Source organism: Vibrio sp. 2-Bac 85, assembly GCF_037546705.1.
Lineage (GTDB): Bacteria > Pseudomonadota > Gammaproteobacteria > Enterobacterales > Psychromonadaceae > Psychromonas.
In genome coordinates, this window is record NZ_JALAAB010000014.1 from 57,672 (window position 1) to 115,342 (window position 57,671).

Annotated in this window: 50 protein-coding genes (2 of these 50 cut by a window edge); 29 read left to right on the forward strand and 21 right to left on the reverse strand. The window is 36.9% G+C overall.

All coding sequences use genetic code 11. The annotated features are described in order from the left end of the window. On the forward strand, positions 1-602 hold the 3' end of the coding sequence (locus tag MT390_RS14275; protein ID WP_499441826.1) for an MFS transporter. Its footprint begins 1,543 nt before the window's first position; 602 of the gene's 2,145 nt are visible here — the last part of the coding sequence; its start codon lies beyond the left edge, outside the window; the stop codon is at positions 600-602. A 90-nt stretch (positions 603-692) separates the two neighbouring features. Here the strand turns inward: MT390_RS14275 and MT390_RS14280 are convergent, their stop codons facing one another. After that, on the reverse strand, positions 693-1,739 hold the full coding sequence (locus MT390_RS14280) for a polysaccharide lyase family 7 protein (protein ID WP_499441827.1): 1,047 nt from the start codon (positions 1,737-1,739) through the stop codon (positions 693-695). 241 nt (positions 1,740-1,980) lie between these two features. Then, complete coding sequence (locus MT390_RS14285; protein WP_499441885.1) at positions 1,981-3,336, reverse strand: MATE family efflux transporter; 1,356 nt, start codon at positions 3,334-3,336, stop codon at positions 1,981-1,983. 328 nt (positions 3,337-3,664) lie between these two features. On the opposite strand from MT390_RS14285, the gene MT390_RS14290 reads away from it, so the two are divergent. Beyond that, the gene (locus MT390_RS14290) at positions 3,665-4,321 is read left to right on the forward strand and encodes a DsbA family oxidoreductase (RefSeq protein WP_499441829.1); all 657 of its coding nucleotides are present in this window, start codon (positions 3,665-3,667) and stop codon (positions 4,319-4,321) included. A gap of 173 nt (positions 4,322-4,494) precedes the next feature. Here the strand turns inward: MT390_RS14290 and MT390_RS14295 are convergent, their stop codons facing one another. From MT390_RS14295 to MT390_RS14325, 7 genes are all read right to left on the reverse strand, one after another. Further along, positions 4,495-6,810, reverse strand: a complete 2,316-nt coding sequence (locus MT390_RS14295; protein ID WP_499441830.1) for a putative bifunctional diguanylate cyclase/phosphodiesterase — start codon at positions 6,808-6,810, stop codon at positions 4,495-4,497. After that, on the reverse strand, positions 6,807-7,733 hold the full coding sequence (locus tag MT390_RS14300; RefSeq protein ID WP_499441832.1) for a transporter substrate-binding domain-containing protein: 927 nt from the start codon (positions 7,731-7,733) through the stop codon (positions 6,807-6,809). The genes MT390_RS14295 and MT390_RS14300 overlap by 4 nt, the downstream gene beginning before the upstream one ends. Positions 7,734-8,211: 478 nt before the next feature. Then, positions 8,212-9,609: an aminotransferase class V-fold PLP-dependent enzyme gene (locus tag MT390_RS14305; protein ID WP_499441834.1), complete on the reverse strand. Its 1,398-nt coding sequence runs from the start codon at positions 9,607-9,609 to the stop codon at positions 8,212-8,214. Between the two features lie 362 nt (positions 9,610-9,971). Next, the gene (locus MT390_RS14310; protein ID WP_499441836.1) at positions 9,972-10,445 is read right to left on the reverse strand and encodes a transcription elongation factor; all 474 of its coding nucleotides are present in this window, start codon (positions 10,443-10,445) and stop codon (positions 9,972-9,974) included. A gap of 109 nt (positions 10,446-10,554) precedes the next feature. Beyond that, positions 10,555-12,351, reverse strand: coding sequence for an ABC transporter ATP-binding protein (locus tag MT390_RS14315; RefSeq protein WP_499441887.1), 1,797 nt, complete (start codon positions 12,349-12,351; stop codon positions 10,555-10,557). Positions 12,352-12,411: 60 nt separating this feature from the next. Continuing rightward, entirely contained in the window at positions 12,412-14,832 is a 2,421-nt protein-coding gene (locus MT390_RS14320) for an HD domain-containing phosphohydrolase (protein WP_499441838.1), read from the reverse strand. 321 nt (positions 14,833-15,153) lie between these two features. Further along, positions 15,154-16,437: a cation:proton antiporter gene (locus MT390_RS14325; RefSeq protein WP_166373036.1), complete on the reverse strand. Its 1,284-nt coding sequence runs from the start codon at positions 16,435-16,437 to the stop codon at positions 15,154-15,156. Between the two features lie 1,245 nt (positions 16,438-17,682). Here MT390_RS14325 and MT390_RS14330 point away from each other — a divergent pair. Both MT390_RS14330 and MT390_RS14335 read left to right on the forward strand, forming a co-directional pair. After that, positions 17,683-18,336, forward strand: a complete 654-nt coding sequence (locus tag MT390_RS14330) for a hypothetical protein (protein ID WP_166373035.1) — start codon at positions 17,683-17,685, stop codon at positions 18,334-18,336. A 66-nt stretch (positions 18,337-18,402) separates the two neighbouring features. Further along, on the forward strand, positions 18,403-18,594 hold the full coding sequence (locus MT390_RS14335) for a hypothetical protein (protein WP_499441840.1): 192 nt from the start codon (positions 18,403-18,405) through the stop codon (positions 18,592-18,594). Positions 18,595-18,692: 98 nt separating this feature from the next. Here the strand turns inward: MT390_RS14335 and MT390_RS14340 are convergent, their stop codons facing one another. Both MT390_RS14340 and MT390_RS14345 read right to left on the reverse strand, forming a co-directional pair. After that, positions 18,693-19,238, reverse strand: a complete 546-nt coding sequence (locus tag MT390_RS14340; protein WP_499441842.1) for a hypothetical protein — start codon at positions 19,236-19,238, stop codon at positions 18,693-18,695. A gap of 605 nt (positions 19,239-19,843) precedes the next feature. Further along, complete coding sequence (locus tag MT390_RS14345) at positions 19,844-21,025, reverse strand: benzoate/H(+) symporter BenE family transporter (RefSeq protein WP_499441844.1); 1,182 nt, start codon at positions 21,023-21,025, stop codon at positions 19,844-19,846. A gap of 70 nt (positions 21,026-21,095) precedes the next feature. Here MT390_RS14345 and MT390_RS14350 point away from each other — a divergent pair, with 70 nt between their 5' ends. From MT390_RS14350 to MT390_RS14370, 5 genes are all read left to right on the forward strand, one after another. Continuing rightward, positions 21,096-21,725 carry a helix-turn-helix domain-containing protein gene (locus tag MT390_RS14350; RefSeq protein ID WP_499441846.1) on the forward strand — a complete coding sequence of 210 codons (630 nt, stop codon included), beginning with the start codon at positions 21,096-21,098 and terminating at the stop codon, positions 21,723-21,725. Positions 21,726-21,815: 90 nt separating this feature from the next. Continuing rightward, the gene (locus MT390_RS14355; RefSeq protein WP_499441847.1) at positions 21,816-22,601 is read left to right on the forward strand and encodes a hypothetical protein; all 786 of its coding nucleotides are present in this window, start codon (positions 21,816-21,818) and stop codon (positions 22,599-22,601) included. A gap of 35 nt (positions 22,602-22,636) precedes the next feature. After that, complete coding sequence (locus MT390_RS14360) at positions 22,637-23,128, forward strand: GNAT family N-acetyltransferase (protein ID WP_499441849.1); 492 nt, start codon at positions 22,637-22,639, stop codon at positions 23,126-23,128. Between the two features lie 121 nt (positions 23,129-23,249). Next, on the forward strand, positions 23,250-24,125 hold the full coding sequence (locus MT390_RS14365; RefSeq protein ID WP_499441851.1) for a DMT family transporter: 876 nt from the start codon (positions 23,250-23,252) through the stop codon (positions 24,123-24,125). Positions 24,126-24,202: 77 nt separating this feature from the next. Further along, the gene (locus MT390_RS14370) at positions 24,203-24,805 is read left to right on the forward strand and encodes an acyl carrier protein phosphodiesterase (RefSeq protein WP_499441853.1); all 603 of its coding nucleotides are present in this window, start codon (positions 24,203-24,205) and stop codon (positions 24,803-24,805) included. Positions 24,806-24,932: 127 nt separating this feature from the next. Here the strand turns inward: MT390_RS14370 and MT390_RS14375 are convergent, their stop codons facing one another. Continuing rightward, positions 24,933-25,499: a phosphoribosyltransferase gene (locus MT390_RS14375; RefSeq protein ID WP_166373025.1), complete on the reverse strand. Its 567-nt coding sequence runs from the start codon at positions 25,497-25,499 to the stop codon at positions 24,933-24,935. 404 nt (positions 25,500-25,903) lie between these two features. Continuing rightward, positions 25,904-26,893 carry a 2-hydroxyacid dehydrogenase gene (locus MT390_RS14380; RefSeq protein ID WP_499441856.1) on the reverse strand — a complete coding sequence of 330 codons (990 nt, stop codon included), beginning with the start codon at positions 26,891-26,893 and terminating at the stop codon, positions 25,904-25,906. A 414-nt stretch (positions 26,894-27,307) separates the two neighbouring features. Between MT390_RS14380 and MT390_RS14385 the strand changes: the two genes are divergently transcribed. Both MT390_RS14385 and MT390_RS14390 read left to right on the forward strand, forming a co-directional pair. Beyond that, positions 27,308-29,416 carry a protein-disulfide reductase DsbD family protein gene (locus MT390_RS14385; protein ID WP_499441858.1) on the forward strand — a complete coding sequence of 703 codons (2,109 nt, stop codon included), beginning with the start codon at positions 27,308-27,310 and terminating at the stop codon, positions 29,414-29,416. A 1-nt stretch (position 29,417) separates the two neighbouring features. After that, on the forward strand, positions 29,418-29,930 hold the full coding sequence (locus tag MT390_RS14390) for a protein disulfide oxidoreductase (protein WP_499441860.1): 513 nt from the start codon (positions 29,418-29,420) through the stop codon (positions 29,928-29,930). Between the two features lie 112 nt (positions 29,931-30,042). Here the strand turns inward: MT390_RS14390 and pckA are convergent, their stop codons facing one another. The 3 genes from pckA to hslR form a co-directional block, all read right to left on the reverse strand. Continuing rightward, on the reverse strand, positions 30,043-31,662 hold the full coding sequence (gene pckA, locus MT390_RS14395) for a phosphoenolpyruvate carboxykinase (ATP) (RefSeq protein ID WP_499441862.1): 1,620 nt from the start codon (positions 31,660-31,662) through the stop codon (positions 30,043-30,045). A 174-nt stretch (positions 31,663-31,836) separates the two neighbouring features. Further along, positions 31,837-32,697 carry an Hsp33 family molecular chaperone HslO gene (hslO, locus tag MT390_RS14400; RefSeq protein ID WP_499441863.1) on the reverse strand — a complete coding sequence of 287 codons (861 nt, stop codon included), beginning with the start codon at positions 32,695-32,697 and terminating at the stop codon, positions 31,837-31,839. Positions 32,698-32,726: 29 nt separating this feature from the next. After that, a complete protein-coding gene (gene hslR, locus MT390_RS14405) occupies positions 32,727-33,131 on the reverse strand; it encodes a ribosome-associated heat shock protein Hsp15 (protein ID WP_499441864.1) in 405 nt (134 codons plus the stop codon). A 297-nt stretch (positions 33,132-33,428) separates the two neighbouring features. On the opposite strand from hslR, the gene gspC reads away from it, so the two are divergent. The 14 genes from gspC (at position 33,429) to MT390_RS14475 (ending at position 46,354) form a co-directional block, all read left to right on the forward strand. Then, on the forward strand, positions 33,429-34,277 hold the full coding sequence (gene gspC / locus MT390_RS14410; RefSeq protein WP_499441866.1) for a type II secretion system protein GspC: 849 nt from the start codon (positions 33,429-33,431) through the stop codon (positions 34,275-34,277). Between the two features lie 51 nt (positions 34,278-34,328). Then, positions 34,329-36,350: a type II secretion system secretin GspD gene (gene gspD, locus MT390_RS14415; RefSeq protein WP_499441867.1), complete on the forward strand. Its 2,022-nt coding sequence runs from the start codon at positions 34,329-34,331 to the stop codon at positions 36,348-36,350. Beyond that, a complete protein-coding gene (gene gspE, locus MT390_RS14420; protein ID WP_499441868.1) occupies positions 36,343-37,863 on the forward strand; it encodes a type II secretion system ATPase GspE in 1,521 nt (506 codons plus the stop codon). Before gspD ends, gspE begins: the two co-directional genes overlap by 8 nt. After that, a complete protein-coding gene (gspF, locus tag MT390_RS14425; RefSeq protein WP_299666339.1) occupies positions 37,863-39,077 on the forward strand; it encodes a type II secretion system inner membrane protein GspF in 1,215 nt (404 codons plus the stop codon). The genes gspE and gspF overlap by 1 nt, the downstream gene beginning before the upstream one ends. Before the next feature lie 60 nt (positions 39,078-39,137). Then, complete coding sequence (gene gspG / locus MT390_RS14430) at positions 39,138-39,557, forward strand: type II secretion system major pseudopilin GspG (RefSeq protein ID WP_166373045.1); 420 nt, start codon at positions 39,138-39,140, stop codon at positions 39,555-39,557. Between the two features lie 27 nt (positions 39,558-39,584). Then, on the forward strand, positions 39,585-40,163 hold the full coding sequence (gene gspH, locus MT390_RS14435) for a type II secretion system minor pseudopilin GspH (protein ID WP_166373014.1): 579 nt from the start codon (positions 39,585-39,587) through the stop codon (positions 40,161-40,163). Between the two features lie 3 nt (positions 40,164-40,166). After that, entirely contained in the window at positions 40,167-40,556 is a 390-nt protein-coding gene (gspI, locus tag MT390_RS14440) for a type II secretion system minor pseudopilin GspI (protein ID WP_166373013.1), read from the forward strand. Next, positions 40,543-41,178: a type II secretion system minor pseudopilin GspJ gene (gene gspJ / locus MT390_RS14445; RefSeq protein ID WP_166373012.1), complete on the forward strand. Its 636-nt coding sequence runs from the start codon at positions 40,543-40,545 to the stop codon at positions 41,176-41,178. Before gspI ends, gspJ begins: the two co-directional genes overlap by 14 nt. Then, positions 41,178-42,182 carry a type II secretion system minor pseudopilin GspK gene (gene gspK / locus MT390_RS14450; RefSeq protein ID WP_299666352.1) on the forward strand — a complete coding sequence of 335 codons (1,005 nt, stop codon included), beginning with the start codon at positions 41,178-41,180 and terminating at the stop codon, positions 42,180-42,182. Before gspJ ends, gspK begins: the two co-directional genes overlap by 1 nt. Further along, entirely contained in the window at positions 42,179-43,378 is a 1,200-nt protein-coding gene (gene gspL / locus MT390_RS14455) for a type II secretion system protein GspL (protein ID WP_499441870.1), read from the forward strand. Before gspK ends, gspL begins: the two co-directional genes overlap by 4 nt. Then, positions 43,378-43,860, forward strand: a complete 483-nt coding sequence (locus MT390_RS14460; protein ID WP_499441871.1) for a type II secretion system protein M — start codon at positions 43,378-43,380, stop codon at positions 43,858-43,860. Before gspL ends, MT390_RS14460 begins: the two co-directional genes overlap by 1 nt. Before the next feature lie 18 nt (positions 43,861-43,878). Then, positions 43,879-44,628, forward strand: coding sequence for a type II secretion system protein N (locus tag MT390_RS14465; protein ID WP_499441872.1), 750 nt, complete (start codon positions 43,879-43,881; stop codon positions 44,626-44,628). Positions 44,629-45,000: 372 nt separating this feature from the next. After that, entirely contained in the window at positions 45,001-45,630 is a 630-nt protein-coding gene (gene lexA, locus MT390_RS14470) for a transcriptional repressor LexA (protein ID WP_028867796.1), read from the forward strand. Positions 45,631-45,682: 52 nt separating this feature from the next. Continuing rightward, entirely contained in the window at positions 45,683-46,354 is a 672-nt protein-coding gene (locus MT390_RS14475) for an SCO family protein (protein ID WP_499441874.1), read from the forward strand. A 265-nt stretch (positions 46,355-46,619) separates the two neighbouring features. Here MT390_RS14475 and MT390_RS14480 read toward each other — a convergent pair whose 3' ends face one another. Beyond that, a complete protein-coding gene (locus MT390_RS14480) occupies positions 46,620-47,105 on the reverse strand; it encodes a GNAT family N-acetyltransferase (RefSeq protein ID WP_166373277.1) in 486 nt (161 codons plus the stop codon). Between the two features lie 276 nt (positions 47,106-47,381). Between MT390_RS14480 and metA the strand changes: the two genes are divergently transcribed. Both metA and metH read left to right on the forward strand, forming a co-directional pair. Next, positions 47,382-48,299: a homoserine O-acetyltransferase MetA gene (gene metA, locus MT390_RS14485; RefSeq protein ID WP_166373279.1), complete on the forward strand. Its 918-nt coding sequence runs from the start codon at positions 47,382-47,384 to the stop codon at positions 48,297-48,299. Positions 48,300-49,174: 875 nt separating this feature from the next. Then, positions 49,175-52,858 (forward strand): methionine synthase, encoded by a 3,684-nt coding sequence (gene metH / locus MT390_RS14490; protein ID WP_499441875.1) that lies wholly within the window; start codon positions 49,175-49,177, stop codon positions 52,856-52,858. Positions 52,859-52,912: 54 nt separating this feature from the next. On the opposite strand, the gene MT390_RS14495 is transcribed toward metH, so the two are convergent. Beyond that, positions 52,913-53,533, reverse strand: a complete 621-nt coding sequence (locus tag MT390_RS14495; protein WP_499441889.1) for a LysE family translocator — start codon at positions 53,531-53,533, stop codon at positions 52,913-52,915. Positions 53,534-53,674: 141 nt separating this feature from the next. Here MT390_RS14495 and MT390_RS14500 point away from each other — a divergent pair, with 141 nt between their 5' ends. Further along, positions 53,675-54,139, forward strand: a complete 465-nt coding sequence (locus MT390_RS14500) for an Lrp/AsnC family transcriptional regulator (protein WP_499441876.1) — start codon at positions 53,675-53,677, stop codon at positions 54,137-54,139. Positions 54,140-54,295: 156 nt separating this feature from the next. Here the strand turns inward: MT390_RS14500 and MT390_RS14505 are convergent, their stop codons facing one another. Continuing rightward, the gene (locus MT390_RS14505; RefSeq protein WP_499441878.1) at positions 54,296-55,144 is read right to left on the reverse strand and encodes a LysR family transcriptional regulator; all 849 of its coding nucleotides are present in this window, start codon (positions 55,142-55,144) and stop codon (positions 54,296-54,298) included. A 129-nt stretch (positions 55,145-55,273) separates the two neighbouring features. On the opposite strand from MT390_RS14505, the gene MT390_RS14510 reads away from it, so the two are divergent. Then, entirely contained in the window at positions 55,274-56,461 is a 1,188-nt protein-coding gene (locus MT390_RS14510) for a YbfB/YjiJ family MFS transporter (protein ID WP_499441879.1), read from the forward strand. Positions 56,462-56,504: 43 nt separating this feature from the next. Here MT390_RS14510 and tusA read toward each other — a convergent pair whose 3' ends face one another. Together tusA and MT390_RS14520 are read right to left on the reverse strand one after the other, a co-directional pair. After that, a complete protein-coding gene (tusA, locus tag MT390_RS14515) occupies positions 56,505-56,747 on the reverse strand; it encodes a sulfurtransferase TusA (RefSeq protein ID WP_166373291.1) in 243 nt (80 codons plus the stop codon). Positions 56,748-57,097: 350 nt separating this feature from the next. Continuing rightward, positions 57,098-57,671, reverse strand: the 3' portion of a protein-coding gene (locus MT390_RS14520; RefSeq protein ID WP_499441880.1) for a hypothetical protein. Its footprint extends 446 nt past the window's final position; only the last 574 of its 1,020 coding nucleotides appear in the window; its start codon lies beyond the right edge, outside the window; the stop codon is at positions 57,098-57,100.

Here is a 57,671-nt window from a genome sequence, read left to right on the forward strand (position 1 = left end):
ATTCGATGCCAGATAATGGTATTCGAGTGATGGAATTAGCGGCTGAAAATATGTCCGGTGAAGATTCGTCAGACTTGTTAGAAATGACTGAGCAATATATGACTGAGTTTTCTGATTCATTAGATGAAATGCGTCCAGTCGATAGAAGTGCAGCAGCTTCACAGGAAACGGCTACTGAATTGTATAGTCGCTTAAGTGATGTTTCACCTGAATATTCTGCGGAATTAGCGCTGACCGTTTCTGAGGCGTTACCTGAATCGTCTAATGCTGTCGCAGAAGCTTATGTTAATAACTTAATGGACACAGATAATGAGCAACAAAGCGAAGCACAACAAGCGGAAGATATTGAGGAAGCTGTCAATGATTATTTGACTCAAGTAGTTGAGAATATTCCTGAATATGCAGTTGATGTTGCGAGTACCTTTATTGACTCTGTACCTGAAGTTGCTTCTGAAATGGTAGAGTTATTACAAGATTCTGAGGCGGTTGATAGTAGTGATTTAAGTGCGTCTGTTGACGACAAACCAGAAGAAGATACGTTACAAGAGCAGCTACTAGAAGCCGTTATTACGCAAACGGATAAACCGAATCAGGAGCCATAGAGTAGAAGGATAGAGCGAATTTTCAAAAGATAAAAAAAGAGTCTATTGCAAAGTAAAAGACTCTTTTTAATAATTTATATTATTCGCTTTTTATTGACCGTTAAGTTTAAGTGCTGAGAATGTCACACTACTGTAATTACCGTCTTTCTTATCTTTAGCAAAGTCACCAGTACCTTCACAGCCTGTTCCCCAAACTGCATGTTGATCACTCACACTACATTGTCCATAAGCGCCTGCTTTGAAGTAGAAATCATCTTCTGCATAACCCTGGGCATGATCTTTGTCATCGTATGCTTTGCTTAAGTCAATATCGTAGCTTACAGGTTTGTGACGAGCCGTCTCAAAGGTTAAGTGCATTATTGTGCCTTCAATATTTACTTTATAGCTAAACTCTTCACCTAAAGCGATGCCTGCTTTACCCGGCTCTGCTTGGTTTTCCCAAGTATTGCCCCAAACAGGTAATGAAATATCCATACGATTAGGATCTTTCTTTTCTAGGTTTCGTTCATAGTTCCAAAAAACAGAACCGTATTGGTGCCCTGGGAATTTTTTGAAGAAAATTTTCAGTGGTTCATTACCGTGACCAAAACCTGTTTTTGCTTTGATTAACTGGTCGTGTTTCTTGGCATGAATTTGGCCAACAACAACTGAATGGGCTGGTGGACGCTCTGGATGTTTTGCATTTTCTGCGACATGGTTAACTTTAACTGTTGCTTCTAAAGTACCGCCAACAGCACTATATTCTTTAGCTTGTGGATGACTGCTTAGTGCCCATTGGTTAAGTTTGTCTGAGGTGTCTATGGAAAAGTCAGCACCACGAGGCATCTGACGTAATTCAGAACGAGCATTTTTTGAATTTTTAGTGGTGATCGCTTGGTTTTGTACTTCAAAAACCATGTTGTTATCTTTGTCTAAAAAGAAAAAGTCTTGATGCGCATAACTTAACATTGCAACACCTTCAATTTCATCTACTCGACCATCTTGGTTGATATCTGAAGGAATAGTGATTTTCCAATTGCGCATGTCAAATTTGTCAGCAGGTACTGCGTTTGCAACGCCATTATTAGCAACATCTGCGAGTGTTAATGTAGGTAAAGCAAGCAACATTGAACCAGCAAGAATAAGTGTTTTTTTCATTTTCTAATCCCTTTTTACGATTGTTATATTGTAATACTATATTAATTAACTATGCATCATAGGGAGACATTATCTGAAAAGAAGTACAGATGATAAAATGTGTATTATTGATCACATACTAAAAAACAGAACTTATGCCGAGATCAAATATTCGTATCGATTTTTGATTATTTCAGCTTCTTGAATTCAACTATTAATATTTTTTTATTTCCTTTAAAAGCTATTTTTATGGTGTTCATTTTTAATCATGGCTTAAATTTTTTGCTTTTTCTAAATCAAATTCTTTTAAAGATTTTCTTGCGAGTTGCCTAAAAGGTATCGCTTTAACTATCTCTTCAAAAGGCTGTATTGCAAATGCCCAAAATATAGAAGCGTCGAATACAAAAATAATAAGGGCACAGAGTGGAATGGAGATAAGCCATTGACCGGTAAAATTGATTTTGAAAACAGCGGTTGTTTTACCTAATGCACGTAACACATTGCCATGTACTGTGTTGTAACCGCGAACTATCGGTAAAAAGATGTAAAGAGGAGCAATCACTGATAATGCTTGGTAGGTTTCTGCATCTAAATCAGGGTAAATATTTGCAATGAATAAGCTGATCCCTGCAAAAAAAATGGCACAGAGGATGGAAATCAGGACTGCAATATCAATACTTTTATCAACGTTTTTAGCTAGATCATCCATTTTACCTGATCCGATTGCTTGGCTTACTGTAATGGCTGTTGAATGTGACCATGCGGCAATAAACTGAGTACCCGCACGGATCCATGGCATCATTAATGTAATCGCTACATAAGCATTGATTTCAAGTTGAGAGTACAGCAACTGATACACTGTAATGCCCATTGCCAGCACCATTACATTGGCGGCAACGGGAAATATCTCAATAAAGTGTAGGCGGATATTTCGTATCATTGATACGTCTTTAACGGGTAAAGTAATCGTTATCTGCTTGTTTAAGTACATATACAGAGCCAGGTAAATAAGCCTCACGGTGATCGCCATCAGGCTACCAATCGCTGCACCTTGAACGCCCATGCCTTCTAAACTAAGGTTATTTGTGAATTGATAGCCGTGTATAAAGAAATACGAAAGCAATGCGTTGATAGGCAGTTCGATAAGGTAACCCTTAAAAGGTACCTGGGTTTTACCCAAGCCATTAAAGAGTGCGATGATCACTTGCGTGAGTGCTGTGAATATAACAATATATTTGGCGATATCTAAGTAGTTGGTGATCTCTTTATGCAGGGTTATGTCACTCGTAATCGCTTGAATTAATGTTTGATCAAAACATGTTAAAATCACCCAAAACATGACTGAAATGGAAGTGTTAATAATCAGTCCTGATACAAATGCTCTTGATAGTGAAGCATTATTACCAGAACCTACTGCACGACTCAATACCAATTGAGTTCCATTGGCTAATGCCATTTGAATACCAAGAATAGCCGCAATAATAGCTGTTGAAATACCCATAGCAGCAAGAGGAAGCTCCCCTAATGGGGAGATTAATAATGTATCGATCATTAACATCGACTGCATTAGTAACCCATTTAATGCTAATGGCCATGCAAGAGATAAATTTTTCTTAATATAAGACTGCTGAGACACAATTAAACCTTTATTTCAGAATGATTAATAGAGCTGGTTTTGAATGTATTGTAATACAATTAAGTTTATGAATCTTTAGGCGTCGACGCAATTTTTAAAGTTAGAATATTTTCACCTTCTTATATTTCCTTATATCTTAATCGTATTATAAGTGGGTGCTTTATTTTGTTTATTTATTAGCAATTAATAGGAGCATATAACAATGTGTTGAACGACCGTTCTTATTTGGCTATATTGGTAACTACAGATACTCAGTATAATTATAAATTGTTATTTTGAAATTGAGTATGAGCTAAATATAGAGGTTGTTATGAGTAATAAAATTCAGATTGATGTCGTCTCAGATGTTGTTTGTCCTTGGTGTATTATTGGTTATAAAAACTTACAAAGAGCAATCGATGAGTTAGAGATAGCAGATAAAATTGAACTGCAATGGCAACCGTTTGAGTTAAACCCTAATATGCCTGCAGAAGGACAAGACTTAAGGGAGCATGTTGCAGAAAAATATGGCTCTTCCGAGGAAGAAAGTAAGCAGTCACGTCTTAACATTGCTCAACGCGGCGCAGAAGCAGGTTTTACATTTAATTTTTTTGATAAAATGAAGATAGTAAATACACGTGATGCACACGTATTGCTTGAATATGCACATGAGCAAGGCAAGCAAACAGAATTCAAGTTACGTTTATTTAGTGCTGCTTTTACTGATAAAAAAGATGTTTCTAATCGTGTCACATTACTTGAAGAGATTGCTCAAGTTGGTTTAGATGTAGAGCAAGCGAAGCAATATCTAGAGAGTGAGACACAGCGTGAGCAGATTATAGAGCAAGAAGAATATTGGCAACGGTTAGGGATTTCTGCTGTGCCTGCTGTGGTCTTTAATCGTCGTAGTGCTTTATCTGGTGCACAACCCGTTGAAGCCTACAAACAAGCTTTAACCGAGTTATTAGTAGATCAACAACAGAACTAACATGCTGTTCGTTGTGTTTATCAGTGTAAGTTTGTATTAATATAAAGAGCAGTGACTTTAATCTACAATGAAGGCCAATAAGCTATCGATAGAATATTGGCCTTATTAGTGAATATATGAGGTTTTATAATAAATGCTTAACTTGTTAGTTTCCTAGATTCGCACAATAATGCCTAACTTTCTGCATTCATTTGATCACGTAATAAACGTTCAAACTTCTCAGCCGTTACTGGTGGACTAAACAAATAGCCTTGCCCAAATTCACAGTTAAGACTGGTTAAAAATTGCATTTGCTTTTCATCTTCAATCCCTTCCGCAACAACTTTTAAATTAAGTGCTTTAGCCATTGCAGTGATTGCTTTAACCAGTGATTGATCCGCCTTGTTATTCGTTAAGTTCATGATAAAAGCGCGGTCGATTTTTAACTTAGTAAATGAAAATTTCTGTAAATAACTCAGTGCAGAATATCCCGTCCCAAAATCATCAATACTCAGTTCAACACCCATATCACGTAACGATTTCAGCATATCAAACAATTCGCCTTCTTGATTAATCAATAAACTTTCAGTTACTTCAACATCTAATTTTTCCGGTGGTAAACCGGTTGTTAATAAAACCTGCTGAATTTCTGCCAATAATGACTCACAATGTCTGAATTGTACGCTAGAAAAATTGATAGCAATTTGTAAGGGAGCAAGTTGTTGCCATTCCGCTGCTTGGTGTGCTGCGGTATTTAAAGCAAAACTACCTAACTGGTCAATTAAATCATTTTTTTCAGCCTGAGCAATGAACTCATCGGGTGGTACAAAACCTAGTTGACTATCTGTCCAGCGCATTAATGCTTCCGCCCCAATGATTTTTTGAGTGCTTAGGTCAATCAGTGGTTGATAGTACATTTCTAAGGTATTTTCTATAAGTGCGGCACGTAAACGTGTATTAATAGCCACCTTACGATTTACATCGTCATTCATCTTCGATTCAAAGAAGCTAAAGTTATTTCGCCCTGTATCTTTTACTTTGTAAAGAGCCATATCCGCACTTTTTAATAAGTTTTCTGCATCTGTGGCATCATCAGGAAAAACCGCTAAGCCAATACTGGTAGAGGTATGAAATAGATGTTTATTCATTTGAAATGGTTGATCAAATAAATGTAGTACCTTAACGGCTAGCTCTTTAGCTTGCTCTAAATCTTGCAACTCATCAATGATCACCATGAATTCATCACCACTTAAACGAGCGACGGTATCTGTTTTACGCAGTGCTAGTTTTAATCGCTTACCTGTTTCCTGCAAAATGATATCGCCTGCAGCATGCCCTAAAGTGTCGTTAACTTGTTTAAAATTATCTAAATCAATATACATGATTAAGATTTTTTTACGGCTACGTTGGCAATTATTGACGGCATCATTTAATTTTTGCAGGCTATAACTTCTATTTGGTAAGCCTGTTAATGAATCATGTGTTGCTTGATAGGCTAACTTTTCTTCGGATAGTTTTCGTTTTTTAACCTCTTTCTCTAACTGTAAATTATGCGTTGAAAGTGCTGTTTGTTGTTTTGTTGAATGATGGATTTGTGTTCGCAGCAGACTATTTTTACGTTCAATATAAAACAAATAATACAAGCCAGAAAATACTGGAATAGCCAATAAAGAGAGTAATAAAACAAACCATTTAGAGGTAAATAAGTCTTTATCATCAACACCCTCAACCCAAGCTTCTAGGGTGAAAGGAGTATTTTTTACTTTTTTCTTTAAATGAAAAGAATGCACACGATCATCACCTAGATTGAAATCTTCTGGATTTTTTAAGGAATTCCAAACAAATAAGCTACCGTACTCATTTAATAATCGAATATAACTGCCAGTACCTTGGTATTGTTGCGCATTGAGCAATGCAATGATACGTGACTGATCATATTCACCAACCATCACTGCAATCGCTTTATTTTGGAAATACACAGTCGTAGATAAACGCAGACTTAACTCATTTTTATTCTTATTAACTAATAATGTCTGATACTCAGACTGTAATGCTAGTAGGTCTATATTGTCGCGATTAAATTCTCTTTGCTGTGCAGTGTCGGCGATAATTGTGTCATCCAATGCTAGTAATGTAATACGTGAGAAGTAAGGCGGACGTTTATCCTGATTTGGTTGTATACGCTCGGCAAGTAATTGTTGGACATTAAACAAACTTGCTCTTAGGCCATAGGTCATTGACATACCTGAATTTTTATTAGCAAAAAAGGTGCTTACTGTTTTGTTTTTTGCAATAAAACTGAGGCTACGATTTGAAAGGTCAAAATAATTACTTAATAATTCGGCATAATGTTGTATTTTTAAATGCAGTTCATTATGTTGCGATTCTTGTAATTTTGTTTGCCCAACGTTAGTTACAGTTAAAATTAATAGCAAGTAACTTGCTAACATAACACTACCGAATAATAGGCTATTTTTACTGGTTAACCATTGGCGAATAATCATCCTCATTGATTTTTTATCTTGAAAAAGTCAGGATAAAAATTAAAAACGGAAGGGTAATATTTCTTAACTAATTGATTATATTCACCGCTTCTTTTCATTTTCTGCAGGTATTGATTGAAAGCCTCACGCAATTGTGGAGAGTCTTTGCGAAAGGCGACAGCCATTCTTTGGTCATCTGAAACAGGGCCGATTACTTTTATTTGGCCGGGCCATTTTTGTAGTGCTATTAACGTATCTGGTACATCAAGTAATGTACTTTCTGCATCATTATTGAGAATGGCGGGTATCATTTCATTCAGTTTTAGATCTGTAATAGGCAATATGATATTTGCCTCAGTATCGTATAAATTATATAAATCAGGATCGAGGCAAGTTTGTTTCATCGCTAAAACATCATGATTTTTTATCAGTTTTTTAACGGTAATAATATCTTGTTCAAGGCTACCTGTCGGGGTAATAGGTATTAAATCTGACTCAACCTTGGCCACTAACCAGACTGCAGATGGAAAGTAATCGGTTGCAAAATCAACAACTTCAGATCTCCATGGTAAAATGGTTGCCCCATTGGCAATAACGTCACCTTCTATTCCATGGTCAATATGACCTCTTTGTAATTGATTATTAATGTAACTCGCATTTTTTCCTGTTAGCAAGGTAAATGCATTTGACCAACTTGCTGTAATAAATTCATATTCAAGACCTAAGTGTTTGGCAAAACCCTGCATTAATTCGGCATCTAACCCGCCTACCACAGTACGATCACCCTCAGTATATAGTGTAATAAAATTCGCATAGGGTACGCCGATATGTCTTAACACCCCATCTGCTTTAATCTGCTCAAGATCTCTAGCGGTACTGACACTGCTATAAAAGCAAATTAGAAGAAGAGCGATTAAACTGCAAAGATATTTATATTTTGTTAGGGTCATTAAATAGGCCTTATCATGTAAAATTTTTTTATATCTAATATTAATGTTGAAAACTTACTGATTAAGCTCACTGGTTAAAGTAAAAGGCTCGGAGCTAACATTTTTAAAAACAGCACAATTGGTTAAAACTGCTTGTAACAATTTGTTTTATCGTTATTTATTTTTTCAGTGCGGTATTTGCTCGGCTAAGTTTCAAATGATGTACAAACAGTATAGACAGAAGTATTCAAACTTAAAGGTGAGATGTTGGAAGTATTAATTATTAGTTATGCTATCAAGCAGTAAAATACTGCATACTTTTTAGTTAAAAGAGCTAAATCAATTAAAACAATGTCAGCTTGTGGTGGATTAGAACGGCATGCTTGCTGATAATTTATACTCGATGTTGATTGAAAACGGGAATACGTAATGTAACCACATATCACCAGATCAATTCAATAAGGTATAAAAACCAGCAATCATTAACTTACTAAGAAGATTAGCTCATACCGTAAAATACATGCTGCATCGCATTAATTAAGTCATTTACGTCATCATGGTCATGGAATAGGTGAGTTGAAATTCTTAATGCATGGGTATCGACCGAGTCACTTTGTTGTATTTTAAAGTCAGTGGTACGAATAATGAATCCAGTTTGTTCGCGTAACCGATCTCTAAACTCAGTTAACGTTACTAAGTCGTTAACATCGTCAAAAGGATTAAAGCTTGTGATTGCACTGGCAAGTTGATCAATATCTGGTGAGTAGATAGCGGCACTTGGAAATGTTGTTTTTAATTGTTGTTTACAATATTTACTCAAAGCCAATACGCGTGCTTCAATGGTATCTCGGCCAATTTCATCCCACATTTCACATGCATCGGCTAATGCTTGTTTGGCTGGATAGTTGTCATTACCTATGTATTGTAGTTGTAGCTGTGTGCCTAAATAATCTGCATGGCCTAATGATGAATTGATAAACCACAATGGATTTTCGCGATCAGACCAGTACTGATCTAATCGTGTTGCACCATCTCGTACAAATAAGATACCCGTTGCACCTGGACCACATTGCCACTTATGCCCAGAACCTGCATAAAAATCACAATCAATGTCATGAAAATCTAGATCCAACATACCGATACTATGTGCACCATCAATAAGTGTTGGAATTTGGTTGGGAATGGCCACTTCTTGGCAGATTCGTTTTGCGGGTAAACGGGTACCGGTTTTGTAAGTGATATGTGAAAAAGTGATTAACCGTACTCTGCCTGCATATTGATTGGCAGCCAGTGCAAATAAATCAACAAACTCTTGCTCTGTAATACTGTTATCACCGCTATCTACAGGAATATCTAGATAAATAACTTCCACACCATAGCGTGCAGCAAGTACATGTAGTGGAGAATGCGCAGCAACATGTTCATGATGCGTGGTTAAGATCAGGTCACCATCCTCAAAATGTAAGCCATTAAGAATGCTGCACATGCCGTCAGTGGTATTGCGACTGAGTATAATTTCATTGGCATTGGCACCAAAGCCTGGTGCAATACTCTCTGTCATTTCTGTAACGTAGGGCCATGAACCAAATTTATTTTGCATATCCCATGGGTTTTTCGCCACGCTTAAATTATTTTTTTGATAATTATCTAATACACTTTTAGGCATAGAGCCGGTTGTACCAATATTCATATAAGTTGTTTTTTTATCTAAAACAAATTCTTTTTGTACTTTTTTCCAACGTTTTTTATCATGACGATGTCGATGCTGATCAAGTTTAAATCCTTTTGCACTTGCTTGAGCTGGCAATAAGCTAGCAGTGACACCGGCAGCGACTATGCCTGTTGTGACTTTTAAAAAATGCCTTCTAGCGGGAGAAACCTTTTTATTTTCAATCATTTTATGTCCTTTTTTAATGAAAGAATAAGAATAGTAGATATTTTCAAAAAGTGATTAAATTTAAAGAACATTTTTTAATCTTTAATTTTAAAGCTGAACGATTCATTGAGGAGACGGGAAATTGAAGGCTCGATATTGTAGATGAAGTAAATTGCAGATGAGGTAAATTGAAATTGGCATAAATGGAGGAATGTTGAGTGTAAACATTTAAAAATATGCTGTGATGGATAATTAGTCTAGTTTTGGGTTGTATCAGGCATTATTGATTTAATCATTTATCTTAAACATAAATAAAGTCTACCTTATCTACTCGAGTGCTAGTATGTTAATCTAGCAGTATTTTGGAGCATGCCATCAAAGGGTTAAATGATCTGTAATATTTCATAATGTTGTGTTTTATCTGCAATGGTAATGGCAACTTGATCGTCTAACTGTTGATTAAATAATGCGTGGCCCATTGGAGATTGAGGAGTAATAACCAGCACTGTATGTTGATCCCACTTTAATTTCATGCCGCCTGCAACGGGGCAAATCCATAAATATTTAGCTTGTTCTTGCTCGTCAAGGAGCACTATTAAAGCGCCTATTTCACCAATGGTTGATTTACTGGTGGATAAGTTAATACAGGCATCGAGATCCGCTTGGCACTGTATAACTCGTTGTGATTGCCCCTGTGCTAAATAGGCTGCTTCTATCGCTAAGGTATCATATCTACCCTCGGCAATATTTTCTTCACTGGTGGCGGCTTCATGTGCTTGCTTTGCTGCTAACTTGGCATTATTTAAAAGCTGTTGTAGATGTGTCATTAACTGTTGATGTAATTGTACTTTATTCATATATTTTGTTGCCAAGACTGACTGAAGGTTTGCTTATAGCGCGCATTATCAGTAACTACTTGTATAGGATCAAGTTACAATTGCAATAACTGCTTAACTGCTTAACTGCTTAACTGCTTTGAGCTGCCCCGTATAATGTTTGATATAAACCTTCTTCAACTAATAAATCTTGATGTGTCCCAGATTGGCTGACTTGTCCTTCTTCTAATACAAAAATAGTATCGGCTTGTTTCACTGCGGATAATCGATGCGCAACGATCAAGGTTGTTCGGTTTATCAAAAAGTCACTTAAAGCACGGTGTAATGCTGCTTCTGTTTGTGTATCTAATGCCGAGGTTGCTTCATCTAAAATCACTAATTGTGGATCTGTTAATACCATTCTTGCAATCGCAACACGTTGCCGTTGTCCACCTGATAAGCGTAACCCTTGTCGCCCTAGTGGAGTATCGAGACCCTCTGTCAGTTGAGTTTTAAGGTCACTTAACTGTGCAATATCTAAAGCATGCCATAATTGTTGATCACTATAGGTTAGACCTAATGATAAATTGTGGCGCAGCGTATCGTTAAATAATACAGGTTGTTGTAATACCACTGATATATTATCGCGAATGATATCGAAACCAATATCACTGCTATCTTCTCCATTGAACAGAATGCGACCATTATTAGGTTGGTAAACACCAATTAATAGCTGGATAAGCGTTGATTTTCCGCTTCCACTTGCACCAACTAAGGCAATTTTTTTACCTGCAGGAATCGTTAAACTTAAGTTGTTTAATATTTGTTGCTCGTTGTCGTATGCAAAGTTAACATTTTCAATGATTACTTCTGTTGCCTGCTTTTTAAGGAAAGGATTTACTTTGCTAACTGGTCGCTGATCTTCCTCAAGCAGCATTAAAGTATTGATTCGTTTTAAAGCTGCTGCAGCGCTGTACCAAGAAAACTGTATATTGAGTAACTCCTGAACGGGGGAGAGCATAAACCAGAGGTAGCCAAATACCGCGAACATTTGTCCAATGGTTAAATCACTGAATAACACCATTAACATCGCGACAGCCCGAAATAACTCGAAACCTAATAAAAACAGTAAAAATGAGAAGCGACTTGCGGCTTCACTTTGCCAAGCATATTTATCTGCGCTATAGCGAATATTATCTGCTTGCTGTTTTAGTTGATGCAAAAAATCTTTTTCACGATTAGAGGCGCGTAATTGATAAATACCATCAAGTGTTTCAATTAAACGGTTTTGAAATGCTTCAAAAGTTTGATTTTCAAGTTTTTTCAAATGTTTGACTTGCGCACCTAACTTTCGAGAGCAATAAACGACCAGTGGATTGATCAATAAGATAAAAAGCCCTAAGCGCCAATCAATCCATAATAGAATAATTGCAGTGCCAATAACGGTTAATAAGCTGACAATAAAGCGGCTTAATGTACTGCCTAGAAATTTATCAATGGTTTCAATATCTGTGATTAAATGAGAGTTAATACCGCCACTACCACGTGTTTCATATTGGCGAATACTAATTCTTCCTACCTTATCTAATAATTGCTGTCGAATCTTACAAGTAATGGTTTTAGAGACGAGTGTAAATTGGCGGCTTTGCAAAATATTTAATAACTGGCTAATGGTACGCATTAGAATAACAGCGAAAAAAATAACCATGATATAGCTTGCAGGTTGTTGCCAATTTGTAGGTAAAAATTGGTCCATTAAGGCGACACCAGAGGCGGGTTGTTTTAATAATATTTCATCTACCATTAGCGGCATTAGTAGGGGAATAGGCACACTAATTAAGGTCGCTAAAATAGCAATGATGTTTGCGATAATAAGACGTTTTTTATGTTGTTTAGCCTGTTTTATTAACCAAGGCCAATCTATTGTAGATGTTATATTCACACTGATAACCCAACTAGTTTATGAATAGAAATATTCGTTGCATTAAGCCCTATATTGACTACTTTATTAATCAATATACTGGCCAATATCCACTGTATCAATCTGTTTTTTATCTAAAAACTTATTCGCATATTGTAAATAAATACCACTGCTTAAAAACAGTTTAAAAATATCCATATCAACATCCTGTTGCAATGCCATGTTATATAAAATATCAATGGCAATACTGAGGGATTTAGCTTTTTTATAAGGTCTGTCAGTTGTTGTTAACGCTTCAAAAATATCGGCAATCACTAAAATTCGCTCAGGAATCGATAAATCCTTGGCACTGAGCTGGCGAGGGTAACCTGTCCCTTTTAGATTTTCTGAGTGTGTGGAGGCATAACGAGGTACGTTAGCAAGCTCAGGCGGAAAATGAAGGCTGTCTAATATTTTAATCGTGCTGGCTACGTTTTGGTTGATTTTAAATCTATCCTCCACGGTTAACGTACCGCTACTAATGGATAAATTATATAACTCACCTAAATTATAAAGGTACTTAGGCACTTGCATTTTTATGGCAAACTTAGGGTCAAATTCAAGTTGATTATCTCGCTTGATAATATGTTCGTTTTTGTCGCTTAATAATTTTTCTGTTACTGGTAATTTTTGTTTTTTACCCGTTAAGTTAAGCTCTTCAATCAAGGATAAACCTAATCTATCATCAAAATAGCGTAACCAAGTTTGCTCTCCAATTTTTTGTAAGCGTAAAATATCTTGTTGCACCATAAAGGTATCGCCAATATTTGCTTTGGCGACAAATTCAAAATCTCGCATTAATTGTAATTGTTCTTTTATTAATGCTTCTTTAAGTGGTTTATTGCGTTCAGGGTGCGCTCTACTTTGTTGATAATAAGTGATCTCTGCATCGCGCCATAACACTTCAAAACGCATCCGTATTTCATGAATTCGATTATAGTTTGCTTCTAATTTAGTACCTTTATTAATGATATGTTCAGGTGTGGTTATCTTACCTAAGTCATGTAACCAAGCTGCTAGATTAAATTCTTGCTGCTGATCTTCATTTTCAAATTTAAAGTCTGTAAAGGGTGCTAAGTTAGAGGCTTGTGCCGCTTTTACGAGCATTAAACCAAGTTCAGGTACTCGATTGCAATGTCCCGCTGTATAAGGTGATTTATCATCAATGGCCTGTGCAATGAGCTTAATAAAAGACTCCATCAATTGCTTCTGCTCAGTTTGATAAGTTTCAATAGAGAGACTCATCTCAATAAGTGACCGATCTAAATTCTGTATTTCACTGATGTTGCTAGTGTTTGTTGTTAATTGTTTAAAGTGACGCATTTTCACTTTCTCAATATTTCGCTGCAACGCATTCAATGGATTAATAATTGATGAAGAAAATAGCCATAAAAAGGGTAACAACAATAATAAGCACAGTAGGCTTAGCAACAGAATCATTATTAGTTGCTGTGTGTTCTCCGCCATTAATTGCTGTTTAGGGATAACTAATGCTAAATATTTATTCACACCATTTATGCTGTTGATAGAAGTGATATAAACATAATAGGGTTGTTGATTCAAAGTGGTCAGTATAAGTTGGTTAAGCTTCTGTTTTTGTTGTATTAACGGTATTAATGCAGGGTAGGGAGCTGTAGGTAATTGATGGCCATTACTAAATGCTTTATTAGCCTGATTTGATGCTATTAATTGACCCGATTGGGTAACAATATAGGCTTCATGGAATGTGCTATTGAGCTTGTCTTCACTGTTTTTCAGATCGTTTTGTAATATTTCAGGCAAGGTATTTAAAGTCATGTTTATACCCAATACTATATTAGTTTCAGGCACCTTTATTGAGTAGGTTTGGCCAAACGTTTTAGAGTATGGGAATAAGTAAGGTTTTGATTTTTTCACTGAATTAATGACTGCGTCTTGAAACCAAGCTTGTTGTGTTAAATCATAATTAGTTTCTTCCTGATATTGCTTACGTAAATTAAAGGATTGATCAAAGTAATAAAATGTTCGAATGCGTTGCTCCCCCTGTCCATTAATTGAGATTAAAAGCCACCAGTCTGACGCCACACTTTGTGAGGCAGGATCGTTGTGTGCCGCATTTAGGTTAACTAGCTGCTGCACATTGCCATTGTCAAAACCAACAGAAATACTATGGTAGGCGGAGTTGTTGTGCATTAACGTCGTCAGCATTTGTAGTGCTTTTGGTGTAATTTTTTTATTTTCAGTTAAGCGAGTGAAATTGGCTAATAGCAAACCGTCGGTGATGGCTTTTGCATTTATTTGATCAACATATTGATTGATCCTATTAGCTTCTGTTCGATATGACAGTTCGGTCGATTTTTGCAGGGTTGAGTGGCTAAAGTAATATTGCAAAGCAAGTGTAGTAGAGATCGCCAGTACAAATACAAAGATGAATACTTTAATGACGAGGGTACGGATAGAGCGCATCGGTTTTTGCGAAGCTTGAGACATAATTCATCCTGATTATTAATACATAAGTCCATATTGTTAGACTGTTGGTTTATTTATATTTTTGCTCTCATGTGTATTAATATCTATTAGAAGTTATTTAGTCGCTTTTAATACCAAAATGTTGATTGATATTTTGAGGGTTTTTAAGGCGTTTTAATTTTGCAGAGATCGGTAAAATAATGACCTGAACGATTGCAACCGAACTTACTAACCTATTTTGATTGTTAGCTGTCCAATACAATCTGTTAACAAGACTAACAGGGCTTGTTTTGATTTGCCCGGTAGTCTTGTATTATGGTCACTTTATTTCAATGTGATTAACTATCTTTGATGCGTATTTTGCCATTCTTTTGCTTTGTTAATTAATGGCACAATGCTCGAGCCTTGTATAAGAATTGAAAATAATACAACACCGTATGTGATCACCAAAATAATCTCACGCACATCAATTTGTTTCTCTGGTAATACCCAAACGCCAGCTGGAATAGCCATTGCCATGGCTAATGCTAATCCGCCTCGTAAACCGCCCCAGGTTAAAATCTTCACTGAATATGGGTTGTAACTACGAAATTGATTAAAACCTACATAACATAAACGAACGCTCAAATAACGAGCTAATAATACTAACGGGATAGTAATAAGCATGATGATCCAGTCTTCACCATGGAAGCTAAATTCCAACATGCTTAAGCCAATTAATAAGAATAATATGCCGTTTAAAAACTCATCGACGAGTTCCCAAAAGTGATCTAGTTGTGCTTTACTCTCTTTAGAGAAACCATTTTTTCTAGTCCAATTACCAATCATGATGCCAGCGACAACCATGGCGAGTGGACCCGATACTCCGATCATTTGGCCAAATACATATCCAGCAGTAGGGACACCAATTGTTAGCAATAATTCCATGGCATGGTCATTAGTGGCACTAATTAAATAATGAAATATTAATCCAAGCGCAAAACCATAGACAATACCGCCAATCGCCTCATGCAAAAACATCATTGAAACACTTTCTATTGATACTGGCTGACCAGAGAAGGCGATGCTAAACAAGGTAACAAAAATAACTAAACCAAAGCCGTCATTAAATAAAGACTCACCTTCAATTTGAGTTGATATACGTTGCGGAGCATCGAGTTTTTTGACAATAGCTAAAACAGCAATCGGGTCCGTAGGTGAAATGAGTGAACCAAACAGTAAACAGTAAATAAGGTCAAAAGGAATGCCGATTAATTGGCAAATAAAATACAGAGCAAAGCCAATGAAGAAAGTTGAAAATAAGGTCGCCCCTAAAGCTAAAGCGGTAATCTCCCATTTTTGGTCTTTTAAGCTTTCTAATTTAATGCCCAAGCCGCCTGCAAATAGCAAAAAGCCTAACAATCCATTTAATAGAAAGTGCTCAAAATCTAATTTTGCGAGTTGTGTAATGGCGGTATCTTGTAATTGCGTAAAACCATTTTTACCTGCGACGACGATTAATAAAGAAAAAAGTAATGAGCCGGCAGTAATCGCAATGGTAGTTTGCCATTTACCTAATTTACTATTAATAAATGTAATCAACATTGCTGCTGCGGCGAGGAAGCATAAAGTGGCGTATACAGACATAAAAATAACCTAGGGTAGAAATAAAAGCATAAATATAATGCGAATCAGTAGCAAATACTATGCTTAGTTTATTATTTTATTTTTTGAATAAATATCAGCATTAGAACTACCTACTGCTTAGTATATTTCATTATAAAGAGCGATGGTCTTTTACCTTGAAATTTTGCATTTTTTCTCATAGCTGCTTTCTTCCTGATACGTTGATCTTTTTAGTTAAAATTTAACCTGAAAAATCAATACTTGCGTCGAAAACTGACTATCTAATAACGCTAATTTAATTTGGGTGTGAGTACGAATGTGACCGCTATCAAGATTATTGTCCTCTAGGTTCAAAGGTGATTATGAGGTTAATTTAATTTTGTGCGAGATCGACCATTGTAGTCGTAATAGATCCTCACTTTGATTTACTTATTTAATACATTATTAAACTTGGTTTTTTAGTTAAGTAATTGATTTATATTTATATAATTGTTTTTTATGCATATGTTTGATTAACCGTTGATGTTTAAGTCCTCTTTATCACTATGATGCGCAGTATTATCTATTCCGCAAACAAGGACGTAGATAGTTTACAGGATGTAGACTCGATACGGATAGCAGGATACAACAGGATGTTGTAACACGGTGAATAAGGATTATTTGTCGTATCAGGATGATGAAAGGAAACTTCAAGGATTGGAGTGAGATAAACCGGATTGTTTATCATTAAGGAAAAGCAAGGACGACATTACAGGATGTAATAGGGACACCTTCCAGGGAAAGGGAGCTGTTAATAAGCAGGATGTTTATTAAATAAGGATATATCAAGGATGAAACCAGTAGGATACTGGATTGATAAACAGGATGTTTATCGTATATGGATATAAGCAAGGAAGAAGCCCAAAGGATTTGGGAAGTGGACGCCTAGTATGGCAATAGTCAAAGGGATGTATTGCATGGAGCAATTTCTATCACGGATTTGATAGTGTGACTAAAATTAGGGCAGCTTAGGCTGCCCTTTCCTATTTTAGAGCCTGTCAAATAAACCCTGTAAATATTTTCTTATACATCAGTTGCTTACGAATCCTAATCCCTCTCCGTTTTCCTTGCTAGCTTTAACCTTTGAGTGTTGTTAAATTACCCATTCCTATTTTTAGTGGTTTCATGCTTTGCTTACTGCCTCTGTTAGCGATTTTATGAATCATTTTTTACATTGATTAATAGCCATTCAGAACGTACTCTAAGTCATTTTTGAGAGATCTTAATATGAGCACTTTTGCCGCGGTAGAAATCCCTTTTAATTTTCGAAATACTTGTTGGTTTTGCGGTGAGCCAAGTGATAAAAAAATTAAGTTCCCTAAGCATGATTATGAAATTAATATTTTAGATCATCAGCCTCTCAGTCTCCCAAGTTGTAAAGAATGTGCAAACATTGTTAAACGCTCGGCTTTCCCTTCCATTTACAGCTATCGCGATGCCATTAAACAAGCGCTTACTAGTAAACACCAAAAAGTATTGAGTATTGGATCGAATTGGACAAAAAAAGAGCTTGAAGAGTCAGAATTAGAAGGCAGTGCGTTCGAAGGTTTTAAACGCAGTGCATGGCCAATGTTTGAAATGATGCAAGCACGTATTAATTATCAGGGCTGGCCGCTGATCATTAATAACACGCGATTAGAAGTGAATAGTGATAACGATAGTTTTGAGTTTGACGGTGTTGTTTATGTTTCACTAGATGATGCAGTGAATCATGCCGTTAAAACGTTTTTTCTAGATGAAACATTATTCACACGAGTACTTAGTGTGTTAGGAAAAAATAAATTCAGCCAAGCAATACGTTTATGTCGTTTATATCCAAATTTAACACCTAAAACTCGAGAAGATGTATTTTTGGAAATATTAGATAGTATTGGAATATAAATAAATGTAGATAGCTTATGAAGGTGTAGTGTCATGAGTATTTGATTTTATTAAAAAGGAAAGAGTATGACGGATAAAGTGCAACAAGCAAAAGCACCAACAGTGAACAAAAAAAAAGTAAGTGAAGAAGACCAGCAACAATGGCTAGATGCAGTACATTTTGGTAGCTGCTGTAGTGATCCATTACTATCAAATGATGATCAAAAAGAAAACGATGATTGTAGTATAAACAAAAAATCGGGTATCAATCAGAAGTAACGACACCTAACCTTAGCGTAAATAGCAAACATAAAAAAACCAAGAGTTAATTATAACTCTTGGTTTAAAGGTGTTAACTATTGTTAATAGTAAAGTTATTATGCTTTTTTGTTACGACGAGATAATCCAAAGCCTAATAGACATAAACCTAATAATGCTGTTCCCGCTGGAGCTGGTACTGTTGTTGCAGAGAAAGATACTGCATTTTTTGTACCATTCGATGTAATTATCCATGTACCAGCAGTTTGGTCTAGTAAAGGATTTGTGCTTGTTAAATAACCACTACCACCAACAGATTTAGCACCTAAAATACCAGGAGTAAAACTATTTACTGATATAGAGCTAACTTGGAAAGTAAACGTTCCAGCGGTCCATAAAGTGTAAAGAGGAACATTGCTAACATCTAATGTGGTAAATGCTGCAGCAGTTCCTTCTAGGCCATCAAAATCACCCGTAGCAAGGTTATCACTTCCATTAACCAATACGCCTGGATCAAAGGTAACTGTAGCGATAGTGTTGCCTGTATTAGTAATAACTGCGCCACCAACAAAATTAATAATACCCTCAATTGGTCTTGCTGAAGCAGTATTTGATGCAAATAATATTACTAGCGAAGCTGCTGCTAATGAAATAAATTTTTTCATGTGATGATCTCCTTATTTATAAATGGACAATTCCATATGCTTAATAGATAGCATATTGTGTGCCAATAAATTTTTTTATATTTATCAGTTATTTACGATTAATTTTCGGTGTGGATGCTGTCTATGTGTAAAATTATTCAACTGTCTCTTTTGGGGTAAAATTATTAACAAATAAGAGTTAACTATTTGTTTTCTTTTTATATTCATAAGTTAAAGTGTTTTTTGTTGCCTAATTGTTTGTTTTTATTGTTATTTTTTATTTGTGGCTGAGGTGCTTGTGGTTAAAGTGGGTGATGCTGAAATTTTTATAAAATAAATTAGTGTAAAATTTTTCGATATTTATTTTTATATTTATTTTTTATTTTGTAATTGTGTGTAAAAGAGAAGTGAAAATAAATTAGCTACAGGGAGTTGCTGTAATAGTGAGAGACTGTTTCATTTTGAAAGTTGTTGTCGTGATTTTAGGCTTGCTTATGATCGTGCTATAAGTTTACAAGAAGCTGGATATCACGTGCAGATCTGTACATTTTGTGACACCCACATTACGCCACGTAATTTACTGATCCAAGCGTCACTTAAATATCCCAATGCTGTTCAGTAGCTGATCATACTCGCTTAATTTTATTAATTAATAATACTAACATTCCACCCAATAGCCCCCAAATAACTGAACTTAACCCCCACAATGAAATGGGGGAAGCGGTGATTAATAATGTAAAAGTGGCTGCTTCATTAATGTATTTGTGTTCGCTATTGATACTTTGTTGCAAGCTATGTGTGATGGTGCCAAATAAAGCAATGCCAGCCAAAGCAAGGATCAGTGAACTTGGCAATAACGCAAAGCACGCCATAATATAAGCTGCAAATAGACCTAATACTATATAGAAAATACCAGCCCAGAAGCTTGCCCAATAGCGTTTTTTTGGATCTTGATTAACGTCTTCAACCATACATAGTGAAGCACTAATTGCTGCTAAGTTAAGGGCATAACCACCAAAAGGAGCGGCAATGATATTAATTAATCCACTAATAGATAAAATAGGCTTGATCGGAGGTCGATATCCAAAACTATGCAGCATTGCAATACCTGGCAAATTTTGAGCTGCCGTTGTGACAATGAATAAAGGCAAACTAATAGCAATCACTACTGACCATGAAAAATCAGGTTGAATAAATTGCCATTCACTCCACTGCCATTCAATTGTTTTATTTTCAATAAGTTGTAATTGCCATGCGAGAATAATGGCAACTAAAGTGACGATTAATAATGTCCACTGAGGTGCAAAGCGCTTAGCCAATAGATAGCTGATCAACATGGCAATAATCAAGTTCGGCTGTAAGTTTATTTGTTCAAAAACTGAAAAACCAAAAGACAGTAAAATACCGGCTAACATAGCAGAAGCTAGTTGTGAGGGTAACCATTTAAATAACCTATCTAAAGGAACCAATAATGGGAAAAAACAGAGTAAAACAGCACTAACGATAAAGCCTGCAATAGCTTGATTAAGAGTAAACCCCTGTACGTTAGCAATTAATAACGCCGCTCCAGGTGTCGACCAAGCAATTAAAATAGGAGCGCAGTAATGCCATGACAGCAGCATACTTAAGCTTCCCATACTGACACCAAGTGCTAAAAACCAGCTCGCGACTAAGTTAGCATCTCCACCTAAATTAATCACCGATTGATATATTAATGCCACTGAGCTAGAAAACCCGACAATCACCGCCATTAAACCTGCACTCATTGCTGCAATTATTGCATTGATGGGTTGCCAAACTGCTTTCATAATATATCCTGTGCGTTATAACGTATTAAGTTTCAAGTTAACACTGACTGTTATAACGCACAAGGAAAATATGTCGAACATAATTAATAAAACAGTAGCAGCACAGTTAAAAAAAATTCGTGCAGAAAAAGCGTGGAGCTTAGAAAAAACAAGCCAAGCCTGCGGTGTTTCTAAAGCGATGTTAGGCCAAATTGAACGGGGAGAGTCTAGCCCGACTGTGGCTAAACTATGGAAGATCGCAACAGGTTTTTCTTTGCCATTATCTTACTTCTTGCAACAGGAAAGCTTAGTCCCTGTTAACCATGATATTGATGTACAAATCAGTGATGCACAAAATAATGGAGAGTATATCGGTGATGCTAAGCAATTAAATAAGCCTATTAATACATTGGTTGAAAACTTTACCCAAGATAAAAATCTTAGTATTGATACTATATTTACTTATGATAATGACACAGGAATAGAAGTTTTTGAATTAACTTTTGCTGTCGGTCACCAGCAACAATCTACCCCTCATCAACTAGGTGTTATTGAACATATTATTGTGACAACCGGTACTATGCAGTATTTTGTGGATCAGAAGTGGACCACATTAAAAGTGGGCGATAAAGCGAAGTTTTATGCGGATAAAGCACATATATATCGTAACATTGGTGATATTCCGCTGCATTTTCTTAATATTATTCATTATCCTAAGTGACTTAGTGTTAAATTTATAATCGCTACTGACAGGTTTTTCAATATCAAAAATGGATTGTCTATTTTATAAAAAATCAGGAATTAATTGGCAATGAAGAGAATAAAACAATTATTGATTATTTGTATCGGGCTAAGTATGTGCATCGGTGTGCAGGCTGACCAAGCACAACGCGTGAGCCAAAAAGAAGCAACGCTAGCGTTACAGTTTTTAAAAGATGAAAATATTCATCTTATTAAAAAATTCTGTACACCCTGCGGTGACCAATTGCCGCAGAATGTGCTGATCGATACAGTAACAATACAGGATGCGCATTATAAAGGTTTATGGGAATTAGTCGTTAATGGACAAGCCATTGATCTTGCTTATTATTACTTGCCAACACAAGACCGTTGGAAAAATTTTGCAAGGGTTGTCGATATTTATGTCGACGATATGCCAAAATATTTAGAAAGCAGTGCACTGCAGTTAAAAACTGAAGGGGCTGAAGGTTGGTATATTGATAAAGAGAGAAAGATAATCAGTAGTAAAGAACTAACAGTCGGTTCGCTTATGGCATTGTTAGGGCGAGGGCAGCATCAGAAGCTTACTGTCTTTTTTCAAGCTACGGATAAGTTAGCCTGCGAAGATGGATCGTTAAAAGATAATAAAAGTTTGCCGATGTACCTTAATGGGACCTTAGTAAAGTTCAAACAACAGTGTAATGGTGACGTATTAACTTTTTTTGCAGAGACTGAAGCGGGTAACGATTTTGTGCTAGAGCAGTTTATACAAGAGTCAGAAGTAAAGTTAAGTCCTTATGCGACACAGGATGCTTTTGTTTTTATTAACAAAGGTTTCGAAAAGTTATATAAACGTGCGCTTTTAATCGCACGTTAAAGGTTAAAATTCTATCAATTTTCAGAAGGTACAGAATGACAATGGTTAGCATTTATTATTTAGAAATGAAGCAGGCTGAACAGCTTAAACCCAAACAGCCGATTCCTGGGCTAACCATTGCCGAAGCAGAAATTAAGAATTATCGTTTTAACCGGTTTTTATATTCCTTGGTAGGTGAGCAATGGCAATGGTTTGATAAACTTAATGATACCGAAAAAACTTGGAAAGCCTATGCTGAACGTGATGAATTGCGTACTTGGGTAGCTTATTATCAAGGTAGTATTGTTGGATATTTTGAGCTCGAGATAGGTGACCAGCAAGCAGTAGAGATTAAATATTTTGGGTTAGCGCCTGAATTTATCGGCCAAGGTTTTGGTGGATATTTATTAACTTATGCCATTCAGCAGGCTTGGACAGTATGTCATGCAAAGCGTGTTTGGGTTCATACCTGTAGTTTAGATCATCCAAGTGCACTGGCTAATTATAAAGCCAGAGGATTGGTTTTGTATCAACAAAAACAGGAGTAGGTGCCCGTTAAAGAAAATCATTCACAGGCTTTAATTTTTCATCACTGCGTTATGTCTATTAAATTACTATGGTAGCTGAAATACACTGGTGGTAGGATGCCTACTTTTTTAGAGACAAACTATGCCAGCGAGTTTATGCTTTTTAATTGCTACCTTTTTATGGGGTAGTTCATTTGTTGCTTTGAAAGCGGCAATTGATATTTATCCACCTTCCTTTGTTATTTTTTTGCGGATGTTAATTACTCTCCTCATTTGTTTTTGTTTGAAGCCTTGGATAAAACGCTTTAAATATCAGCAAGGTGATTGGAAGTGGTTATTAATGATGTCTTTAGCTGAACCTTGCTTATATTTTTTATTTGAAGGTTATGCCATGCAATATACCTCTGCCTCACAGGCCGGTATTATCGTTTCATGCTTACCTTTAATGGTCGCTTTTTTTGCTTTTTTTCTGATCCAAGAAAAACTCAGTAAGCAAATTATCATCGGATTTGGGTTGTGTATTGCGGGTAGTATTTTATTGAGCCTCGTTTCGCCTAATACAGACCATGCCCCTGATCCTTTATTAGGTAACACATTAGAATTTTTAGCCATGGTTTGTGCTGCATTTTATGTTGTTAGCATGAAACACTTATTGAATCGATATTCAGCGTTATCTTTAATCGCTTTACAGGGTTTATCTGGTACGCTGTTCTTTGCGCCATTCTTATTATTCATTGAGTTGCCTGCACAACATGATGTTAATGCGTTATTAAATATTCTTTATTTAGGCTCTGCAGTGACCTTAGGTGCCTATGGTATGTATAACTATGGATTGGCACGATCTTCAGTATTAACCGCCGCCGCTTATTCTAATTTAGTCCCTATTTTTGCACTGTTGTTGTCAGCATTATTGTTGAATGAAATATTAACTGTTTGGCAGTGGGCGAGTATTGCTGTTGTCTTTATAGGTATTCTAGTCAGCAAGCGTCATGCTCATGTGGAACATGCTAATGTATAATTATATGCTAGTAAGTAAATACTCTGTTCGCATGTAAATAGTAGTTGCTGTTTACATTTTTTAAGGGATAGATTTCTATGAATTATCTGGCTCATCTACATATTGCAGAGGTTACAAATACGAGTTTTAGTGGTAATTTCCTAGGAGATTTTGTTAAAGGAAATCCTGAAGGATTGTTCCCTAAAGAGATTGTTGAAGGTATTAGATTACATCGTTATGTTGATAGTTTTACCGACAAACATACCCAAGTACTTGCTGCTAAATTATTATTTCCTCAATCATTGCGTCGATACGCTCCTATTGCATTAGATATGTTTTGGGACCATTTCTTGGCACGACATTGGTCGTCTTTCCATGCTTTATCTTTAGCTGAATTTTGCCAATTAGCAGAGCAAAATATTATTAAAGAAACAAACAATAAAGACGTATTGTTACCGGAACGATTTTTACGTGTTAATCATTGGGTTTGGCAAGATAAATGGTTGGAGTCGTATCAAAAAACTTCTAATATTGAATATGCCTTGCAACGCATGGCAACTCGCAGTGAACGAATGGCACCATTAGCGGAGACGGGCAAAATATTAAATGAGCATTACAACCAACTCAGTGATATTTTCTTTGAATTATATGGACATGTTTTACAAGCGAGTGATGAGTTTGTGGTTGATTATCGAAATTAACAGCTTTGATGCCCTTTCAATAGAGTTTGGTGAATAGAGCTCGGAGTGAATACAAAAAAGGAGACTAAATAGTCTCCTTTTTCATTTATTGACAAATAGCTCTCATTTATTAAGAGACAAAAGTATATTATTTTTCAGTAAACAAATGCTTAATATTTTGGAAGTCACTTTTACCTTCGGTGATCTCTTCAACTGATAAACCTGATACTTCATGTGGAAAAACTAACCATTCTTCGGACTCATGAATATAATAATCTGGCACCATATCAACGGCTTTATTTTTAGGCTTGTAATAAGGTGTTGCAATACGTACATCACGTGGCATGTTTAAACGCATCACTTCAGTTAACTTCTCTGTTAACGCAACAACACTGCGGCCAGAGTCAAAAACATCATCAACGATTAATAAACCATCGTCAGCATTGGCATTTTCAATGATGTAATGTAAACCATGTACTTTAATGGTTTTGCTTTGCTTACCAATCCCATAATAAGAAGAAGTACGTACCGCGATATGATCTGTTTCTACTTTTTTGTAGTCAAAGAATTCTTGAACTGCAATGCCAATTGGAGCACCACCACGCCAAATACCAACAATAAACTGTGGGCGAAAACCGCTATCGTATACTTGTGCAGCAAGACGAAATGAGTCTTCAAGTAATTGTTGTGCAGTGATAAAGACTTTGTCAGACATATCATTTTCCTCTGGAATTAATTTAGTCGCGCAGTTTAAACTAAAAAAGACCTTCGTGCACAATTTGCTCAATAAAAATAATGATCGAAAGTAACTTTACAGGAGATTCTAGGGTTTAACGCGATGCATAAAGTAAATTATGCCATTTAGCGAAGGATTGTTTATTGATCTTAGCGAAGTAATACCGATTGTATTGATATCTGTTGTTATACCAAGTCCACTAAATAACCGGTTAGCCTTATTCGTTAAATGTATCTTTTGTGCATGAAATTGATTTATATTTCCTGTTCAATATTTGATTTGTTATTGAGTGAAATTGTTCTTAATCAGCAAAAAGTGCAGATAAATCGACGATACTGAACTGTTATCCATTGTCAGCGTAGCATTTATCTGCAGATCTATTTTTATTCGTTAACTTGGTTAACGCTGGTAGTGTCAGAAGCAAGATCACTTAAATTATCGAGTGTGGTTTGAGCGATACTCGTGAGGGCTTCTTTTGTTAAAAATGCTTGGTGACCAGTAAAAATAACATTATGGCAAGCAGATAGGCGTCGGAATATATCATCGGTAATGATTTCACTAGAGTGGTCATTAAAGAATAGATGCTCTTCTTCTTCATACACATCTAAGCCTAAACCGCCAATTCGACCTGATTTTAAAGCTTCAATGGCATCATGGGCATTTAACAATCCACCACGACTGGTATTGATAATAGTCACCCCATCTTTCATCAGCGCAAAAGTATCTTTATTTAATAAATGTTTATTGTCACTGGTTAATGGGCAATGCAAGCTGATCACATCGCTATTTGAAAATAGAGTCTCTAGGTCAACGTACTCTGCACCTAACGCTATTGCGTGTTTTGATGGGTAAGGGTCTGAAGCTAATATTCGACAACCAAAACCTTTAAAGATCGCCATGGTAGCAACCCCTATTTTACCAGTACCGATAATGCCGATCGTTTTACCATGTAAATTAAAACCCACTAGTCCCTCTAAAGAGAAATTAGCATCACGAGTACGTTGGTAAGCTTTGTGTGTTCGGCGGTTAAGTGTCATTAATAAAGCGATAGCATGTTCTGCGACTGCCTCTGGAGAATAAGCTGGAACACGTACAATCGTTAATCCTAGAGATTTGGCACAAAATAAATCGATGTTATTAAAACCTGCGCAGCGCATGGCAATATATTTAATACCTAATTGATGTAATTGCTTCAAAACCGGAGCACTTAAATCATCATTTACAAAAGCACAAATAGCATCAAAGCCAGAAGCTAACGCGACTGTTTGCAAGTTGAGCTGCGTATCGAAAAAGTTGATGCTAATAGGTGCTGAAATTAATGGCTTAAAGTGTTGAATATCATAACTGCGAGAACTGAACATGGCGACTTTCATAAAGGTGGCTCCCTATTAAATATTATTACTGAAATGAAGTTGTTATTTGTTGTAACCAAGATAGCAATGCATAATGTTTTATTGGTGAACTGAGTTTACAAAGAAATATTTGATCATCGTCCCATTTTATCACTAAGCTTAAGTAATACCAATCCATCTAACAATATGATCATTATTACTTTCCTTTATAAAAAAGGGGGCTCGATATTAATTAATGATGCTGCCGGACCTATTAATTTCAATGAATTTAATTATTTGCTAATAAGTGCAATAAATTTAACGTTATTATGGTCAACTAGGATCATGGTAGTGAACCTTTTATGTTTAAGTCAGCCATAAACCAATATGTAATTTTGCTCGAACTTTTAACTTAATGAATGATTAGGTTATGTTGTGTATTTTCTCGGAGTATTCATGCCCACTGTTAAACGTTATTTTTTGTTATTATTCTCTCTTTGTCTTTTTTCTATTAATGCATTAGCACTGGCGCCTGAAACAGGATGGATAAGTAATCTTAATCATCTTCCTGTCAAAGTTAATTTACAACTCACTGGTCAAGCTCAACAAAATACAGCCAATGCATTGTTAAATGTAAATCTCGATGTGGATTGGAAAACCTATTGGCGATCACCTGGAGAAGGCGGCGTTGCACCTACTTTTGAATGGAAAGCTGAATCGACCAACATAAAAGAATTTGACTGGTCTTGGCCTACTCCAAAACGCTACCCTGTACTAGGTGTTGAGACAGTGGGTTATAAAGATAAAATTCATTTTCCACTGCATATTACGGTTAACGATCCCGAACAACCTAGCCGATTAAAGGGGACGCTGACATTAGCTTCATGTACCACGATTTGTGTATTAACAGATTATAAGATTGATCTGCATTTTGATTTGACCCAATTAAGTATCAATGAAGACATTGCTTTTGCCTATGCTCAGGCTGTAAGTAGTGTGCCTATTCTCGTAGATCAAAGTGCTATTGATGCACAAAAAAACAATGCGAATATTACCCATATCAGTAGCTCATGGGATCAGTTTAATCAACAAGTAGTTGTGCAGTTATCCCATCAAATAGGTTGGCAGCAACCGGATCTCTTTATTGATAGTAGTGTCACTGAGTTAGACAATGTGTTTTTTTCTAAACCTACTCTCTCAGTATCTGAGAAACAGGTTACTGCGACCTTTGCAGCAAGCAGTTGGGGAGGAGAAGTTGATTTAAGTAATGCCGATGTAAATATCACCGTAGTAGATGATGGTGTTGCTGTCGAGGTTGCTACTACATTAGGTAAGCAAATTATTTCAACTAATGAAGAGTCTATTACATCTATTTTCTTGATTGCATTATTGGGAGGCTTAATTCTGAATATCATGCCCTGCGTATTACCAGTATTAGGCATGAAGTTAAGCTCTGTGTTAGGTATTGAAGCCAATCAACGAGGCAAAGTACGTAAACAATTTTTAGCCTCTAGTGCCGGTATTATTAGCTCTTTTTGGTTGCTAGCAGCTTTCTTACTGGTGCTTAAATTGTCAGGTGAAGCATTAGGTTGGGGTATTCAATTCCAAAGCCCTTACTTTATTACTTTTATGATTGTGGTGACGGCTTTATTTACTGCCAATATGTTAGGTTTATTTGAAATCCAACTACCTTCTTCGATGCAGACTTGGTTAGCAACAAAAGGTGGAAACTCTTATATTGGACACTATCTACAAGGCATGTTTGCTACCTTATTAGCGACTCCTTGTTCTGCACCTTTCTTAGGGACTGCTGTTGCGTTTGCCTTAGGTGCGAGTGCTTGGCAGTTATTTGCAGTCTTTACCGCCTTAGGTATGGGAATGGCATTACCTTGGTTATTAATTGCTTTGTTTCCTAGCATCGCATTGTTAATGCCTAAACCTGGTAAATGGATGGGAACAGTTAAAATTGTTTTTGGTGTATTAATTTTAGCGACTTGTTTATGGTTGGTGAGCCTATTAAGTAGCTTTATCAGCGTGTTTTATACTGTTTTGGTTGCATTGTTCGTATTGCTTTTATTGGCTGTGTTGATTATTAAAAAGCATGGCAAACGCACCTTTTTTATCATTTTCGGCATTTTTATGATGGTTGTTTCTGTTGTATTAATTGTTGGCAGTTTAACAGCTAAACATTGGGCGAATCCTTTACAGGATGAAATTAGTTGGGTGCCATTAGATGCACAAGTCATTCAACAGCAAGTTGATCAAGGTAACGTTGTTTTTGTGGATGTTACTGCAAAATGGTGCGTGACTTGTAAAGCTAATAAAGTAGGAGTTTTATTGCAAGACCCTGTGTATAGCGCATTACAAGAAAGGGGAGTGATCGCAATGAGTGGAGATTGGACTGTGCGATCAGACTCTGTCACTGCTTATTTACAATCATTTGGACGCTATGGTGTACCTTTTAATATCGTTTATGGCCCTGCGGCACCAAACGGTATTGAGTTATCGACTATTTTAAATAGCGAAGATGTCATTAATGCAATACAACAAGCAAAAGGGCAATAGGATGACAGAGAAGAAGATCAAAAGGACATGGCGATCACGATTTAAGTCTGTGTTGATATATTGTGCTTTTTTACTCGTTGTGACCTGGGGCGTTGATTTATGGAGAGCTCAGTCGATTGCTTCAGGTAAAGCTCCTGGGTTACTTACAATGAGTATAAAGGGTGAAAAAATTGATCTAACTGCCATCAGTCAAGATAAGCCAGTATTAGTTTATTTTTGGGCGACCTGGTGTAGTGTCTGTAGTACCGTTTCTCCCTCTGTTGATTTTGTAAGTGACAATATGCAAGTAATAACAGTCGCGCTAAGCTCAGGTAACGATAAACGTGTTCAACAATATTTGAATGCTAAAAATTATGACTTTACTGTTATCAATGATAGTAAAGGGTTAATTGGGCGCACATGGGGGATTAGTTTGACACCAACCTTGATGGTTATAGATAAAGGACAAATTACTTCTGTGACAACTGGTTTTACTAGCCCCTTTGGTATGTGGGCGAGAATGTTATTAAGTTAAGCCTTTCAGATTCAGCCTTTCTTAGGTTCAAATAATAAAAACTAACATTAATCAGTTATCAATTAATGTTAGTTTTATTTTTTTATTTAACCGTTACTTCTTCATTTAACAGTTATTTATCAAGCGTAGGGCCGGCAGATAATAATACCTTACCTTCTTCCTTGTCCGTATAACGTGCAAAGTTATCAATGAATAGATGTGCTAGTTTTTCAGCTTTCTCATTCCATTGCGACGCATCGCTATAAGTATCTCTAGGGTCTAAAATATTGCTGTCTACATTAGGTAATGCAGTCGGTACTTCTAAGTTAAATAGTGGAATCGTTTTAGTTTCAGCATGTTCAATTGATCCATCTAGAATTGCATCAATAATTCCGCGTGTATCTTTAATTGAAATACGTTTACCTGAACCATTCCAACCTGTGTTTACTAAGTACGCTTCTGCACCACATGCTTCCATTCGTTTTACTAATTGTTGTGCGTATTGAGTTGGATGTAAGCTCAAGAATGCAGCACCAAAACAAGCAGAAAATGTAGGAGTCGGCTCTGTGATACCACGTTCAGTACCAGCTAACTTGGCAGTAAAACCAGATAAGAAATGATATTGAGTTTGTTCTTTAGTTAATTTTGAAACCGGTGGTAAAACCCCAAATGCATCTGCTGATAAAAAGATTACTTTTTGCGCGTGTCCACCTTTAGAAATTGGTTTTACTATGTTCACGATATGATCTATCGGATATGAAACACGTCCATTTTCAGTTTTACTTGCATCGTCATAATCAACTTCACCTTGCTCGTTAATCATCACATTTTCTAATAAAGCATTACGTCGAATTGCACCATAAATATCAGGTTCAGCTTCGGCGCTTAATCGAATAGTTTTCGCGTAACAACCGCCTTCAAAATTAAATACACCATCATCATCCCAACCATGCTCATCATCACCGATTAATGCACGTTTAGGATCCGTTGAAAGTGTTGTTTTCCCTGTTCCTGATAAACCAAAGAAAATTGCCGTATCGCCAGCTTTGCCTATATTTGCAGAGCAATGCATTGATGCCATACCATTCAGCGGTAATAAATAGTTCATCACAGAGAACAAACCTTTTTTCATCTCTCCGCCATACCAAGTGCCACCAATAACTTGTATTTTTTCTGTTAGATTGAAGGCAACAAAATTTTCTGAGTTGAGGCCATTTTTTTCCCAATCGGTATTAGTTGTTTTAGAGCCGTTCATTACAACAAAATCGGGTTCAAAATCAATCAGTTCTTCAGCAGTTGGGCGAATAAACATGTTCGTTACAAAGTGTGCCTGCCAAGCAACTTCCATAATAAAGCGTACTTTTAAACGAGAGTTGGCATTAGCACCACAATAAGCATCAACAACGAATAGGCGCTTACTAGAGAGTTGTTTTGATACAAGGCCTTTTAGATGTGCCCAAGTATCTTGATCAATTGCTTTGTTGTCATTTTTACCCTGATCACTCCACCAAACGGTATCGCGAGTCGTATCATCTTTTACTATATATTTGTCTTTCGGTGAACGACCAGTGAAGATGCCTGTATCAACTGCTACAGTGCCATTATTAGTAATCGTACCTTTTTCATAACCACTTAATGAGTCTGCAGTTTCTTCTGTAAATAAGGTTTCATAACTAGGGTTGTAAAGAACTTCTGAAACATCGGTAATACCGTACTGTTGTAACTGTTTGGTCGATAGTGCTATTTGGGTCATAGTTAGCTCCATTATGACTTGTAATTTTATTGTAAAAGAAATGAAAACAAGAGTGTGTAGGGTAGGTGAATTGAAGTTATTTTTGTGGGAGCAGGCTCAAATAATCGATTAAAAAAAAGCCATAATAAAAATTATTATGGCGACTTCGTGATGTGACAACAGTAGTTGACCAAATTAGTGTTTTTGATCCGTAGAAGTGAATAAAATCTGTAGATCTTTTTCTTTAAATGAATAAGTTGTTGCGCAATATTCACAACGCATATCAATACTCTCTTGCTCTTCTAAAATTTCTTTTATTTCAGATTCTTGAAGAGATGCTAATGACGATAGACAACGCTCTTGAGAGCAACCACATTTAAAGCTAATTGGTTGTAGCTCAAATAAACGTACTTGTTCTTGATGATACAAACGGAATAATAGTTCATCATTTTTCAAGGTGAAAATTTCTTCCGCTTTAATGGTGCCGGCTAACGCACAAACATGCGCAAAATCTTCTTCATGCGTATCACTATGAGCGGGTAATGTTTGTATTAATAATCCTGCTGCTTGTGCAGGCGTTGTTTGACTATTCGCAAATAAACTGATTTTGGTCGCTAATTGCTCTGACTGTACAAAATAATCTTCTAAACACGCCGCTAAACTATCTTTTTCTAATGCCACTATACCTTGATATCGTTCACCATTATCTGGAGTGATAGTTATCATCAAGTTGCCTTTTCCAATTAACTGTGAAAAAGATAATCCAGTGGTATCACCTTGGTAACGCGCAGTGCCACGTACTTCTAAATCTTGATTGGCATTAATAACAGCCATGCTCAACGGACCATCACCCTGTATTTGAACTGTAATTTTTCCCTCAAATTTTAAAGTCGCCGTTAATAAGCTGGTCGCAATTAACAATTCACCGATGGTATTGGCTATTTCAACAGGATAGTCATGATTATTGATACATTGTTGAAAAGCATTGTGTGCTTGTGCAATTTCGCCGCGAATTTCAAAATCATCAAATAGGAAGCGTTGTAGTTGGTCTGTCATAGTTTCTCTCAATATTTATTCTGCAACGATTAATCAAAATTCGCTGTATTACGTTGTGTTTTTGCGTGTATTAATTCACGGCGTTCTTTTTTATTGGGCTTACGGTCTGGATGTGGTGCATTTTGTAAGCTGAGTTTACGTAAAACTTGGTATTGTTCTCGCTTAGCGATACTTTTTTCTGTTTCTTTATAAAGTGTTTGCGCAATTGGCGCACCGCGACGGTGTTCTGAAATAGCTTCAATGCAGACTTCAAATAAAAGCTCACCCTGTCGAATTGACAATAATGCCCCTAGCTCTACGTTTTTGCTCGCTTTACAGCGCTGGCCGTTATAATGAACCTTACCGCCTTGCACCATTTCACGAGCTAAGCTGCGGGTTTTATAGAATCTTGCAGCCCACAACCATTTGTCTAACCGTACTGTTGTTTCTTTCATATTTTTCACTCAAAAGTGGATTTTAGTTTAGCAAAAATCAACTTTGTTATTAAGTTAAAAGAAAATAATGAATTATTAAGGTAATTAAATTGGGGCAAAATTTGATAAATCAAGGCATAGTTGTGTGATAATGCTATATTCAAAGGGCTATTCTATCGCCAACTAAAGCATAAAGTTCCAGGATAGATCTCATTATTCGAGCTTGTCTGGTTATGTTGATTTATAAAGATTGGCGTTAGCATTAGTATAGTAAATAAGAATGGTTAAGATTCAGTGTAAATAAATAGGATGAAAAGAGTGGCGATAATATCCCTACTACCGAAAATAATATTGGCAGTTATCTGTGCTTTAATCGTCTATCAGATAGCGTTATTTACTTGGGCTGTCTATCCCACAAAAGACAGTTCATATGAGTGGACTCCTCCTACTTTAACTTCAAAAAATAAAGCAGTGCTTTTAAGCTCGGAAAAACTACAACAGCAACAATTGTTTGGGGAATTGAAAGAGCAACGTATAAAAACAATACAACCCGATAAAACCGATGCACCTAAAACGCGTTTAAAACTGACCTTAGTTGGTATTGTTGCGGCTTCAGACCCTAAGCTCTCAAGTGTGATCATTGAATATAAAAATGTTCAGGATAGTTATTTTATTGATTCTGAAATTGAAGGGACTGATGCAAGTGTAAGTCAAATATATAATGATCGAATTATTATTTCAGTAGGTGGTGAGGAACAAACATTAATATTAGATGGTCTAGAACAATCTAATAAAAGAATGGCCAGAATTGAAAATGAGCAAGCATCTACAAAAGGTCAAACTAGAGCAAGTAATAGAACAGAAATTGCACTTGATAGAAAAGCATTGTTGGAAAACCCTAGCAAGCTGCTCGATTATATTAGAATCTCCCCCGTTAGAGAAGGCAATCAGATTCAAGGGTATCGTGTTAGTCCCGGTAAAGATCCTAGTTTATTTGAAGAAGCAGGATTACAAGAAGGCGATTTAGCAGTGGAACTAAACGGTATTGATTTAACCGATATCAGCCAAGCGATGGGGCTAATGAAAGAGTTCCCCACCATGACAGAAATGAGCTTAACCGTTGACCGCGATGGTGAGTTAAACGAGTTATTTTTTAGTATTCCGTAGTATAAAAATAAGTTTAAGCTGCTGAAACAAGTAAACAATGAGGTTGTTGTAATGATTTTAGGGATAAAGAAAAAATTGGTTGGATTGATCGGAGCCAGTATTTTTGTTTTGTTTTCACAGGCCACTTTGGTACAAGCTGCTGAATATTCAGCGAGCTTTAAAAATGCTGATTTGAATGAATTCATTAATATTGTCGGTAAGAACCTGCAAAAAACGATTGTTCTAGACCCAGCAGTGCGTGGAAAAATCAATGTTCGAAGCTATGACTTACTGAATGAACAACAATACTATCAATTCTTTTTAAATGTTTTGGAAGTGTATGGATTTGCTGTTGTTGAAATGGACAATGGGATCCTTAAAGTTATTAAAGCAAAAGACGCTAAAGTGGCCGCGATTCCCGTCGTAGATGATGGTAGTCGCTTTAAAGGTGATGAAATGGTCACGCGAGTCGTGCCTGTTATTAATGTCTCGGTGCGTGAACTTGCACCGCTTTTACGTCAATTAAACGATAGTGCTGGCGGTGGGAACGTCGTCCATTATGATCCTTCTAACGTTATTATGATCACTGGTCGTGCTGCGGTTGTTAATCGTTTAGTTAAAATTATTCAACGTGTTGATAAAGCTGGTGACCAAGAAGTTGATATTGTTAAACTAGAGTATGCAAGCGCGCTAGAAATGGTCAATATGATCAATTCTATCCAGCAAACACCAAAAACCTCAAAAAGTAGTACTAGCAGTGTACTTAAACCGAGATTAGTCGCCGATGAGCGGACTAACTCTGTGATTGTTAGTGGTGAGCCTAAAACACGTGCCCGTGTCATTAAATTAGTGAGGTCACTGGATAAAGAACTAAAAAATAATGGTAATACACGTGTTTTTTACCTTAAATATGCCAATGCAAAAGAAGTTGTAGATGTGTTAACGGGTGTTAGTAAAGGTATTGAAGATGCGTCTGGCGGTCAGTCTGGGTCGTCTAAAAACGCATCTTCTTTAAATATTCAAGCGCATGAGGGGACGAATGCAATTGTGATTTCAGCGCAGCCTGCCTTGATGTCATCATTGAGTAGTATTATTCGTCAGCTAGATATTCGTCGAGCACAAGTATTAGTAGAAGCAATTGTGGTTGAAGTGTCAGAAGGGAATGGTATCAACTTAAGTGTGCAATGGGCTTCTACAGCAGGTGCTGGCACGCAGTTTAATGATAATGGCGTGACCGCGAGCGAACTTGCAACCGGTGTTTATGCGATTAACAATGATGAAGACGATTATGAAGATCTCGCTTCATCGCTGGCTTCCATTGTTGGTGGTGTGGCTGGTTATGTGGGTAATGATTGGGGAGTTATTTTACAGGCGTTAAGCACGACAACGGGTTCTAATATTCTTGCAACTCCCAGTCTGACAACGCTTGATAATCAAGAAGCTAGTTTTATTGTGGGTGATGAAGTGCCTGTATTGACTGGCTCTACGTCCAGCTCTTCGAATGATAATCCTTTTCAAACCATCGAGCGTAGAGAAATTGGTATAAAACTGAAGGTCACACCACAAATTAATGAAGGCGACTCTGTGCAAATGGTGATTGAGCAAGAAGTCTCGAACATCAAAGGAAAAACCTCGGTAGATATTATCTTTGCTACTCGCGCAGTAAAAACGACTGTGTTAGCTAAGTCGGGTGAAACCATTGTTATTGGCGGATTAATTGATGAAACAGTGAATGAAACCGTTGATAAAGTGCCGTTATTAGGTGATATACCTTATTTAGGGCAGCTTTTTCGATCTACTAAAAGTAGCACAGAAAAACGTAATTTAATGATTTTCTTACGTGCAACGATTATTAGAGATGATCAAACTATGATGGAGCTGAGCCAACGTAAATATGGTTTAATTCGTCAAATACAATTAGGCCAAACTGAAGATGGCATTGAATTGATGCCAAATAGTAATGTACCAGTATTACCTGAATGGGGACAACCTGTTGAAATAGACCCTAACATGTTCCGTAAAAACCAAGAATATAATAAAGCGAAGCAAGAGGCTGCACAAAACAAAGAAGATACAGGCCAAGTGAATGAGTAATTTAAGCGATATCGAAGCAATTGAAGAAGCTGAAGTAGTAGAGTTTACTCCTTCAGGTCAGTTGCCTTTTGCTTTTTCTAAAAAACATGAACTAGTCATGCAACATAGTGGGCAGCAGAGTGAGTTGTGCTTTAAAAAAACACCCAATGTTGAACTGTTGATAGAAGTGCGTCGTGTTATTGGTCATGCTTTTACTACTAAACAAGTAGAGAGTGAGGTATTTGATAAGTTAGTGGCTCGTGCTTATCAATCATCTTCCTTAGAAACGCAACAATTGATGGAAGACCTAGGCGCGGACGATTTCTTTACTTTGGCCGAAGAACTACCTGCTAACGATGACTTATTAGAAGCTGAAGATGATGCACCGATTATTAAATTAATTAATGCGATGTTAGGTGAGGCGATTAAAGAAGAAGCGTCTGACATTCATATTGAAACCTTTGAGCAAACATTAATTATTCGTTTCCGTATTGATGGCGTATTACGAGAAATATTAAAACCACATCGCAAATTAGCTGCACTGTTAGTGTCACGTATTAAAGTCATGGCAAAACTGGATATTGCTGAAAAGCGTATTCCACAGGATGGGCGTATTTCACTACGTATTGGGGGGCGAGCAGTAGATGTGCGTGTTTCAACTATGCCTGCGAGTTATGGTGAACGTGTTGTGTTGCGTTTATTAGATAAAAATGCAGTTAAGCTAGAGCTTTCTACATTAGGCATGACCAAAGAAAATCACGTATTATTACAAAATCTTATCCATAAACCACATGGCATAGTATTAGTTACTGGACCCACTGGTTCCGGTAAAAGTACTACACTTTATGCTAGCCTATTAGAGATCAATTCTAGAGATAGAAACATCCTCACAGTAGAAGACCCTATTGAGTATGCCATCGATGGTATTGGTCAAACCCAAGTTAATACCAAGGTTGATATGACTTTTGCTCGTGGTTTACGTGCTATTTTACGTCAAGATCCTGATGTTGTGATGATTGGTGAAATTCGAGATCTTGAAACCGCTGAAATCGCAGTACAAGCGAGTTTAACTGGGCATTTAGTATTATCTACATTACACACTAATACTGCAGTAGGTGCGGTGACGCGTTTACGTGATATGGGCGTTGAACCATTCCTTTTATCTTCTAGTATTTTAGGTGTGCTAGCACAGCGCTTAGTACGCCGTTTATGCCCGCAATGTAAAGCTCCGCATTCAGCAAGCCCTTCCGAAAAAGAAATATTGGGTATTACCGAGCTTGAAGAAGCCACTATTTATCGTCCTGATGGTTGTCGTCAATGTAACCATACGGGATATCGAGGACGTACGGGGATCCATGAATTATTAGTGGTTAATGAGGTGGTAAGGGAGTTAATTCATACCGGTGCTGGCGAGCAAGCTGTAGAACGAGAAATTCGTAAAACCTCTGCGAGCATTCGAGATGATGGACTTAAAAAAGTATTACAAGGTCAAACCACGTTAGAAGAAATTTTACGTGTGACTAGAGAGGATTAGTGGCTACTTTTTCCTATAAAGCGTTAGACGCAAAAGGCAAACAAACCAGAGGAACACAAGAGGCTGACTCTGCTCGTATGTTGCGTCAACAATTGCGTAATGTAGGCTTGATGCCCTTAGAAGTTGAAGCCATTGCCTCAAAACGCAAAAGAGCTGGTAAGGCTTTTATTCAAAGTAAAATAAAAACAGCTGATTTAGCCTTGATCACTCGTCAGCTGTCTACTTTAGTCGCTTCTTCTATTCCCCTTGAAGAGTCATTGCAAGCAGTAGCTGAGCAATGTGATAAGCCTAAAATTAAAAGCATGCTAGCGTCGGTACGTGGTGGAGTGATTGAAGGTTATACACTCGCAGATAGTATGCGCAATTACCCTATGATTTTTGATGATCTATTTTGTGCGATGGTTGCTGCGGGAGAGAAATCAGGGCATTTAGAAAAAGTACTAGATAGGCTTGCTGATTACGCCGAACAACGACAAGAAATGAAAAGTAAGATGATGCAAGCGTTGATTTATCCGATTGTATTAACCTTAGTGGCTATCTCTGTTGTCGCTATTTTATTAACGTCAGTAGTGCCGCAGGTTGTTGGCCAGTTTCAACATATGGGAGCAGACTTACCGGGATCGACACTTTTTCTTATTGCTGTTAGTGACGCAGTGAGTGCCTATGGTTTGTATTTTTTAGGTTTGTGTATTATTGCCTTATTACTATTTAAATATTACTTACGCAAAGCCAGTAATCAACTACGATTTGATCGTTTTTTATTACGTATTCCTGTTGTTGGTAAGGTTGTTAATGAATTAAATACGGCGCGCTTTGCTCGAACATTAAGCATTTTAAATAGTAGTGCGGTGCCGTTGTTAGAGGCAATGGGGATCGCCGGAGATGTTTTAAGTAATCAATATATTCGTTTAAAAGTGAAGGAAGCTGCTGAACGTGTTCGCGAAGGTACAAGTTTGGGGAGAGCATTAGATAGTACTAAGTTGTTCCCTCCGATGATGTTACACATGATCGCCAGTGGAGAAAGAAGTGGTGAATTAGGTAATATGTTGGAACGATCTGCCGATAATCAAGACAAACAGTTCTCGGCACAAGTAACATTAGCATTAGGGATCTTTGAACCTGCACTTGTTATCTCAATGGCGGGGGTGGTTTTGTTTATTGTTACAGCCATTTTACAGCCAATTTTGGCTCTTAATAATATGGTTTCAGGCTAACTGAACTATACAATTTATATATTAAAAAAAGGTGAAAGCGTGAAAGATTTAAAACCAAAAATGAAACAAAAAGGTTTTACATTATTAGAAATCATGGTGGTTATCGTTATTTTAGGTGTATTAGCAGCAATGGTTGTGCCTAACTTAATCGGTAATAAAGATAAAGCAGATGTGCAAAAAGTTAAGTCAGACATTATTGCTTTAGAAAATGCATTAGATATGTATAAATTAGATAACAGTGTTTATCCGACAACGGATCAAGGTTTAGAAGCATTAGTCTCAGAGCCGAGCGCATCGCCTGCACCACGTAATTATCGTGAAGACGGTTACATTAAACGACTCCCTCAAGACCCATGGGGTAATGATTACATTCTAAATAGTCCGGGCGAGAAAAGTAAAATCGATGTACTTTCAGTGGGTCTTGATGGTGAAGAAGGGACTGATGATGATATCGGTACCTGGAACCTCAATGATAAATAATACATAAATGTATTTGTGACCATTCCAATGCGTAATGTGAAAGGTTTCACCTTATTAGAAGTCATGCTGGTATTAGTGTTAATGGGCATGATTTCTGTTGGTGTGGTCATGACATTAACCAGCTCAGGTAACACTGCGCAAAGCAGTCAATGGCATGCGCAACGTTTTAGTACTTTATTGCAGCTAGCACAGGATCAGGCATTAATTTTAAATACTGAATTTGGTATTGAGTTTAATGAGCAAGGTTACACCTTTGCTTTTTATGACTTTAGTAAAAGGCAATGGCAACCTTTAGTAAACTCGCGGATCAATGGTTATATAACATTCCCAGACAATGTTAGTGCTGAATATAATCTAGTGGGTAATGTTTGGGGGGAGTTAGAACAAGCACAAAAAAAAGCTGACTCTGATACTTTTGTAGAGCAATCATATTTAGTTAACATTGACGGTCAAACAAAACAGTCATCTATTAACCCACATGTTTTTATTATGTCTAGTGGTGAAGTGACACCTTTCAGTTATCAATTTTCTAGTACAGAGAATGTATCGCGTAAAATCACAGTTAAAGTGGGCATGAGCGGACAAATTGAATTAATTAATGAGTGATTTATGAGCAAATTATTCACTAATAACGGTATTAAAAAAGAGCAAGGTATGACCTTGCTAGAAGTAATGTTAGCGTTAGTGATTTTAGCTTCGGCTGGTATTGCGGTAATGCAAGCCGCTTCACAATCATTAAGTAATCAAAGTTATTTACAGCAAAAAACATTCGCAATGTGGGTCGCAAGTAATCGGCTTTCTGAACTTAAACTACAACAACAGTGGCCTGAATTACACTGGCGTCGAGAGGAAGTTGAGTTTGCGGATACTAAGTGGTACCTGCGCTTTCAAGGTGTTACCACAGGTAATACAGATTTTAGGGCATTAGATGTTGAAGTGAGTGACCAAAAAGATGGCCAAGCACTGGGGTATATAAGGACTTACATTGCCAAACCATAAGTACCATCAACAGGTTAAACAAAATGGTTTTACCTTAATCGAGATTTTGATTGCCATTGCTATTTTTGCAACATTAAGTCTTGCTGCTTACCAAATATTACAAGGTGTTTTACGCAGTGGAGAAATCAGTCGTGAGCATGATAAGCATTTAGTTGAAATTCAGCGTGGTATGTTATTAATTGAACGCGATTTTGTACAAATGGTGGCGCGTATTTCACGAACAGGTAATGTCGAAGATGAAAATTTACAAGTCTTGTATGCGGGAAAAAAAGTATTGGATTCAGACTCTGAAGGTATAGAGTTTAATCGCTTAGGTTGGACTAACCCACTTAACTTGTTGCCTCGTTCAACTATTTTACGAGTAGGCTATCGCGTTAAAAATAATCAATTACAACGTTTGTATTATTTACACCCAGATACTGTCGCGGGAGAGAAACCGGAGCAACAAGTAATATTAAATGATGTTGATAGTTTAAGTTTTAGATTTTGGGACGATGATTGGATAGATACTTGGAATGCAGATAAAACGATACCTAAAGGTATTGAAATGACTATTAACAGCCAACACTACGGTGAATTAAAGCGAATTTTTATATTACCTGATAGTTCGGTAGAAGATTAATGGCCAGATATCATAAGCAACGAGGTATTGCGTTAATCACTATTTTAATGATTTTAGCGATCATGGTGACCATTGCCGCCACTATGACAGGGCGAATGACCTCTAGCTTGTTGCGGACAGAAGGACTTTCGTATTCAGAAAAAGTATATTGGTATGGGCAAGCCACCGTGGATTTTAGTCGCATGGTATTAGAAGATGATTTTGCCGATAGTGAAGTGATCAGTCTAGATCAAATATGGGCTACGCCAGATATCGTTTTTCCTGTCGACGAAGGATCGATTACCGGTAATATGATCGATTACCGTCGTTGCTTTAATATTAATGCCATTGCCCAAGCTGACCAAGATGAAACTCGTGCTTTACCTATTAGCCAATTTCAAACGTTGCTGATTTCACTAGGTGTTGAAGAGTATGAAGCTGAAATAATTGCTGAGTCTACGCGGGATTGGCTGGATAATAACGATACTGTCGATGTTTCACAGGGTGCTGAAGATAGATATTACGAATCAGTGGGAGTACCACATTTAACCGCTAATCATTTGATGGTTGATGTTTCAGAGTTAAGGGCAATACAAGGGGTTACTGACCAGATTTATGAACGTATAAAACCTTTTTTATGTGCACTACCTGCATCAAATCAGTTGATTAATGTGAATACAGTTAACAAAAAACAAGCGCAAATACTATTTGCTTTATTTCCTCCTGAGTTGCTTATTACGATAGAGGATATTCAATCTATATTAGATGATAGACCAATTAGTGGTTGGGCATCTGTTGATGAATTTTTAGCATCAGAGTTAATTGCCGATAAGTTAATACCTGATGTGATCAGTTCACAGTTAAGTGTAACGAGTGATTTTTTTCAATTATTTGGTTTAGCAGAGTTTGATCAGCGAATAATGGTTTTCAAGCTATTATTTAAAATAGAGAATAAAAAAGCGACTACTATCCGTTTCCAATACGCAGGAGCTGAAGAGGTAGTTGGCATGGAGATGTTCAAGTGAGTGAACAATTAATTATCCGCTTAGCAAGTGAAGCACACCAAACTATCCATTGGTTAGTTTGGTCTGAAAGTGAAAAAGAGATCATTGCGTCGGGTGATTTAGATAATGCACAGGCGTTGAAATTGTTAACGGAAAAAGCGCAGTCTCGGAAAGTTATTTGTTTAGTACCTGGCGTCGATGTCACATTAAAATCAGTGGTAATTAAAGGAACCTATACGCGTCAAATGCAACAAGCTCTGCCTTATATGTTGGAAGATGACTTGGCTAGTGATGTTGATAAGTTACACTTTTCAGTGTTAGCTAAAGAAACAGATTTAGTTGAAATTGCCATTTGTTTTAAGAGTAAATTAACAATGTGGTTGGGTTGGTTAGCTGATGCCGATATTTTTTGTCAGCGTTTGATTCCTGAAGCATTAACATTACCCCTACCTATCGATCAAAAATGGCAAGCATTACAACTTGATCATCAATGGTTAATACGTACTGGTGAATACCAAGCTTGGTGTTGTGAAAGTGATATGTTGAATAACATTTTGCAATTACATTTATTAGATAAACCAGAACAGCAGATTGAAAGTTATAGTGCCATACCCAATGATTGTATAGGACAGTGGCAGCAAAAAGCAGTCATATTGCCAATGCAATTGTTAGCGGAAGGTTGCGTTAATAATCCTATCAACCTGTTAACCGGTGAGTTTAAAGTTAAAAAAGAAGGTAACTTGCAACTTGCTAAGTGGAAGCTACCTGCTATTGCCGCTGTTATCTTGTTTATTGTGGTATTAGTAAATGCTGTTATCACCACAAAACAAGCTGAGCGAAAAACCTTATTAGTAAAACATCAAGTAGAGACTCTCTACCAAAAAGCTTTTCCTAATCAATCACCTTTACGGTACAGCCGAATTAAGAAAAAATTAAAAGGTTTGTTGGCTGAATCATCAATCAGTACGCAGTCAGATGGTTTTTTGCCTATTTTAAATGATTTGATTCCAGTTTTTCAGGCGGTACCTAGCTTACAAATTTCAACGTTAAAATTTAATCGTGAAAACCAACAAATAAGTTTAGCGGTTAGTGCCGATAGCTTTCAGGCCTTTGAATTACTCGCCACAAAAGTTCCTGCTAAATATACGCTTGGCCAAGGGGCATTGAGTAATAATAAAAATCGTGTCAGCGGTGTATTAACGGTGAGGGTTAACTAATGTTTGAACAAATCAAAGAATGGTGGGACAACATTTCAGAAAGAGAGCAACAACTAACCTTTATATCGCTGGTGGTTGTATTTATTGCAGTTATTTATTTTCTTATTTGGCAACCTATTGCGACTAATTTAGCTGCGAGTCAGCAAAAACTACAACGTAGCGAACAAACGTTACAGTGGGTAGAAAGCAATGCCAATAAACTCGTTGTTGCAGGTGTTGGAAATAAGAAGACAACGGCTAGAAAACAAAATTTATCACAGTTGATTAGTAGCACCGCAAAGCGCAATAAAATTGTTATTTCTCGTATTCAAAACCGTAATGGCAGTGTTGATATTTGGATTAATCAAGTTGAGTTTAACCAGTTCTTAAAATGGATCACAGCATTACAAAATCAATACCAAATACAAGTTAATAGTGCTGATTTAAATCAGGATAAAACACAAGGTATGGTTAAGATTAACCGTTTATCATTAAGTTATTAGCATTGTAAAAGGGTTCAAATGAAAGTCAAAATCGCGATACTTTTTGTATTGGTTTACTGTGGTAGTTTGTTAGTTAACCTACCTGCTGCAGCTGTTGTAGGTTGGATGCCAGCTTCAAATGTTAAAATCAATAATGTTTCTGGTAGTCTATGGAATGGGCAGGCCAAGCAAGTAGTTATCAACCCTAAGGTTACGCTTCATAATGTGAAATGGGATGTTCAACTAAAAACATTATTAAATTTAGCAATAGGAGCCGATGTTTCCTTCTACAATGGCCCTAATAAAATGTCAGGCAAAGGTTTTGTAGAATATGGTTTAACAGGTGCGAGTGCGTCAAATGTTATGGTTGATTTAACCTCAGCAGAATTACTCACATTGATACCAACTAAATTACCGGTAAAAATAGAAGGTGATTTTTCTGCGGTTATTCAACAAATAAAGCAAGGTGACCCTTATTGTGAACAACTACAGGGCACCGTGGTATGGCATAATGCTTTTGTTTATAGCCAAATGGGTAATGTTGATTTAGCTTCTCCTTCCGTAGACTTAGGATGTGATAATGGCAATATTACTGCTTTTGTCACTCAAGAGTCTGAGCAATTAAACACTAACTTAGATATTAATCTTGGCGAAGGTGGTATATACCAATTAAATGGTGAAATTCAAGGCACAGATAAACTCCCTCCTTCGATAGCACAATCATTAACTTGGATTGGTCCTAAAAACGACAGCGGTGCCACCACTGTTAGTTTTAAAGGTGTTTTATAAGCTGTTTACTTCGTCTGTATTTACCTGTACTTACTCATGATAACTTCAACGTGCCGTCAAAAATCAGCTTGCCATTCAGTTTACTACCTTATGTAAATTGAATGGTGAGAGTCATAAATAAGCTTCATATATAGAGGCTTGTGGCTTTTTAATATTACTTTTAAGAGTACTTCAAATAATACTTCGAACAGTACTTCCTTTAGCAACTTCTGAGTTTTTTAAATAGATTTAAAGTCATTAATCTATTCAAACTAATATACACCGTATAAATTCCTATAAAAACCACGTGAAAGAGAAAACAGACCCTAGTAATTATCCATGTATAAATATACACTGTGTTTGTTTACAGTTTATTATTGCTTGGAGTTCATAATGAAAGAATTAACCAAACGCCAAGGCGAAGTCTTAGACGTTATTAAAGATCAGATTGCAAAAACTGGCATGCCTCCTACGCGTGTCGAATTAGCGAAAATACTTGGGTTTAAAAGCGCCAATGCAGCAGAAGAACATTTGAAAGCTTTAGCGCGTAAAGGTGCAATTGAAATATTGTCAGGCACCTCTCGTGGTATTCGTGTTGTTAGCGACCATAAAGATAATGAAATAGTGGCCGATGAAGGTTTACCTTTAATCGGTAAAGTCGCTGCTGGTGAACCTATTCTTGCTCAAGAGCATGTAGAAGCACATTACGATGTAGACCCCGCATTATTTCATCCCGCGGCAGATTTTTTACTGCGCGTTGAAGGCGAAAGCATGAAAGATATTGGTATTATGGATGGCGATTTATTAGCGGTGCATAAAACCCAAAATATAAACAATGGCCAAGTTGTTGTTGCGCGTGTTGAAGATAATGTCACCGTAAAACGTTTTTATCGCGACGGTAAGCAGATAACATTAAAAGCAGAGAATGCTTTATTTGACGCCATAAAGGTCGATTTAGAGTATCAATCTTTTGATATTGAAGGGATTGCGGTCGGTGTTATTCGTACTGCAGATTGGATGTAATTGGCAATTAGTGTTACTAATAACCATCTTCCAAACTTATAGTGTGAATTAAATGAAACGTTTAATAATAATTTTTAGTGCTCTGTTAATGATTTTATTTTTTATTATCGGTAGCACCCAATCTTTTCATTTAGTTCACAGTAAAACTACTACTAAAACTAGCACTAAAAATAGTGCCTTAGTGTTACAACAGACACGCCAGCCACTACCTGAATTTGCCTTTGAAAAAGCTGGGAAAGTCGCTTTTACAAACCAATCCTTAAAAGGTAAGTGGACCTTATTTTTTGTTGGTTATACTTATTGCCCCGACGTTTGTCCAACCACGTTAGCAGACCTAGACCGTATTTATCCAAGCTTAGCCAATGATCAAAATACAACCACACAAGTTGTATTTATTTCCGTTGACCCTAATCGAGATAAAGCAGAACAACTGGCAGATTATGTGCACTATTTTAATAAAGCATTTATTGGCGTAACCAGTACCCATAAACAACTTTGGCCATTTGTCACTCAATTAGGTTTAATTTATAGTTTGGTTGAAGAGGGCGAAACAGATGATTTTTATTTAGTTGACCATAGTGCTTCCATTGTTTTAATTAATCCCGAAGGTGAGTTTCATGCCACGTTTAAATCAACAATTAATGCACAGGGCATTAATCATGTTGATATGGATTTAATGGTTGAAGACATTAAAGCAATACAGGCTAACTACCAAAAGCGCTAATGTATTTAGTCAGCTTTTTGATCGCGACTAAATCAGTAGGGCTGTTTACCGTTTAGTTGATCAATCAGCTAAACAGTAGGTAACAGCAATTCCACTTAATAGCTGATCTATCTTGTTGATTAAACTGTATCACTTCTGCGTTAGACACTTTGCAAAGTGCTCAAGCATATGATCCGTAACTAGATTGATTCATTTTTCTGTTCAATATCAGATCATATACTGAATGTAATTAACGCTATAAAAGCTATCTTTAGATGAGAGCCGTTTATAATTTTTTTGTCCAAAATAATGCACTACCAAACTCAGGATCAAGCTGATAATCAGAAAAGCCAAGACGCTGATAAGCTTTGCAAGCAATGGCATTACCACTTAATACTTCTAACGTTATTTTGCAGCAATCTTGCTGTTTTGCGACTTCTTCAATTTTTTCAAATAAATGTTTAGTAAGGCCTTGGCCTCTAAAATCATTGTGTACGACAACATCATGAATATTAAATAATGGTTTACAGGCAAAAGTAGAGAAGCCTTCTATCGCTGTTAATAATGCAGCTGGATGGTTACCACTAAAAATTAAAACAATAAAAACATCATTTCTAGCAAGCAAGTTTGTGATTAAATTCTCTTTAGCAAAGTCACTCAAGTCTTCACCTCCACCCATTGGATCACAAGCATAATGCGACATTAAGCTTAAATAAGCCTGTGCATGTTGTGCATTATTTAAGTCCGCTACAACCGTTTGAATATTAAGCATTACTATTCCTTTTGTTTTTAATTATTGGTGTTTTTTTAGTCTAACTAATGTATCGAACTTATTCTACATAAAGTGAAGATAAGGTCGTGGAAGCATTAGCCGCACTAAAAATCGTGAAGGATCAACATAGAGAATAGTTAACTTTTGATAAGAAATAAGGTACTAAAAGTACAGGTGAAAAATAAATACAGGTGCTAAATTAGATTTAAGTATTTAAAAAAGTTATTTTAATGTTAGACTTCTAGATGTCTAAAAGGCCATTTTAAGGAAGTAATTATGCCAATTCGTATTCCAGATGATTTACCTGCATCAAGTATTTTAAAATCTGAAAATATTTTTACGATGTCAGAAACACGAGCTAGCCACCAGAACATTCGTCCTTTACGCGTTCTGATCCTTAATTTAATGCCTAAAAAAATTGAAACTGAAACGCAACTCATGCGTTTATTGTCTAATACTCCCTTACAAGTTGATATTGAACTGTTACGAGTGGATGCCAGAGCAACACGAAATACGCCGCAAAAGCATTTAGATAAGTTCTACGGTGATTTTGAGCGGATCAAAAATCAAAAATGGGATGGCTTTATTATTACTGGTGCGCCACTAGGCACCATTCCATTTGAAAATGTATATTACTGGGAAAAGTTCACGGAAATAGTTAACTGGTCTCGCCATAACGTTACCTCAACGCTATTTTTATGTTGGGCTGCACAAGCCGCATTAAACATACTTTATGGGTTAGAGAAAGAAACCCGTGATGATAAGCTCTCTGGTATCTATTCACATCGAACGTCATATCATCATCACCCATTAGTAAGAGGGTTTGACGATGAATTTTGGGCTCCATTATCTCGTTATGCTGAATTTAATAGTCGCACCATTAAAGACAAAACAGATTTAACAGTATTTGCAGATGCACCTGATGCGGGAGTCTATCTTGCGGCAAGTCCTGATTGTCGTCAGGTTTATATCACTGGGCACCCCGAATACGATGCAAATACATTAAATAATGAATATTTACGAGACCTCGAAGAAGAGTTAGATCCGGTCATGCCGATTAACTATTATCCGAATGATGATGAGAATGAAATTCCACATGCAATTTGGCGTAGCCATGGAAATCTCTTATATAGCAATTGGTTAAATTACTGTGTTTATCAGGTAACGCCATACGATCTCAGTGACTTAATATAAATTTTGTAAATAATTTATAAAGATGAAAAGTAGTACTGGAAAAGGTAAAAAGCTCTCCTATAATTATTAGTAGCTAAGAGAGCTTAAGAGGAGTAAAGTCAAAGATAGGCAATGCTTCTGCGCAGTTAGCAGGTTGGTTATTCAGGAAGCCTAGTTGTTAAAAGCAGCTTCACAATTGCATTAAATGCACTTGACCAATTTAAGCATTTTCACGTTAACAAACATAAAACGGAGGTATAAGATTATTTTAAATTTTACTCGTACCAGTGTACTAAAACCGTATCAAAAACTGAGTTATTAATTTAAACACTCACCTACCCAACGGGGTAACTAGATACAGTTTTAGAAGTTAATACTGGTTGTATTCATTAATACAGGAGGATTAATTATTTTTACGTTTTATCATTTTATTGAAAGTGGGTGTCAGAGTTAGGAGTTTACATTAGTTAACTCATTGCCAACGGGCGTTTCTAACATTCACTTTTATCAAATTAGATAGTGGATTATTTGTAAAGTTTTACTAATATCAAGTGAGTTTTTATTATCGATATTAGTACCCCTCTTAATAGTCACAACTCAATTGTTCTTTATATTTTAAAGCGAGCTAAGCAGCTCGCTTTTTTTATATACAATTTTTACGATTCGATTGAAATCTTCCGCTTTAAGCTAATCCGTTTTTTCTGCACAGTATAGAGCACTCACCTAATATAATTGCTATTACTTTAGTGAATATATGACCTGTTTCAACCATCAAAAAATTCATAATTTATAACAGAATATTTCAAGATAGAAATGGCTTTGAAAGGTTATGAGTACAAGTTTTATGCTATTATTCACCCTCATTTTTTACTCAGAAAAAAGTAGCAGGGAACTCTATGTCGATAAGTGATCGTAGTGCATTAATTAAAGCACAGTTAGAAAAGCACATTCTTCTGATCGATGGTGGTATGGGAACCATGATCCAGGACCATAAATTTGAAGAAGCTGACTTTCGTGGCGAACGTTTTAAAGACTGGAAAAGCGACTTAAAAGGCAATAACGATCTATTAGTTTTAACGCAGCCAGAAGTAATTGCTAATATTCACCGTGAATATTTAGATGCGGGTGCAGACATTCTTGAAACCAATACATTTAACGCAACAACCATTGCTATGGCTGATTATGCGATGGAATCTATTTCTGCTGAAATCAATTATGAAGCCGCACGTATTGCGCGTCGTGTTGCCGATGAAAAAACCGATGAAACACCTGACCGTCCTCGTTTTGTCGCGGGTGTATTAGGTCCAACAAACCGCACTTGTTCAATCTCTCCTGATGTTAATGATCCTGCTTTTCGTAACGTTACTTTTGACGAACTGGTTGTTGCTTACATTGAATCGACTAAAGCCTTAATTAAAGGTGGTAGTGACTTAATTCTGATTGAAACTATCTTTGATACTTTAAACGCAAAAGCCGCTGTTTTTGCAGTTGAAACGGTATTCGAAGAGCTCGGTTATAAAATTCCTGTGATGATTTCCGGTACGATCACCGATGCATCGGGTCGTACATTATCAGGTCAAACAACAGAGGCCTTCTACAATTCATTGCGTCATGCTGAACCCCTAACATTCGGTTTAAACTGTGCTTTGGGCCCCGATGAGTTACGCCAATATGTGCAAGAAATGTCGCGTATCTCAGAAACTTATGTTTCTGCACATCCTAATGCCGGTTTGCCAAATGCCTTTGGTGAATATGACTTAGAAGCCGATGAAATGTCGGTGCATATTAAAGAGTGGGCTGAAAGTGGCTTTTTAAATTTAGTGGGCGGTTGTTGTGGTACAACGCCTGCGCATATTAAGGCGATGGCTGATGCCGTTGCGGGTATCAAACCGCGTGAATTACCAGAGATTGAAGTTGCTTGTCGTTTAAGTGGTTTAGAGGCATTAACTATTCGCTCTAGCTCACTTTTTCAAAATGTTGGTGAGCGAACAAACGTAACGGGTTCTGCCCGTTTTAAACGTTTAATTAAAGATGAATTATACGATGAAGCGCTTGAAGTCGCCTTGCATCAAGTAGAAGCAGGCGCAGATATTATCGATATTAATATGGATGAAGCGATGCTTGATTCATTATTTGCGATGAAGCGTTTCTTAAACCTATGTGCTTCTGAACCTGATATTTCACGTGTGCCAATCATGGTCGATTCTTCTAAATGGGAAATTTTAGAGGAAGGCCTTAAGTGTGTTCAAGGTAAAGGTATCGTTAACTCAATCAGTATGAAAGAGGGCGTTGATAACTTTATTCACCAAGCCAAATTGATTCGTCGTTATGGTTTTGCCGTAATTGTGATGGCCTTTGATGAAGATGGACAGGCAGATACGCGCGAGCGTAAATATGAAATTTGTAAGCGTTCTTATGACATTTTAGTTAACCAAGTTGGCTTTCCACCGGAAGATATCATTTTTGACCCTAATATTTTTGCTATTGCCACGGGGATCGAAGAGCATAATAACTATGCTGTAGACTTTATTGAAGCAGTGAAAGATATTAAAGATAACTTACCTCATGCAATGATTTCTGGCGGTGTTTCAAACGTATCTTTCTCATTCCGTGGTAACAATCCTGTACGTGAAGCGATTCACGCTGTATTTCTTTATTATTGTATTCAAAACGGAATGGATATGGGGATCGTAAACGCTGCACAGCTTGCGATTTATGATGATATTCCCAAAGAATTAAAAGATGCCGTTGAAGATGTGGTGTTAAATAAACATGCTAATGGCACAGATGCTTTATTAGAACTTGCAGAAAAATACCGTGGTGATGGCGCTGAAAAAGCAGATGATACCAAAGTATTAGAATGGCGTAGTCTGCCTGTTAATGAGCGTATTGCACATGCATTAGTTAAAGGCATTACAGAATTTATTGAAGAAGATACTGAAATTGCACGTCAAAATGCCGATATGCCAATCGAAGTGATTGAAGGGCCATTGATGGATGGTATGAATATCGTTGGTGATCTGTTCGGCGAAGGTAAAATGTTCTTACCGCAAGTGGTTAAATCTGCGCGAGTAATGAAGCAAGCTGTTGCTTATTTAAATCCATTTATTGAAGAAACTAAAGCAGTGGGTGCGACCAACGGTAAAGTAGTGATGGCAACCGTAAAAGGAGATGTACACGATATTGGTAAAAATATCGTAGGTGTTATTTTACAATGTAATAACTATGAAATTATCGACTTAGGTGTAATGGTACCCACTGAGAAAATCATTAAAACTGCGTTAGAACATAATGCGGATCTGATCGGGTTATCTGGTTTAATCACTCCATCATTAGATGAAATGGTGTACGTAGCAAAAGAGATGCAACGCCAAGGATTAACGATTCCATTATTGATCGGCGGCGCAACCACGTCGAAGGCACATACGGCAGTTAAAATTGAACAAAATTACGATCAACCCGTGGTCTATGTATCGAATGCTTCTCGTGCAGTAGGTGTATGTCAAAAATTATTGAATCCAAAGCATAAACCTGAATTTGTTGAAAAATTGAATTTAGATTATGACCGCGTTCGAGTACAGCATGCCAATAAACGCCCACGCAGTGCACCGATTGGTTTAACACAAGCACGTGCTAATGGTGCTAAATTAGATTGGGTAAATTACAAACCTACTGTGCCTAATCAATTGGGTGTGCAAGTAGTAAAAAATATGTCGATTAATGTATTACGTGACTATATCGATTGGACACCATTCTTCATGACGTGGGGATTGGCAGGTAAATATCCACGCATCTTAAAAGATGAAGTCGTAGGTGAAGAAGCGACACGCCTGTTTGCAGATGCACTCGCTATGTTAGACACGGTTGAAGCTGCCGGTGAAATTAGTGCATCGGGTATTGTGGGCATTTTCCCTGCAAATCGTGTTGACGATAATATTGAAATTTATAGCGATGAAACACGCACTGAAATCTTGCAAGTGAGTCATCAATTACGTCAACAAACAGAGAAAAAGCCACCCTTTGTGAATCACTCTTTAGCTGATTACATTGCACCTAAGTCATCAGGTGTCGCGGATTATATTGCAGCTTTTGCTGTAACAGGCGGGATTGGTGAGCGTGAAGTTGCTGAACGATATAAAGCAGATAATGACGATTATAATGCTATTTTAGTGCAAGCTGTTTGTGACCGTTTAGCTGAAGCTTTCGCTGAATATTTACATCAAAAAACGCGTAAAGAGTATTGGGGGTTTGCCGCAGATGAGACCTTAGACAACGACGATTTAATTCGTGAAAAATACCAAGGTATTCGTCCTGCTCCAGGTTATCCTGCATGCCCAGAACACAGTGAAAAAGCAGTGATTTGGGATTTAATGAATGTTGAGCAAGAAATTGGAATGGAATTAACATCAAGTTACGCTATGTACCCAGGTGCAGCTGTTTCGGGATGGATTTTCTCTCATCCTGAAAGTCGTTATTTTGCGATTGCTGGTATTCAACAGGATCAAGTAGAAGACTATGCACAACGCAAAGGGTGGGATTTACAAACTGCTGAGCGTTGGTTAGGGCCTAATATCGGTTAATATTTATAGATAGTGAACAATACCGGCAGTAACAGGCCGTATTGTTCATTATTGCTAAGTTAACATTAACCAAACTCCAACGCCGATCATTAAACTGCCTGATATACGGTTAATTAAACGTACATTTTCGGCACTAGCTAATAAATATTTCAACCCTTTACCACCTGCTGCATAGAGTGACATACAAATAAATTCAAAGGTCAAAATAATGGCCACAAGAATGACCATTTGTTGTGCTAAAGGCTGCTCATTATTGATAAATGGTGGCAACAGTGAAATCATAAAAGCCCAGCCTTTTGGGTTGGCAATCGCAGTAATAAAACCTTGCATAAAAAGGGCTTTATTATGCTGCTTTTTGGTGGGGTTATTTTCCGTACCAATTGCTAATTTCCCCTTTGATTGCAACATCATCACACCCAAGTACAAAAGATAGGTTGCTCCGATAAATTTAAAAATAGTAAATAGCCACGGATAGCTGCTAATTACCGAAGCCACTCCGATAATAGTCGCAGTAGCAACCAGCCCAATACCAATGATCTCACCTAACATCATCCATAAAGTACGTTTATAGCCAATGCTCATCCCTAAACTTAAGGCTAATGTCATACACATTCCAGGGGTGATAGACACAAAAAAGAAGGTTGGAATAAAGACACCTAAAATCGCTAAACTCATCATTTTTCCTTTGTAATATAAATAGTAATAACAGGCATAAATGTAACGTGATAGCGATAAGAGTGTCCTAGCAAAATAACCTTGCTCGAATACGTTTAATGCAACTATAATTGCACTAAAATCCATAAAAGGCTGTAAATCATGCATGATGTACCATTAGATGGATATGATATTCGCATTCTGAACTTTTTATTAGAGGATAGCCAAATTCCTCGTTTGGAGCTGGCAGAGAAAGTGGGTTTATCTTCCTCACAGTGTTTTCGCCGCTTAAAAAGATTGGAAGAAGTTGGTATTATTGAGCGCTACGCAGCTGTTTTAAATAAAGAAAAAGCAGGCTTAGGGATCACCGCTTCTATTATGGTGCAATATAGAAAGAGCGAAGTAAACGCGCGAGAGAAAACTCTTGAGTTAATTCAAGATACGTCGGAAATCTACGAATGTTATTCGATCACGGGTGAATATGACTTTATGTTGCGAGTACATTGTAAAAGAATGAATGAATTTAATGTTTTAGTGAATAAAACTTTCCAAACCAGTTTTATTTCAGGTATGCACTCTTACATGTTGTTGTCTTGTTTTAAGAGCAAACAAAACCTAACGTTGTAAATAATTTTAACGCGGAATACGTAAGGTCATATAAAACCACCTCAAAAGGAAAAATTTGAACCACCAGTAAGGGGTTCTAAGGCATATCGTTTTATTGTAAAACTCGACAGCTTTATCCATATCGCCAACCATCAAGGTTGAACTGTAGTGATACAGTTATTTAGCGTAGCTAGTATCGGTTAGCAGTTTTGCTAGCGTCAAAATACCGGATTCTAAAGGGCTATCTTTACGATAAACAATCGACAACTGCACATATGATGGACCATGGCTGACTGGTGTCATGACAAGTGATTTTTCATAGCGACTGCCAACCACCATGTTTTTGCCAATAATGGTGTAACCTAACCCCGCTGCGACACAACCTAAAATACCGTCTGCACTGCTCATTAACATTAGCTCATCGTTATCTCGCTCTGCCTCCAGTCGCCACATAATTGCGTGTTTTCTATAACCGCAGCCTGGATCACGAACAAATAGCACCGGGTCATATTCACTATCTAATGGGGTCACCATTATTAGTTCTTCCTTCACAACAGGAATCACAACAAGCTTCTCATGTTGAGGTGCATTACCAATAGCGGCACAATCAACTTTATTATTAAGCACAGAAAAAACCAGTTTATCGCTGGTATCAGTATAAATTTTAGTTCTGATTTGAGGGTGATTTTGCTTCAGCTTTTTAAGGGCCAGTGGCATATGAACAGCTGCGAAAGTTTCTGGCATACCGACCCTTAATTCGTAATTTTTTTTATTACGTAAAATGACGGTGGTTGCTTCATATTCTAGCTGTAGAATTTGATCTGCATAGTTGTAAAGCGCTTGACCACTTAGTGTTAAATGTAGTTTCCGACCAATGATATTAAACAGTTTTGTATCTAACTCTGTTTCAAGTTTTTTAATTCTATTAGTAATATTGGACTGAACCGTATGTAGTTTATCAGCGGCACCTTTAATTCCTTCTTCATCAACAACTGCTTTAAAGGTTCTTAGGGTCAAAATTTCCATATTAGTCCTCATACTTAAATAATAAATAGTTCTTATAATAAGAAGTATTTATTCTAAATAATTCAATTTTTAAGATTAACTGGTTGGCGTATGCTGTGTTGATAATTTTCACAATAAAGAGTCATGACAATGTTAATGGAGTTAACAAAAGTTCGTGTATATTTCGCTGGTATCTGTAGTTTAATTGTTACCGTTGGCGTGGCTCGATTTTCATATAGTCTTTTATTACCGATAATGCAGGATGGTGCAGGCTTAACTGAGATTGGTGGAAGTTGGTTAGCGACGACTAATTTTATGGGCTACATGTTCGGTGTTTTATTGGCTGCTAACCTACATAATCTCCACTACAAATATAATTTACATCGAATTTATCTGATATTAAGTGTTGTTACTTCTGCTTTGATGGTGATCACAACTGACATCGTTATTTGGTCTGTATTACGTTTTATTGCTGGTGTCTGTGCTTCAGGCGGTTTTATTATTGCATCTGGTTTGATATTAAAATGGTTAGTTAAAAATAATCATCGTGCTGAGTTAGGTGTTCACTTCTCTGGTGCTGGAGTCAGTATTATTGTGACATCGTTATTGGTGGAAATGATGGTTGTTATGTCTGCTGATTGGCAGCAGCAATGGCTCGCATTAACTGTGATGGCGGTAATATTCTCTATTCCAGCTTGGTTATGGATACCCCATCCCTTTGTCGATGGTCAAATAGACAGTGACATTAAAGATAACCCTCCTACTAAAACCTTCAAATCACTAATGATGTTGGCTTATTTTTGTGCCGGGTACGGTTATGTTGTTAGCTCTACTTTCATTGTTGATATTGTCGAGGATATTGAAGGTTTACAAGGGCTGGGGGGATTTGCTTTTCTATTGGTTGGCGTTGCCGCCATGCCTGCCCCTTTTATATGGGATCGAATTGCACGCAGTACTGGTTATCTTAAAGCATTAATTGCGGCATATATTCTACAGGCGATAGGGATCCTGCTTCCTGTATTTAGTGATAGTGCTGCTGTTATTATATTAAGCGTTCTGTTGTTCGGAGGTACTTTTATCGCTTGTGTTAGCCTCGTGCTGACCATGGCTGGTAAGTTTTATCCAAGTAATCCTGCTAAGTTCATGGGGACAATGACCTTAGCTTATGGTGCTGCACAAATTATTGCACCTATCTCTACTGGATACCTTACCGAAGCTTTTGGTAGCTATGATATTGGACTATCTGTATCTGCTGCTGTAGTGATAGTTGGGGCACTATTTTTGTATAGGTTGTTAAATAATAAAATTAATGTCGAAGCGAAGGTGCTTGTTAATTAATATATTTATTAATTAAGGCATTTGTTAATTAGCTCGCTGTTTATTACTTCAATCCTTTTTTGATCAGATAGCGGTAAGGCAGTGTTTCAATTTGCGCTTCTACTAATTGATGCTCCATAAAGCGACAAAAACTTGGGATGTCACGGGTTGTTGCTGGATCATCGGCAATAATTTCTAATAAATCACCCGCTTCTAATTTACGGACCGTTTTCCTGATCACCATAACCGGTTCAGGGCAGCGTAAACCTAATGCATCAAGTTGTTGTATAACTGTATTTTCTGTCATCTTGTTACCGAATACTAATCAAAACGTAATATTAACATATCCACTATTACCTAAACCACTATAAAAATGATGTCATCAGTGGGCTATAAATATAAGACGATGAAGATGAAACTAATAGGAAAGAACGTTATTTTAGAGATCGAGTAACTAAGGTTAGTATTTAATGGATATCTAATTGACGTAAAATGACATGTAATTGGCATCTAATCGGTAGTTAAAGCCAAAGTTACAGCCAATAAAAACGCAGAGCATCAAAGTTACAGTTAACCTAAATGCTCCCGTTGTCTTTTATACATAAATAAATAAACTAAGTGAGCGTTTTCTTATTGCTGCTTACTCAATAAAGTAAATTATTGAGTAACGCTGGTTCTTAGTAAAATTTTATTATCTAAACTTAAATTTGAAGACCAAATGAATTGAGCATCATTCATCTTGCTATTAAGAGTGTCATCAAAAATATCAGTGAAATTTGTGTATGATTTTTTATTGTCTACGCCCACTGTCTCGTTACTAAATACAGTCGCTGATGGCCACTGACTATCATCATAACCTTGTTTTTCCCAACCCGTTGGCATAGCCCAATGTACGCCATAAAGTATTGAAGCATCGTCAGTGCCTTCAATAGTACAACCAGTCGATAAGCGGGAATGACCTGATTCAGATAAACAGCTTAAATCTGAAATAGGAGCCGTATAGTAAGTTTGTGCTTTCCAGTTGTTGTCAGTAATTGCTACAACCTTATCATTGTTATCTTTAAATACTGCGACAAAACCACCATCACCTGGGTGCGCCTTACGACCACGATTATCTTCGGTACCTGTTCCTAAATTTTCCTCCCAATCAACCGCTAATATTGCAATATCAAAAGGTTTATTCACTCTAAACTGAACAATATTCGAGTTAAATTGCGTAAAAGGGACTGGG

Bases quoted from the DNA above. Each gene is read 5' to 3' on its own strand.
- MT390_RS14280 (WP_499441827.1), bottom strand. From the start codon at position 1,739: ATGAAAAAAACACTTATTCTTGCTGGTTCAATGTTGCTTGCTTTACCT.
- MT390_RS14290 (WP_499441829.1), top strand. From the start codon at position 3,665: ATGAGTAATAAAATTCAGATTGATGTCGTCTCAGATGTTGTTTGTCCT.
- MT390_RS14295 (WP_499441830.1), bottom strand. From the start codon at position 6,810: ATGAGGATGATTATTCGCCAATGGTTAACCAGTAAAAATAGCCTATTA.
- MT390_RS14300 (WP_499441832.1), bottom strand. From the start codon at position 7,733: ATGACCCTAACAAAATATAAATATCTTTGCAGTTTAATCGCTCTTCTT.
- MT390_RS14305 (WP_499441834.1), bottom strand. From the start codon at position 9,609: ATGATTGAAAATAAAAAGGTTTCTCCCGCTAGAAGGCATTTTTTAAAA.
- MT390_RS14310 (WP_499441836.1), bottom strand. From the start codon at position 10,445: ATGAATAAAGTACAATTACATCAACAGTTAATGACACATCTACAACAG.
- MT390_RS14320 (WP_499441838.1), bottom strand. From the start codon at position 14,832: ATGTCTCAAGCTTCGCAAAAACCGATGCGCTCTATCCGTACCCTCGTC.
- MT390_RS14325 (WP_166373036.1), bottom strand. From the start codon at position 16,437: ATGTCTGTATACGCCACTTTATGCTTCCTCGCCGCAGCAGCAATGTTG.
- MT390_RS14330 (WP_166373035.1), top strand. From the start codon at position 17,683: ATGAGCACTTTTGCCGCGGTAGAAATCCCTTTTAATTTTCGAAATACT.
- MT390_RS14335 (WP_499441840.1), top strand. From the start codon at position 18,403: ATGACGGATAAAGTGCAACAAGCAAAAGCACCAACAGTGAACAAAAAA.
- MT390_RS14340 (WP_499441842.1), bottom strand. From the start codon at position 19,238: ATGAAAAAATTTATTTCATTAGCAGCAGCTTCGCTAGTAATATTATTT.
- MT390_RS14345 (WP_499441844.1), bottom strand. From the start codon at position 21,025: ATGAAAGCAGTTTGGCAACCCATCAATGCAATAATTGCAGCAATGAGT.
- MT390_RS14350 (WP_499441846.1), top strand. From the start codon at position 21,096: ATGTCGAACATAATTAATAAAACAGTAGCAGCACAGTTAAAAAAAATT.
- MT390_RS14355 (WP_499441847.1), top strand. From the start codon at position 21,816: ATGAAGAGAATAAAACAATTATTGATTATTTGTATCGGGCTAAGTATG.
- MT390_RS14360 (WP_499441849.1), top strand. From the start codon at position 22,637: ATGACAATGGTTAGCATTTATTATTTAGAAATGAAGCAGGCTGAACAG.
- MT390_RS14365 (WP_499441851.1), top strand. From the start codon at position 23,250: ATGCCAGCGAGTTTATGCTTTTTAATTGCTACCTTTTTATGGGGTAGT.
- MT390_RS14370 (WP_499441853.1), top strand. From the start codon at position 24,203: ATGAATTATCTGGCTCATCTACATATTGCAGAGGTTACAAATACGAGT.
- MT390_RS14375 (WP_166373025.1), bottom strand. From the start codon at position 25,499: ATGTCTGACAAAGTCTTTATCACTGCACAACAATTACTTGAAGACTCA.
- MT390_RS14380 (WP_499441856.1), bottom strand. From the start codon at position 26,893: ATGAAAGTCGCCATGTTCAGTTCTCGCAGTTATGATATTCAACACTTT.
- MT390_RS14385 (WP_499441858.1), top strand. From the start codon at position 27,308: ATGCCCACTGTTAAACGTTATTTTTTGTTATTATTCTCTCTTTGTCTT.
- MT390_RS14390 (WP_499441860.1), top strand. From the start codon at position 29,418: ATGACAGAGAAGAAGATCAAAAGGACATGGCGATCACGATTTAAGTCT.
- pckA (WP_499441862.1), bottom strand. From the start codon at position 31,662: ATGACCCAAATAGCACTATCGACCAAACAGTTACAACAGTACGGTATT.
- hslO (WP_499441863.1), bottom strand. From the start codon at position 32,697: ATGACAGACCAACTACAACGCTTCCTATTTGATGATTTTGAAATTCGC.
- hslR (WP_499441864.1), bottom strand. From the start codon at position 33,131: ATGAAAGAAACAACAGTACGGTTAGACAAATGGTTGTGGGCTGCAAGA.
- gspD (WP_499441867.1), top strand. From the start codon at position 34,329: ATGATTTTAGGGATAAAGAAAAAATTGGTTGGATTGATCGGAGCCAGT.
- gspE (WP_499441868.1), top strand. From the start codon at position 36,343: ATGAGTAATTTAAGCGATATCGAAGCAATTGAAGAAGCTGAAGTAGTA.
- gspG (WP_166373045.1), top strand. From the start codon at position 39,138: ATGAAACAAAAAGGTTTTACATTATTAGAAATCATGGTGGTTATCGTT.
- gspH (WP_166373014.1), top strand. From the start codon at position 39,585: ATGCGTAATGTGAAAGGTTTCACCTTATTAGAAGTCATGCTGGTATTA.
- gspI (WP_166373013.1), top strand. From the start codon at position 40,167: ATGAGCAAATTATTCACTAATAACGGTATTAAAAAAGAGCAAGGTATG.
- gspK (WP_299666352.1), top strand. From the start codon at position 41,178: ATGGCCAGATATCATAAGCAACGAGGTATTGCGTTAATCACTATTTTA.
- MT390_RS14460 (WP_499441871.1), top strand. From the start codon at position 43,378: ATGTTTGAACAAATCAAAGAATGGTGGGACAACATTTCAGAAAGAGAG.
- MT390_RS14465 (WP_499441872.1), top strand. From the start codon at position 43,879: ATGAAAGTCAAAATCGCGATACTTTTTGTATTGGTTTACTGTGGTAGT.
- lexA (WP_028867796.1), top strand. From the start codon at position 45,001: ATGAAAGAATTAACCAAACGCCAAGGCGAAGTCTTAGACGTTATTAAA.
- MT390_RS14475 (WP_499441874.1), top strand. From the start codon at position 45,683: ATGAAACGTTTAATAATAATTTTTAGTGCTCTGTTAATGATTTTATTT.
- MT390_RS14480 (WP_166373277.1), bottom strand. From the start codon at position 47,105: ATGCTTAATATTCAAACGGTTGTAGCGGACTTAAATAATGCACAACAT.
- metA (WP_166373279.1), top strand. From the start codon at position 47,382: ATGCCAATTCGTATTCCAGATGATTTACCTGCATCAAGTATTTTAAAA.
- metH (WP_499441875.1), top strand. From the start codon at position 49,175: ATGTCGATAAGTGATCGTAGTGCATTAATTAAAGCACAGTTAGAAAAG.
- MT390_RS14495 (WP_499441889.1), bottom strand. From the start codon at position 53,533: ATGAGTTTAGCGATTTTAGGTGTCTTTATTCCAACCTTCTTTTTTGTG.
- MT390_RS14500 (WP_499441876.1), top strand. From the start codon at position 53,675: ATGCATGATGTACCATTAGATGGATATGATATTCGCATTCTGAACTTT.
- MT390_RS14505 (WP_499441878.1), bottom strand. From the start codon at position 55,144: ATGGAAATTTTGACCCTAAGAACCTTTAAAGCAGTTGTTGATGAAGAA.
- MT390_RS14510 (WP_499441879.1), top strand. From the start codon at position 55,274: ATGTTAATGGAGTTAACAAAAGTTCGTGTATATTTCGCTGGTATCTGT.
- tusA (WP_166373291.1), bottom strand. From the start codon at position 56,747: ATGACAGAAAATACAGTTATACAACAACTTGATGCATTAGGTTTACGC.